We start from the raw sequence: 57,671 nt of genomic DNA, 5'->3' as shown, positions 1-57,671 counted from the left end.
CCCTCCAGACCTTCCAAGGGCCCGCGCATGATGCGGGCAGCGTCTCCGGGCAGCAGGGGTTGTTCAATCTCACGCAGCTCCTCCGGCCCCAGACGCTGTCGCAGATCCTCGATCACGGCCACCGGAATCGTGGGCCAGCGCCGGCCGAAATGAACCACACCGGCGACCCCCGGACAGTACTGAACGGCCCGAAGCTGCGACTGCCAATCGAAACACGCAAACAAGTAGTTGGGAAACAGCGCCTCCGTCACCCAGACGGCTCCACGACGCGTCACGCGGCGGAACCGGATCCGCGGCAGGAACACTTCCACCGCGGGCAGTTGTCGCAGGTGCCCCGCGGCCAGGTGCTCTCGTTTCGGCTGGGAACGGAGGCAGAACCAGGCTCGCAGGGCTTCCGGAGCCCGCGTTTCCCCCTCCTGCAGGGCCGGGCCTTCTGGAGCAATCGTGAGCACGCCCATCGCTAGGCCCTGGCGCGCGAAGGCCGATGGTAATAGTCCTTGTAGCGCGAGTAGTAATAGTACTCGCCCGTGCGCGGATTCACCGCGTTGAAGACCAGACCCAGCACGTGCACGTTCCGCTGGTAGAGCAGGTCCAGCGCGGCTCGTGCAACCCGTGCGGAGGTGTGCTGCGCCCGAATGACGAAGATCACTCCGTGGGTCAGGGGCGCCAGCGTGGTTACATCGTCCGCGGCCATCACCGGTGGGGTGTCCAACACCACGTAATCGTACTGGGCGGCCATTTCCTGCAGGACCGTTCTCGTCAACGGCTGCAGGAACAACTCGCTAGATTTCTGCGTGGGCGAGCCGCTGGTGATCACCCACAAATTCGGAATGGACGTTGGCTGAACCACATCGTTCCACTTCGCTTTTTGCTGTAGAACCTCCGAAAAACCGGCGGTGTTTTCGAGCTTGAACCGGCGATGAACGACCCCCTTGCGCAAATCGGCGTCCACCAGCAAAACGCGGGATCCGCCCAGGGCCAGCGTGATTGCCAGATTGGCCGTGGTCAGCGATTTGCCGTCATTCGGGATCGAACTCGTCACCAGCAACAGGGACGGGCGGGCGTCGCCGTTGGTGGGTTGCATGAACAGCAGGGAGGATCGCACGTTCCGATAGGCTTCGGCAAACGCGTGTCGGTCATCGTCCGGCCGCAACAGGGGCAGGTCGTGATTGCGGGAGGATCGTTCCCGCGGAATCTGGCCCAGGACCGGTTCCTCGAAATGATCCTGAAGCTCCACAAAGGTGTTCATGCGGTCGTCGAATCGGTCCACGAGCAGCAGCAGCCCCACGCCCAGCATGAGTCCCACCATGCCCGCCAGGGTCAGGCTGATGGACAGACTCAGTCGGTCCGGCTCCGCCTCCGAGGCCCGCTCCAGAATCGCGACCGATTCGGGCGTGATGTCCTTGTCCACCCCCACCGCCTGCATGGTCTGAAGCAGCCGATCATAAAGGTTTTGCACGCGGGTGATGTTGGCGCGGATTTTTTGGTACTGCGCCATTTTGCTGCTGGCCTCCAGGGCGCGCGCCTCCCACTGTTTGATCTCCTTCTGGAGGTTCTCGATTTGGAGGGCCAGGGATTTCTTGCGGTTCTCGATCTGCTCCACGCTCTGCTCGCGGACGATGTCCAACAGTTTTTCCTTGCGCTGGATCTCCTCGCGCAGGGCGATCATTTTGGGATGCTTGGGCCGGAGGAACTCGGACAACTGCTGCTCCTCGGCTTTCAGCATCTGGATTTCCTGTTTGACCTTCAAATAGTCCGAATCGGCCCGCAACACGTCCACCGGGCTGCGTTGCTGGCCCGGGGGAACCGGCCGGACCCCGGTAATGACGCCGGAGGCCTGCTGTCGCTCCAGATTCTGCTCGAGGTTGAGCATTTCCAGCAGATTCAGCTCGCTCTGGAGCATGGCCAGTTGCTGGTTCAGTTGCGCCAGGTAATTGCCCGCCACGTTGCCCTGCTCCTGCAAAAAGACGATACTGTTGGTGGCCTGGAACTGAAGCAGTTCCTCCTCGTACCCCTTCAGTTCCTTCTCGAGCCGCGCGACTTCCTCCGTGATCCCGGCCAGGGTGACATCCGAGCTGCGGGTGCGCATCTCTTTCTTGAGGTTGATGAATTCCTCCATCACCGCGTCCAGATAGGCCTGGACATACGCGGGATCGGAGCCCACCGCCCGGAGATTGAAGATGGTCGTCTTGGGCGTCACGCCCACGCTGACCTTGACGGGCACCGGCACCAGGTCGGGCCGCGTGGCGTGCACCCGATCGGCCGCCCGGTTGAGCACCGTGGCGCTCTGCATGAGGGCGACCTGCGTGCCCAGGAAGTTGCTGAATTCCTCGATGTAATTGGCCCCGGTCTGCACCTGGATCTTGACATTGACGATCATCCGGCCCTGGCTGGCATACGCCGGGGGCGAGTTCCACAGAATCAACAGGTGCACCGCCATGGCCAGCAGCGCGCAACCGGGCAGGATCCACCAGTAGCGCCGCAGCAGCGACCGCCAGCGCTGCAGGACGGTGAAGAAACGCGCGCTGCGAACCGAACGGTTTTCGGGAACAGGCTGGGGATACTCGTTCATGACAGCGTTCACCAGTTGATCAGCCGCGCCGGCACGATCAGAAAATCATCCGGCCGCAACGACACGTCCTGCTCGATCTTCCCTCGCTCCAGGATGTCTTCCATGTTCAGCTCGATCGTCTCGCGCGAACCGTCCGGGTTGGTCCGCACCAGCCGGACCTTCTTTTTGTTGGCGAAGTCCGTGAAGCCGCCGGCCCGCAGGATGGCCTTGCCGGCGGTGAAGTTCTCCCCGACGGGAATTTCGATGGCCCCCTGGTTGCGGACCTGGCCCCAGATGTAAACCCGACCCGCCATGCGGCTGACTTCGTTCAAGCCGAGCACCACGGTGGCCCGGTAATAGTAGTCCTTCTCCAGCAACTGCTTGAGCTCCTCGGCCAGCTCCTTGCAGGTCTTGCCCGCGGCCATGACCCGGCCCACATAGGGCACGTCCAGTTCGCCCGAGTCCGTCACCACCAGGGGCTTCGGGGGATCGCGATCCTCCAGAATCTGGAAGCTGAGCTTGTCGCCCGGACCCAACCGGTGCCGATCGTCGCTCACGATCGGCACGCCGCGTCCGGCGGTGCCGTTGGTCGGCGAAGCGGCGGTCGCCGCCGCGGCCGCTTCCGCTGCCACCGCGGGAGGGGTCGAACCGGTCTCGGCAGCCCGCACCAGACCGCCGACCAGCAGCCAAACGAGGAAACTCCAACCCACCTTTTTCATCTGGCATCTCATTAAAACGTGTACATCGCCGTCAGGACAAGGCGATTCTGCGTGTAACTGCGGCCGAACACATTGGAATCCCGCGCCAGGTAACTGTAGCCCAGCGTGGCCCCGAGCTTCTGCCCGAGCCGCTTGCCCACGGCCACCCCGAGGGTGTACCGATCGAATTCCTCCGGCACACCAAACCAGGAACCGCCCTCCTCCTGCGCGGTCTCGTAACTGGCACTGGTGGCCAGCGAATAGCCTCGAATCACATTCCAGTTGACCGTCAGCTGTCCGTAGAGGGAACGGATCGTTTCGGCGTACCACCCCGACCGCACCTGATGCCCGCCGGACAGCACGTATTGAATGCGGCGGGTGATCTGGTGCCGGAGGGAAAGATCCGCATACCACCCGTCCATGCGGTCCCCGCCGATGCCGAACGGCATGACATCCGTCGTGGGATCATAGGCCACGTATCCCGCACCGGTGCGCAATTGCATGAACCGACCGGCCGGCATTTCGTAGAAGAGGCCCACACTGTAGTGAAAGAGGTCGTTCAGCCGAATCGGCCGGGAAGGGTCCTCATTGTTGTAGTCGATCAGGCCGAGCCCCGTCTCCAGACCCAGCGACGTCAGCGGGCGCACCAGCCAGGCCACGCGGGCACCAAACAGCTCGGCCGTCCGGTCGGTGAAATCGTAACGTTCCTCGGTCACCTGGTAGATCTGGTGGTCGTAGTTGAACGAAACCACCAGCTTGTTCAAATCCCAAAGCCCGAGCACGCCCACCTGGTTGTCCAATCGCCCGTAGTTGAAGCGGCCGCGCACGTCGGGCTGATCCGCCAGCTCCTGCGTGTAATGAAACCGATTGTGAAAATTCAGCAGCAAGTTGCCCACGAACACGTCGAAGGACAGGTTCGAGTCCGGCAACACATGCAGGTAGTTCAAATCCGAGTGGGTCAGGTAGGCGTTGTAGCTGGCCCCCGTGCTGAAGGTGAGGACGTTCTTGTCCGTCACCGGATAAAGCGCCCGCACCGAGAAACCGGGGCGAACGATGAGGTCGGACCGGGGGTTCACCTCTTCATAGCGAACGTTGTCGTTGGCCTCGAGGGCCAGAGAAGCATTCAAATCGAACCGCCAGGCGCCCAACCGCAGGTCCCCCCACCCGGCCGCAATTTGACGCCTTTTCTGCTCCAGAATCTGTTGGCCGGTCAATGAAGCCCGCAAAGCCTCCTGCGCCGAAGTGGCCGTGACACCCGCCAGCAACCATGCGGCCGGTGCCCAGCGACCTCGTTTGCCCCTGTCCCACCGATCCCGGCCGCTTCCGCCTCTCGCACTCATGTGGCAACTCACCCTGGCAACCGCAGGAGATTCACGTTATCGCCCGGCCGTGCCGGGTCAAGCAATCTACCGCGCGCCCTTCGCTTCCCGGAGTTTGACCGCACCTCGAGACGCCAGCACACCCTAACCCACGCAAATCCGAGCCCCAGCCACGGCTTGACCCGGGCGTCTTCGCCATCGCTCCGCGCGAGCAGTCGGGGAAGCGAAACTGCGAGCATGACGTCTGCCACCGATCCCGGACCCTCGGGAACCCGATGGTTGGCAGCCCACCCGACCTCCACAGGAGGAGCGTTTGCAGCGGCCCTCCGGGTGACGCACGCAACGTTGGAACGAAAGCCAAAATCCGGTCGCATACAAGCCCGTCCCCCTGAGAATGAAAACCGCCGGCGGAAGAGGCTCCGGCCGACGTTCCCACGGTCCCAAGGGCCAGGTTCGAAGCCCCGAGAACTCGCAGGGGAGCATTTCGTTTTTAAGCCCCGGATTCAAGAATGCCCAGAAAACGCCCTTTCCCGTGGCGTCCGCGTGCCGTCGACGCCCGAAATTGCGCCCGGCTCTCGGGGCGTCCAAAACCAGAAATGCAGCGGACAGCGGCTCGGCGGTGGTGAAGCCCTCCTTGTCCCGATGCGGAAAGCGACAATCCTCCCAAGCAGCCCCTGTAACTTTCTTCACCTAAAACCCATCAAGGAAAGGTCCCGTCCCTTCGGCGCGCCGTGAGTTCGCCCCAAACGGGACAACTCCCAAAGGTGCCGCCCGCCAAGCAGACCGCCTCGGGGCCGGGTGAATGGCTGTGCCCCCGGCGCCCTGCATGAGGGCCCCAAGGTGGCGATGATTCAACAGCCGTGGCAGTGGGCCGGGTGCCTTGGTTCGTGCGATTCAGACGCCCTGAAGGGACGGCCTTCGGTGTGGCGCGTCCGGCCCTGGCGATGCGGGATCATCGAGTTGCGCCCGTTCAGGGCGCTGCGGGTCCAGGGGTCGAGTTCCCGCGGCGTTACCCCGGGTTGGTGAGGTGCATGCGCCTTGAGCCCGTGCAGAGGCGCGTGCGATCCGTGGACCGCGCAGGACGCATTTCAGTTCTGCGTCCCAGATTCAAGGATCCCGAGGGAATGTTCTTTCCCCTCGGCTTTCTCGTCCTCAGGCCGCTCGAAATTCCGTCGGGCGTTCGGGCGGGTCCGACAACCTGAATGCGGCCGGAAGTCCCCAAAACCGGGCCAACGCGTTTGACTTGGGGGGATGGGCTCCCTAGACTTTGGTGCAGATGCTGGCTACGGGCACCAAAGCAACCACCGCCCCCACCGCTGATTCCCAGGACGCCGAGGCCGGTCTGCTCTGGAAACAGATCGTTGGGCCCTTGGAACCCTTTCTGGAGGCCGTATCCAATCGGCTGGGCGAACAGGTCCGGGCCTTCGATCCGGAGTTGTCCGGTTTGGCCGAATACACCCTGCAGGGCCCTGGCAAGCAGCTGCGGCCGACGCTGGTGGGATTGGTGGGGCAAGCGCTGGGCCGTCCGGGCCCGGATCATATTACCGTGGCGGTGATCATCGAGATGATCCACCTGGCCACGCTGGTGCATGACGATGTCATGGACGAGGCGGCGTTGCGGCGGGGGCGGTTGACCGTGGCCGCCCGCTGGGGCAACGAAACGGCCGTTCTGTTTGGCGATTGCCTCTTTGCCCAGGCCCTGGTGCTGGCGGCGGGTTTCCCAACCCCGGAGATTTGCCGCGCCGTGGCGCGCGCCACCGAGACCGTGTGCACCGGAGAAATCCTGCAAACACGGCATCGACGCAACTTCCCGCTTTCGCAGGAGTACTATTTCCGGGTGTTGGAAATGAAGACGGGCGAGCTGTTCGGCCTGGCCTGCGACCTGGGGGCCTGGTGCAGCGGCGCCGCACCGGAGGTGCGAGGGACCCTCCGTCAGTTTGGTCTGGCCTTCGGCACCGCCTATCAACTCTACGATGACTGCCTGGACTTGATGGGGCAGGAAAGCGCCGTGGGCAAGTCGCTGGGTACCGACCTGGCCAAGGGCAAGTTGACCCTGCCCGTGCTGCTGGCCTGGGAGCGATCCGACCCCCGCGAACGGTCCCGACTGGAGCGGTGGATCCAGCATTGGGAACCCGGCCACCTCCCCCAGCTTCGGCAAATGTTGGAGCGTCACGGAGCCCTGGTCGAAGCCCTGCGCATGATCCATGTGCATCTGGAACGAGCCCGACAGCATCTGCAGGGGCTGCCGGCCCCGGCCCGGCCGGGTCCTCTTCACGCCGCCGCAGATTACCTGGCCCGTCAAGCCGATCGGTTAAATGGCGCGCACTGAACCACGGACGGAGTCCATGGCGCAGGAATCCTCTGCTGCCCGCCCGGTTCCCCCTCAACCGGCGGAGACCTCGGCACAGTCCGACTCCGCGAAAGAGGCCGAACTGGTGGCCCGGGCCCAGGCCGGTGACCTGGACGCCTACGGCGAATTGATGCGCCGCCACCAGGAGCGCGTTTACCAGGTCATCTACCACATGACCTCCCACCACGAAGACGCGCGCGATCTGACGCAGGAAACCTTTATCGCTGCCTACCAGGCGCTCGGCCGATTCCGCGGTCAGGCCGCCTTCAGCACCTGGATTTACCGAATCGCAGTCAACAAAACCCTGAACTTTCTGGAAAAGAAACGTCCCGAAAACAGCGGGCTCAGCCTCAACGAACTGGATTGGAACGCCGAGCACGATCCCGATCTGGTCGCGCTGATCTCGGAAAAAACTCCCCGCCGGGAGGTCTCGCTGGCGGAATTGCGGCAGAAATTGAACGAGGCCATGCAGAAGCTGTCAGAAAAACATAGACTGGTCGTGGTGTTGCACGATGTGCAGGGGATGCCCCACGAGGAAATTGCCAGGATCATGGATTGCAGCGTGGGAACGGTTCGGTCGCGCCTGTTTTACGCGCGACAACAATTGCAGGCGTACTTGTCGGATTACCTTTGAGGCATTGGCTGCCTATGCACTCCAAACCCGAGGAATTTGCGAGGTTGCGGCGACTGCTGGCACTGAAACGCTACGAGCGCCCCCCGGCCGGGTGCCTGGAGGCCATGCGCCAGGCCACGCTGCTGGAGCTGCGACGCCTCCACCATGCCGGCTTGAACACTCAGTCCGCCGCCGAGGGGCCGACCTGGTGGCGATTCCTCTGGGAAGCCCTAGCCCCGCGCCCGCTGCTCGCCGGAGCGCTGGGAGTCGTCGTTTGCGCTTTGGTTGTAGGCGCCGTGCTCCAGGCCGAACGGTTGGAGCTGCCCACCGGGATGGAAAGCACTCGGGCCCCTTGGAACCAGGTCTCGGTCAGCCCGGGCATGTTGGGTTTGCCAAATGCGCCGGGCGTGCCCTCGTTCCCTGAGGTTCATCCGCTTCTGGCCACGACCAATCCACCCGGTCAATCGGGGCTGCTTGACGGCGTGCAGGGCCCGCCCTTGCTCTTCCAGCCGCCTCCCCTCGACGTTCAACGAGCCAGCGGCGTTCCCTCGGCCCACAGTAACCTCATGGTCCCGTGAGCCCGACAGCCGCGGACCCGAGGGATCGACGGTGAACCCTCTCCAGGCACGGTGCGCGGCTCTCCCCCGGCACCGTTCGACACGCAACCACCCGCAGCCCTTCTCAGACTCCGTGCGACCAGCATCCCAACCACTTGGGCAACCAGGCCGCCGGGTACGGTTGGACGTGTCCCCGGCCGCTTCCGTGAGAACTGCCGGCATTCGGATTTCACGCGCCGACGCGTCGGTACCGACTCCGCGCGCCTGCACGCCCCGGAACCGATCGCCCGTCCTTGGGGCAAAGCCGCACCCGCCTTTCAGCCAGATGCCGCAATTGCGCTTTTGATGCCCCTGACCCTTGCGTTGCCTGAGGAGGACATTCCCGGACCAGGGACAAACGCAACGCGCGGTTTTCCCCAAACGGACGGCCCAAAGCCGGGCCGGGTTTCGCCTTTCGAGGGCCGGGCACCGTGTATTCAGCGGCATGCCGGGGACAGCTCCTGGCTGTTTCTCCCGGGTGCCCGGCCGGAGGCGAGCCCGAGGGTTGCGACGGTTTTGCTGCGGAGAGGCCCCACCGGGGAGCTTACGATCCACGGCGCGCCGTTGGGATGCAGGTAACTCCACGAGACTCGCTCGGATCTCGCGAATGCCTCCGCTCGGGGACTGCATCGTTGACAGGATGCGGACAAGCCTCCTAGGTTGCCTCGGTCCCGCTGCGGCCGGCGGCCTCCCGTGGCTCTGAATCGGTTCAGCATTTGGGGGGGTCGTGGGTCGGGGCGGCTGAAACCATATGGCCAACACGATTCTGGTGGGCGCCCAGTGGGGCGACGAAGGCAAGGGCAAAATCATCGATGTGCTGACGGAAGAAGCGGACGTGGTCATCCGCTACGCCGGAGGAAACAACGCAGGGCACACCGTACTGGTCGGACAGGAGCGGTACATTCTGCACCTGGTGCCGTCGGGCATTCTTCGGCCGGACAAGCTCTGCGTGATTGCCAACGGGGTGGTGATCGATCCGGTGAGCCTGATGGAGGAAATTCAGGGATTGCGGCGCTTGGGCGTCAAGGTGGACCGCAACCTGGTCATCAGTGAGACAGCCCATGTGGTCCTGCCGTACCATCGGGAGCTGGACGTGGCCCGCGAAAACCGGCAGGGCCGCCATAAACTGGGCACCACCAAACGGGGCATCGGTCCGGCGTATGCCGACAAGGCCGCCCGGGTGGGGTTGCGCATGTTGGACCTCGTACGGCCCGAGGTTTTCGCTGAAAAGCTGCGCCGGCGCATCCGGGAAAACAACGAGGTGTTGCGTGCCTGGGGGGCCAGGCCCTTGAGCTACCGGAAGGTGTTGCAGGAATATCAGGCAGCAGGAAGCTTTTTGCAGCCCTTCGTGGCCAACACGGTCGCCCTGCTCCACCAGGCCATCGCCGAGGGCAAAAGCCTCCTGTTCGAAGGGGCGCAGGGGACGTTTCTCGACATCGACCATGGCACGTATCCGTTTGTCACGTCGTCCAATACCACGGCCGGGGGAGCCTGTACGGGCACGGGCGTGCCACCGAATCGCATTGACCGCGTGGTGGGCGTCATGAAGGCTTACACGACACGCGTGGGAGAAGGTCCGTTACCCACGGAAGATGCCGCGCTCGGAGACCTTCTGCACAGCATGGGCCGTGAATTTGGAGCCACCACCGGCCGACCACGCCGTTGCGGCTGGTTCGACGCCGTGGCCGTCCGACACGCCGTTCGCATCAACGGCGTGGACGAACTGGCCGTGACCAACCTGGACGGGCTGGACACGCTTTCCACCATCAAGGTTTGCCTGGGCTATCGCGTGGGCCGCCGCCAGTATGACATCCCGCCTGCCGATGTGCAGGAACTCTCCGCCTGTGAACCCGTGTACGCCGAGTTCGAAGGCTGGTGTACGTCCACCCAGGGGGCCCGCAGTTGGAAGCAGCTGCCCACCAAAGCGCGGGCCTACCTCAAAGCCCTGGAGGATCTGGTCGGCGCCCCCATTCGCATTGTTTCGGTGGGCCCGGCCCGGGAACAAACCATCGAACGCTGATCCGTTCCATGAAGAACGGTGGATTGGAAACCCTGGCATCCACGGACACGCCGCCGACGCGGCCGGACTCCATGAACACGGCCCATGTCCAGCTCAGCCCCGAAGCGCGCGCCTCGCTGCCCCGCCATGTCGCCATCATCATGGACGGCAACGGTCGCTGGGCCCGGCAACGCGGCCTGCCGAGAATCGAAGGCCATCGACACGGGGCCGAATCGGCCCGGGTCGTCGTCCGTGCCGCCGGCGAGCTCGGCATCCAATACCTGACCCTCTACGCCTTCTCCGTGGAGAACTGGAACCGGCCCAAGGAAGAGGTCGATGCCCTGATGAAGTACCTCCTCCAGTACCTCAAAACCGAAACGGCAGAGCTCCAGCGCCACAACGTCCGTCTCCACGTCATCGGCCAGATCTACCGACTGCCCGAAGCCGTCCAGACCCAGCTCCAAAAGACCGTCCGCCTTTTGTCCAAGAACAACGGGCTCACCCTCATCATGGCCCTCAGCTACGGCGGCCGCACCGAAATCGTCGAAGCCGCGCGGAGCCTGGCCCGCAAGGTCAAGGCCGGGGAACTGGACCCGGACGACATCGACGAGCATCTCTTCGCCCAGCACCTGTGGACGCGCAACATTCCCGACCCCGATCTGCTCATCCGCACCAGCGGGGAAATGCGCGTCAGCAACTTCCTGCTCTGGCAGATCTCCTACGCCGAGCTGGTGGTGACTCCGGTGCTCTGGCCCGACTTCCGCAAGGCCCACTTCTACGCGGCCCTGGAAGAGTACGCCCGCCGGCACCGTCGGTTCGGCACCGTGTAAGCCGGATCCCACCCCGGCTTCGCCGCACCGGCTCTCCCGGCATCCCGACTTGTGCGGCTTTCCACGGGCCGACAGGCTTCGGGTTTCTCCCGCCACTTCCCCCCACCCAAAACCCCAAACAGGCGGCCTTTGCGGAGGGCACCGGGCTTGCGGGCCGGCCGGGGAGTACGGAGACGCTCGGCCGCACGGAGGCCCGCCGCCCATGTACATGCATGCACCTCCGCTCTCGAGGCCGCTCGGGACCCGGGGGCCCTGCCCTTTGCTCTGACCCGGGAGCGGGCTGCGGCCAGAGATCCGGCTTGCTCTGCAGCCGGGCTCCCCGCACCGGGCCTCGGACACACAAGGAAACCCAACGGCTTGGGGCCCGGCCCGGTTCACCCCGAAACGGCTCGAACGCGCCGGGTGAGTCGCTGCAGTTCCGCCACTGCAATCAGCCCCTGCTGCACCTTCAGCCATCCGTTCTCACGCAACGACCGCCACCCGTGCCGCCGTGCCGCCTCTCGCAGGCGCCCGGCCTTCACGCCCGGTTCGATCAGGTCGGCCAGCTCCTCGTTGAGCACAAAGAACTCGAACAACGCGACGCGGCCGCGATAGCCGCGCTGATGGCACTCCACGCAACCGCGTCCCCGCCAGGCCTGGAGTTCGCTCTCCGGCCGTCCCACCGCCTGGGCCATCTCGGCCCGAAGATCCGCGGGCAGCTCCGCATCCCGCTCCATGCAGTGGCGACAAATCCGCTGCGCCAGGCGCTGGGCAATGCTGGCCACCAGGGACGAGCCCAGCACACTCGGTTCGATGCCCATCTCCAACAGCCTCGTGACCGTGGTCACACTGTCATTGGTGTGAAGAGTGGAAAAGACCAGGTGCCCCGTTTGCGCCGCGCGCACGGCTATCTCCGCCGTTTCCGGATCTCGAATCTCGCCAATGAGGATGACGTCCGGATCGTGTCGCAACACGGCACGCAGGCCGCTCGCAAAGGTCAGACCGATCTCCTCCCGGGTCTGAATCTGGGCCACACCCTCCAGTTGATATTCCACGGGGTTTTCGATGGTGATGATTTTGCGGCCTTCATCGTTGGCCTGTGCGAGCGCCGCGTACAGCGTCGTGGTTTTGCCGCTGCCGGTCGGCCCCGTCAGCAACACCATGCCCTGCGGCAATTCGACCAACTGCCGCATCAAGGCCTCCTGCTCCGGCTCCATCCCCAGTTGGCCGAGATCGAGAAACAGACTCTGCCGACCCAGCACGCGCAGGCAGAGCGCCTCGCCATGGCAGGTGGGCAGCACGGAAACCCGCAGGTCGTATGCCTCGTTGCCGGTCTTCATCGCGATGCGCCCGTCCTGGGGCAGGCGTTTCTCGGCAATGTTCAACCCCGCCATGATTTTGAGGCGCGACACCAATGGGGCGTGCAATTTGCGAAGGCCCGCCGGCACGGGCACGGTTCGCAACACGCCGTCAATGCGGTACCGGAGACGAATCGCATCCGGATACGGCTCGATGTGGATGTCGGTGGCGTCCAGACGCAGTGCCTCCATCAGGATCTGGTCCACCAACCGCGCGATCGAGGCCTGCACCGCCGGATCGTCCTCGGCGGGTTTCACATCGAACACCGTCTCCACGGTGGTGTCCTCCGTCCCTCGTTCGTCGCGCAGTTGCTGAATGGTTTCTGCCCCGAGGCCGAAGTGCCGCCGCAAGGCCGCCTGAATGGCACTGGGCGTGCTCAGAACGAACTCCAGCGGCCGGTGCAGCATCAGCCGCAGGTTGCCCTGCTCCATGGGCATGGGCGGCTCCGACACGGCCACCGTCAACACGTCCCCCTCGCGCCGCAAGGGCAGGAGCCGATAATGGAACACCAGCTTCAGGGGAACTTCCTTGAGGATCTCCGGATCCAGCTCGAGGGCACTGACGTCCACAAACGGCATTTGGTGAAGTTCCGCCAGCGCGCGATACGTGTCCTCCTCGGAGGCGTAGTTCAACTCCACGATCACCCGGTGTTGCGGCAGTCCGGAGCGGGCCTGGCGACGCCGCACCTGTTCGAGCTGCTTTTCCGTCAGAATCCCGCGCTGCCGCAGCAGCTCGCCCACCTCGACGGGACCCGATGTCGCGGAAGGATTCATTCGACCGGCACCTCCACCTCGCGCGTCCCCCGAAACGGTACACTGAGAGCCTGCGTCCCCGCCTGCAACAAGTCCAGACGCAGTCGGTGAATGTTCGTAATCACCACGTCTCCCACCACTCTGGCCCCCGGCGGCAACACGGCCAGACGATCGTTGACCAGGACATAGGCCCGCTGAGTCCCCTCGGCCGTCTCGAAATAACCCTGATAGGTGAGTTGGAACTTTTGCGTTTTCCGCACGGGCGGCGGCGGGGGCGGGGGCGGTCGAAAGAAGGTCGTAACGAACGCCGACATCTCGTTGGTGCCCCGCACGGCTTCCCGCCACCTGACAGGCCCGAAGCGGTCCGGAAAGTCCGGCTCCGCGGGCAGGATCACCGGCAGATTGGTGAGCGAGGTGTCCGCTCGCGGCAGTGCGGGTGGGCCGTCGTCCATGTCTCGCAAGACCAACCAGCCCACCGCCACGGCCGCCGCAAAGACCACGGCCACCAACAGCAGGCTCCTTTGCACAAGACGGTTCATCGCTCCGAGCCGGACCCGGGCTGCGCACAGAAGGCACTGACCACCACGTCCAACCCGGTCAGGTCCGGATTGGCCGACACGTTCTTGAGCAGCACACGGTCCACAAAAAACGCCTGCGTCTTGGAGGAGATGGCGGGCAGGCCGGCACCCTCCCAATCCCCGGGCCGCAACGGCAGACTCCGCAGGAAACGTTCCAGGGCCGGCGCCGTGCCGATCATCTCCAGCCGGAGTCGGAACTGATGGTACACCGGTTCCCCGGACTCGCCGGCCCCGTAGCTGAGGGTGGGCAGTACAGTGAGATTGCTCAGGGCACGAACCTCGCACGCCAGCGCGGTGTCCAGCACCTGCTGCACCGTGGCCAGCAGGGCCCAGTGCAGCGCGGGCGGATGTAACTGCGGATCGTAATCCGGATACCCCTGCCATACCGCCTCGGCCACGATCACTTTGGCCGCCGCAGCACGGCTCCGGAGCTCGGCCATGGTAAGAAAGCGCTGGCGGTCAAACTCGAGCAGTTGGAATTCCTGCCGCAGGCGCTGCTCGGTGCCTTCGTCCCAGGCAACCCGTGCAGACGCCGCTTTACCAGCCTCCTCCAACCAGCGGGCCGCCTGTTGCATCCGACGCACGGCATCCTCCAACACCGCCGCCTGCACACTGCGGGCATGGACATTGGTTTGAACCGCTGCCACCAGCTGCTTCCACGCCTCGGCCACGGGCCGATCCAACTCCCGGGCGCGCACGCTCGCCGGCCGGTATCCCACCCAGTAAAGCAACACCAGGCCGGCTGCCAGAGCGACGGTTACCCACTGCACGCGCCGAATCTTGCGTTCAGAAATCATTCCCCACCACGACCTGGGATCGGGCCGGCCGAGCCCGGGCCGGCCGGCGCCGTGCGGCCGCGTGGCACGGTCCAGAGCGCCGGCCGACGCACCACGTTGGTGCCCCAACGAACCTCCGGTAGTCGCACGGATTGAAACAACCCGCGCCACCCTCCGTCCACCATGTCCACGCCCAACACGAAATGACGGTCCGGAATGATCACCTTCGGATCGACCCATGTCCGCCGCTGCGCCGCCGGCAGCGAATCCACTCTTGCCAGCCGGTTGTCTTTGCGCAAATCGGCGACCAGTTCGGACAGAACCTTCAGCGTCGCGTCCCCCGCCGCCGGAATGCACAACTCGACCACAAAGCTCGGGTTGGCCGGGGGATCCTGCAACCAGGCCTGTACCTGGACGGCCGGGCTGTTGGTGTCGGGTAGCGGGAGCGTACTGCCGCGGGCGTAACTCTCGGCATCCGCCAGCAGGACCGTCCAAAAGTCATGGCGGGCGCGCACCTGCTCCAGCGCCCGCAACGTTTCCAACAAATCCACGGTGCGCTCTTGCTGGTCCAGCAGCGGCCAGTACCGGATGAAGGCGCTGTCCCGCAGCCGCGCGGCCCGTTCCAGTTCCTGCAAACGGGCCAGCGCCGTCTCCGCCTGCTCCAGAAGTTGTTCCTTCTCCGCCACGCGCTGCGTCTTGCGCCACAGGCCCAGGCCCAACAGCAGTCCCACCATCACCAGGAACACTGCCGCCACCGCCAGCAGGGTCGCCACCTGTCGCAGATGCCGGCCATGGGCCCGCAACGCCGGGGGCAACAGTGAGGGCGCCTCCGCGCCCTGGCCGAAAGCGTGCACCGCGGTCCCCACCACGAGCGCCAGATCCGTCATCGGGAGTGGCCCGCCGACCGCGTGGGCCTCGGGCCAGGGCAGGCACGGTCGTCCACTGACCGCGCGCAGCGCCTCCACAAACCCGGGCCAATGTACCGCCCCACCCGAAACATACATTGGAGGGTCGGCCCCCTCCTCCAGTCCCGGGGCCAGGGCTCGTGCCTCTTGCACCGCACGTTGCAACCGCTGCCACCACTCCTGCAGGGCCGCCTGCAATTCCGGCACAACCCGGGGAGCGGCGAAGGCCCCTTCCCGCTCCAGGAACGTCTCGGCCTCCGACGCGCTGCAGCGCCGGACCGCGGCGAAGCGTTCGATCCAGCTCTTGGCCCCGACGATCTCGGCGGCGGCCAGCACCGGGCGTTCGTCCCGTACGCGCACCAGCAGGCTTTGCTCGTACCCCACATCCAGCAGCCACACCTCCGAAGCCGGCCGACCCATCCAGGCCCACGCCTCGGCCAGCGCCCGGGCGGCACTGCTGACATGGCGGACCTCCGTGACAGGCGCAACCGTATCCTCCAGGTGCTGCTGGACATCCGCCAGGCGCGCCACCGTCAGGAAGAAGGGCTGCTGCCAACGCCCCTGCGGGGGCAACGGCACCGCTTCATAGACCCAGGGACCCTGTCCCAGACCGCGGAGACGTGCCGTCTGTTCCTCGATCAGCCGGGGAATGTCCGCCCACCCCGCCGGGGGAGGCACGTCCAACACCTGCGAGAAACTGAGTCGGGGTGGCAATACGACTGCCAGCGGCCATTCTCCCCACCCGTGAATCAGATCCCCGAGGTGTCGCTGCACCTCCTCCGGTTTGACCAGGCCTTCCTCTTCCAGATCCACGATCCGGTGGGCGATCGGCTGGAAGCGTCCCCTCTGCAGTTCCCCCAGCAAGAGCTTGACTCTGCGCCGACCATGATCCACCGCCACCAGACGCTGGCGCCACCCTGGAACGACAAATTGCTGGAACCAGATTGCCACGCCTCCTGCTCAGTCCTCGTAGATCACGTACTCGCCCTTTTCGTTGACGATGGTGGCCGTCACGAAAATCAGCAGGTACCGCGGTTTGTCCACCTCCGTGCGCCGTCGAAAGGCGGCCCCGATGACCGGGATGTTCCCCAGGATGGGCACCGCTTCGACCATCGTCAGCCGTTCCCGCTCCAGCACCCCGCCCATGACGACGGTCTCGCCGGATCGGACCACGACACGGGTGGCCAGTTCCTGCGTCCGATACTCCGGCAGTTTCAGCGTGAATGAGTTGAGCACTTGACGGCTTTGCGCGTCGTAATCGGTCAACGTGGCGAAGGGCACCAACTGCACGTCGGTGTTCACCCGCGGATTGAGGGCCAGGATGATGTGTTTGCCGTCGCCGGCGATGCTGGCCAGCACGTTCAACTCGGCGCCCGCCGTCACCTTGGTGGGCCGGCCGCTGGGCACCCACGAGGAGGCCGTGTAGTACTGGCCCACGGTCTGTTTGACCTGATACTCCTCGTAATAGTACTGGACCTTGCCGTCGGAGATGGTCGCCGGGCGATTGTTCAAGACAGTCAGGCGGGGGGCACTGAGGGTCTGGCTCTCCCCGCTTTGCTCCAGGGCGCTGAGCGTGGCGCTCAGGGCGCGGCGCCCGAGAATGTTGGTGAACACTTCCTGCAGCCCGATCCCCACCGCCGGGACGTTGTTGACCGTGGGGAAACTCTGCAGATTCGCCAGGCCCGTGAAATCCTGGGGGACCCGCACGCCCTGCAGGGCCCGACCCGTCTCCCACAACGCCCCCAGTTGCAGGAAGGCCGGCTTGGAAATGGTCACGAATCTCGCCTCGATCAGCACCTGTTGAATCGGGCGGTCGAACTCCTCGATGATCTTCTCCATGACCTCCAACTCCTCGGGGGTACCGCGGGCCACGATCAGGTTGCGCTCGTAGTCAATGAACCATTTGCTGCCGGTAAACAGGTTGGTAATGGCCTGCTCGATGGAGGGCATCTCGGGCGCCTCGTCATTGACGAACTTCCGGAACTTCTGCGTTTCGGTGACGGTGACCACGTTGTTCGGGGCGCGCGTCTCGGTGCGAATCGCCTCCTCCGAGCCCAGGCGGGCGGGCCGCACAAAGCCCGTCCGCAACCGGTAAAACCGTGTTTCCTCCATCCGTTTCTTGGGATCCTTGGCGTCCGTGACCCAGATCAGCTCCGGGCCCACCTGAAACTGCACTTCGTAGTTTCGCGACACGTACTTGAGAAACTCCGACAGCCGCACCTTCTCCAGATTCACGCTCAAGGTCTGCTTGAGCACCGGCAGCGACTTGTCGGCCACGATGTTGATGCCGGTCGTCTGGCTCAGCTGGATGATCAGGTTCTCCAACGTGACGTTGTCCAGGTGAATGGTCACCTCCTTCTCCAACATCCGCGCCATGGGACCGCGCGCCGCCTCCAGATCGAACATCGGCCCCTTTTCACGCCGCACCACGCCGTAGGTCTCCGGAATCAGCCGGCCGCTCTCGATCTTCTCGATCGTGTCCCGCACATCCTTGCTCGCCGGCAGGCCGCGATCCTTCTGCTCGGTCAGCAAATCCGGAATGGTGGGATTGAACACGGAGTTGGCCGCGTTGATCTCCCGAATCTTGTCCTCCAGGGCCTTTTCCCGCACGGCCTGCTCCTGCTGAACGACCCACGAACGAAGCCGCTGGACGGCCGCATCGTCCGGCGCGCGCGCCAACAGGACCTCCGCCTCCTCCCGCGCCTGTTCCCACCGCCCCCGCCGCGCCAGCTCCAGAATCTGCTCGATCTCCGCGTCGTAACGCGGACTGTACCGAACCTTCTCCCGCGCGGGAGCGTCCCCGCTGGCCGCCGGCGCCCCGGTCATCCCTCGATCGGCCGGGACCTGACGACAACCCAGGGTCAAGGCGGTACCCCCCAAAACGACGAGGAACCAGATGAGAGTGCTCGCGCGTAACATTCCGGCAATCATGGACGCTGGACCGCGGACTGTCATTCAAGCTGCAGGCCTCAGGATGCGTCACGCCCGCGCCGGCTCGCAATCAAAACTCTTGCTCGCTTCCCGTTTTTCTCCGTCCCACTCGCACCCTCCACGACCTCCCGAAAGCCCCGGGCTCCCCGGTAGGCGGGCCCCTCCCCCACCCCACGTTTCGCGGATGAACGCGCGCACGCGCGGCGCCTCTGGTCACCCGCGCTCGAAGCCGGCGGGATGCAGCCGACCCGATTCCCTCGGCCCGCCTCAGTCTCCCCCTCGTGGCCTTGAGGGACTGCGCGGGCCACGTCTTTCCCTCGGAGGAACACAAAAGGCTTTTCGGCAACGGGCCGCGATGGTTGAATCCGGCGCCCGATGAAAGTGTTGGTCATTGGCGGCGGCGGGCGGGAGCACGCCCTCGTTTGGAAACTGGCGCAATCGCCCCACGTTACGGACCTGTACTGCGCCCCGGGCAACGCCGGAATCGCAAGCGAACGCATCCGGCACAACGGCGCACCCGTTCACTGCGTGCCCATCGGCGCCGAGGATCTCCCGACGCTTGTGGCCTGGGCCCGCGAACAACGGCCCGACCTCACGGTGGTGGGACCGGACAATCCCCTGGCCCTGGGCGTGGTGGATCGGTTTCAAGCTGAGGGGCTCCGCGCCTGGGGCCCTACCCGTGTCGCCGCGCAGTTCGAAGCCTCCAAGGTGTTTGCCCAACAGTTCATGGAGCGCTACGGGATCCCGGCCCCTCGAGGCGCCGTTTTCGAAGATCCCCGCGCCGCCTCTCGGTATGCGGCCTCCCTGGGCGGCCGGTGCGCCGTCAAGGCCGACGGCCTGGCCCTGGGCAAGGGGGTCCGGGTCTGCCGCAATCAGGCGGAGGCCGATGCGGCCATTGAAGACTGGATGGTCCGGCGTCTCCTGGGGCCCGCCGGCGCACGGGTCGTCATTCAGGAACTGCTGGAAGGCATCGAGGTGTCCCTCCATGCCCTCTGCGACGGACGCACTGCCCTGCCCTTCCCCACCTCCCAGGATCACAAGCGTCTCAAGGACGGTGACACCGGCCCCAACACCGGGGGCATGGGAACCTACTGCCCCACGCCCTTTCTGGACGAGACGCAGCTGGCGCAGGCCTACGCACAGATCTTGCAGCCATGGCTGAAGGGCTGCCAGGCCGAGGGCATCGATTTCCGCGGACTCCTTTATCCGGGCGTCATGCTCACGGCCAACGGCCCCAGGGTCCTTGAATTCAATGTGCGCTTCGGCGACCCGGAGACCCAGGTGTACCTCACCCGCCTGGAGAACGATTTGTTCGAACTGCTTTGGGCCAGTGCCGAGGGGAGCCTGCCGTCAGCACCCCTGCGCTGGTCCGCCCAAACCAGCGTTTGCATCGTCCTGGCCAGCGCCGGCTATCCCGGGGATTATCGCAAAGGCTGCCCCATCTCCGGCTTGGAAGAGGCGGAACAGATTCCCGGAGTCAAAGTGTTCCACGCCGGAACGGATCGCGTAAACGGCCAATGGGTCACCAAAGGTGGCCGCGTGCTCGGAGTCACCGCGCTGGCTCCCGATCTCCCCGCTGCCCTCCAGAAGGCATACGCCGCCGTCGAACGCATTCACTTTGACGGAATGCAATACCGGCGGGACATCGGCCACCGCGCGCTCCGCTGGCAACGTCCCTGAAGCGGCCGGGCAAATCCAACCGCAGGGCCCTGAACCACGGCGTCCACCCGGGGACCGCAGCTGCGGAGGACCCCGCCTCCGGACCGACCGCGCCGGCGTTTCTCCCGTGGAAGCGCCACCACCGGCCGCCGCCTCAGCCCCTCAGACGTGGTACTCCTGCAGGCTCTTCACGTCGTAACCCCGCTGCTGCAGAGCGGCAATCCCCAACAGGGCCGCCTTCGCTCCGCTCAGCGTCGTCATGATCGGCACCCCGGAATACACCGCCGTGGTGCGAATCTTCACCTGGTCGGCCCGCGGCGTCGGCCCGGCCGGCGTGTTGATGATCAGTTGCAACTCGCCGTTCTTGATCAGGTCCAGCGCATGGGGCCGACCCTCGTTGATCTTGAAGATCTTCCGCACCTTCAACCCCACCGCCTCCAAAACCTGGGCCGTGCGCCCCGTGGACACAATCTCGAAGCCCAGCTCGGCAAACCGTTTGGCAATCGCCGGGATGTGCGGCTTGTCACGATCACTGACGCTGATGAACACGCTGCCCCGCAACGGCAACGGCGCCCCTGCCGCCATCTGGCTCTTGGCATAGGCAATGCCCAGGTTCGCGTCCAACCCCATCACTTCGCCGGTGCTGCGCATTTCCGGCGACAACAAGATGTCCTGCCCCGGAAAGCGGTTGAACGGAAACACCGACTCCTTCACCGCCCAATACTTGGGCCAGATCTCCCGCGTGAACCCAAGCTCCTGCAACGTCCGCCCCACCATCACCTTCGCCGCCAGCTTGGCCAGCGGGACCCCAATGGCCTTGCTCACAAACGGCACCGTCCGCGAAGCCCGGGGATTCACCTCCAGGACGTACACCGTGTCGTCCTTCACCGCGTACTGCACGTTCATCAGACCCGCCACGCGGAGCTCCCGCGCCAGCGCATGGGTGTACTCGCGGATGGTCTGGATCGTGTGATAGGAAAGTGTGTGCGGCGGCAGGACCATGGCCGCATCCCCGGAATGCACGCCGGCATATTCAATGTGCTCGAGAATCCCCCCGATGACCACCGTGCCCCGACCCGGGTCGTCGAACAGCCCCACATCAGCGATGCAGTCCACATCCACCTCGGTGGCGTCCTCCAGGAACTTGTCCACCAACACGGGCCGCTCGGGCGACGCCTCCACCGCAAACCGCATGTAGTGCTGCAGCTCGGCGTCGGAGTACACAATTTGCATCGCCCGACCCCCCAGCACAAAACTCGGCCGGACAAGGATCGGATACCCGAGCCGGCGCGCCACCTCCAGCGCCTCCTGTTCGTTGGTGGCCACCCCGTTCGGCGGCTGGGGGATGTTCAGACGCCGGAGCAACGCGGCAAACAGCTCCCGGTCCTCGGCCATCTCGATGCTCTGCGGCGACGTGCCCAGGATGCGCACCCCGTTCCGCTGCAGGGGCAGCGAAAGATTCAAAGGGGTCTGCCCGCCAAACTGGGCAATGGCCCCGTAGCACCCTTCCCTCTCGTAAATGTGGAGCACATCCTCCAGGGTCAGCGGCTCGAAATAAAGCCGGTCGCTGGTGTCGTAATCCGTCGAGACCGTCTCGGGGTTCGAGTTCACCATGATGGTCTCCAGGCCCTCCTCCTTCAGGGCAAACGCCGCGTGCACGCAGCAGTAGTCGAACTCGATTCCCTGTCCGATGCGGTTCGGCCCCCCGCCCAGAATCATCACCTTGCGCCGGTCCGACGGCCGCACCTCGTCATCGCCGCGGTCGTAGGTGGAATAGTAATAGGGCGTGTAAGCCTCGAACTCGGCCGCGCACGTGTCCACCAGGCGGTAACTGGGCAACAGACCGAGTTCTTTCCGCAAAGCACGAACCTCATCCTCGGTGCGCCCCGTCAGATGCGCAATCTGACGGTCCGAGAATCCCAGTGCCTTCGCTTGAGCCAGCAATTCTGCGTTCACAGATTCCCCTCCACAGGGCCCCCCAGCCTGCCAAGGCCCTGCCGACCTGTCAAACCACGCCCGCCGAGGGTGTTGTTGAAGCCCGGGGCCCGTTCCCGGAAATCATCCCTCCCCCGGGGTTGGACGCGACCCGTGCCGCGTGAGTGGGCACTCAAGCCCGTGGGGACCGGAGCTTCCGAAACCGATGCCGCGCGCGATCAATCCGGCAGATCGCCTGACACTCACAACGCTCGCAGGCCACCTCGCCGCGATACTCATAAGGATCCACCCGCACGTCCCCCTGCCAGATCCGCTCGGCCATGGACCGAACCAACCCTTCAGTTTCCGCCAGGAGCTTCGCGAATTCCGCGGATTCAAGAGCTTGCTCACATCCCTTGTGCAAACGACCGTCCTGGTTCCGCCGCCAGGCAAACTGTTCCCCCTTCGTTTGGCCCGGAACCCCCTCCAACCACTCCAAACAGGCGGCGTCGAACAATCCCTGATGCTGATACGCCTGTCGCAGCGCCGAGGCCTCGTGCCCGGACTCCGCCTCGGCCCGGGTCTTCACCGACTTCGGTCGCGGGCGTAACGGCACATAAAAAGCACCCACCGGCTGCAACCGGTCCACGCCCACACGCCGACGCAGCTCCCGCAGCTCCCGCACCACGCTCAGGTACACCCGCAACTGCAAGTCCACGCCGGACCAGACCAGCGCGGACTCGAAATCCACTCGACCTGTCTTGTAATCCATGACCACCGCCCAGGCCCCCGAACCATCCTCCGTGCGTCGGACGTCCACGCGGTCCAGGCGCCCCGTCACTTCCAGAACCCGATCGTCCGGCCAACTCAGCCGCCACCCCGGCTCCTGATCGTCTCCGAAGCGCCATTCCACCTGCTCCGGCTCGAATTGATAACCCCGTTGCATCCAGTACAGCACCACCCCCAAAAACCGCTCCAGCTCGGCCACCAGACGCTCCGCCAACAACCGCCGCCGCTCGCTCGAACCAAACAAACCCGCCCGATAACTTTGCCGGACCTCCTCGGCCGCTTCGCGCAGCAACCTGCGCGCCTGATCCCATTCCAGGCGCTTCCACCCCTGTCCATGATCACACACGCGACGGTGAAACGCCGCCAGCACCTCGTGCTGAAACGATCCCACTTCCGCTGCGCCCGCCTCGTAAACCTCCCGTTCCCGCGCCAAAAGTCCGCCCCAGACGAAAAACTGAAACGGACAGGCCGCAAACCTTTCCAACTGAGTCACCGAAACCCGCAACTTCGACCCGTACAAACCCGTGGCCACCCCGGGCGCGAGCCACCCCTGCGCAACGTGTCGGGCATGACGCTGAAACGGCGTCACAATCTCCTGCACCTTCTCCGGCAACGCGCGGGCACGCTCCGGATTTGCCACACAGACCCGCACCAGCCACGGCCACAACTCGTGCACATGCACCAACTCCCGGGCGGTCTCCACGGGATTCGGCTCGCGCCCCGCGCCCGGGACCACTTGCACGCCGCCCGGCCCGGCAAACTCCTCCTCCGGCACTGCCGGGAACAACTGCCTCAGCCGCCTGTAAAACGGCGAGGGGTTGAGCACCCGACCTGCGGCGTCCCGACGACACCACGTGACGATCAACTGTTCCCGCGCCCGCGTGCACGCCAGATAGGCGAAATGCTCTTCCAACGCCCGCTGGTCCAGTGGATCCCGGTACAGCCTCAGCCGCTCCCCCGCCACCTCCGCCCACTCAGCCTCCGTCAACAGCGGCCCGCGCGCGGGACGGGCCGGGAACACCCCCTCGTTCCAACCCAGCAGGAACACCAGGCGTGCTTCGGACTGCCGCGACCGATGCACCGCACCCACCAGCACCTGGTCCAAAGCCGGGGGAATCACCCCAACCGTCAACCCTCCCAGACCCGCCTCGACAATCGGCAGCCACTCGGACCATTCCAGGGCTTCTTCGCCGAAGGCCAGCTCCAGATCTTCCAGCCAGGCCTGCATTTGCTCCCAAACCGTCTCGTGCACCGCCCCCCCGGAATCGCCCGGCCATCCACCCGCACTGTTTCCGATCCCGCCCTCCGCGGCCCACTGCTCCAGACGACGCTCAACCCCGAGTCGGTCCCACAGCTCGCGAATGGCCGCAACCAACGCTGCCCCTCGAACGCGGCCGCGCCCCTCCTCCAGGGCAGCATCGAACTGTTTCCACGGCTGCACAAACGCCTCCCACCACTGCTCCTCGCCCGGGCCCCTCGCGGCATACCAGGCCGCAGCAACCTCTCCCAACCACACGTCGCGGCCCTGCCAGCCATTGGCCAGCGCATGGTTTTCGAGCGCATCCAACTTCCCTTCCGGCGCCGGCAACAAACCGCTCTTTATCACCGCAAACCAGTCCCCTGACCTCCAGTTCCGCCCCACCAGTCGGAGGGCACTCCGGGTCAAAACCACCAGCGGATGATGCGCCACCGACTCGCGCCGGTCCCAGTAATGAGGAATCTCGTACTCGGCAAAGACCCGCCGCAGCGGCGCGTGCGCCACCTCCAGGTCCCGCACCAGCACCAGCACGTCTCGAAACCGCCCGCCGGCTCGCACGAACTTCCAGATCTCCCGCGCCACAAACGCGGCTTCCGCCAATGGGGTCTCACATGCCACCAAGCGCACCGCCGGACGCGCGCCCCCCGCTTGCCCGACAACCACAGCCCCGAGGGAGTTCCCGCCTCCCCTGGCCCATGCCCGCTCCAACTCGAACAACTCGGGACGTGCGTCGAATCGACCGGATACGTTCCGGGGCGGCAACCTTTCCGCTTCAAGGGCCACGCCTGCAATCCGCTGCAAGGCCTCTTCAAAATGCTTTTTGAATTCCCCCACCACCCACCACGGCGACAACCGTTCCGGTCCCGAGGCGCCCTCGGGGTCCAGGCAAAACGTCACCGTCAGGCAGCGACAATGCCGGGCCAGTTCCGCAAGCAACGCAATCTCCTGCGGCGCCAGCTCCGCAAATCCGTCCACCCAAACGCCCTCGATCCACGGCTCCCCCGACCGCTCCCTCAACATCGCGGTAACCCGCTCCCCCAACGTCTGCACATCCACCAGACCGTGCTGCTCCAACCACGCTTCGTAAGCCCGGGTCAGCAACGCGAGATCGTGAAGTTTCCCCGCCAGACGCTCCGACGACACCTCTCGTGCCAGCTCCTCCAGACGGGCCGACGCGATCCGGTGCCGCTTGCACTCCACCCACGCCTCGCTCAGCTCCCGAGCAAATCCCGCCCATCGCGCACTGGCATGGAAGACCTTCAGCTGACCCCGCAATCGCCCCAGGAGGGCTCGAAACGCCATCACCCGTCCCTCGGCGGAAAGACACCGCAGCAACGGTCGTTCAAATGCTTCCCACAGCCAGAAGCAGAGTCGTTCGAAGGACACCACCTGCAACCGCGTATACCCGCACAGGGTCGGCTCGCTCAACAGCTGGCGCTCCAACTGAAACGTCATCTGCCGCGGTGCCACCAGAATCAACGGCGGTCCCTCCGGCGCGCTCCGCAACGCCTCCCGAATCTCGGCCAGACAGCGGTGGGTCTTGCCGCTGCCCGCCGGCCCCAACCACATTCGCACCCGCATGGCCCCAAAAGTGGACTCGCTGCCAGGGCCGTTGCCAAGTCAAACCCTGACCCCTCTCGGGCTGCCGCAGCACCTGCGGCTCAGTTCTCGCCCCCGGGTCTCTTGGAGCCCAGCCGGGAAGGGATCTTTCGGGCAAGGTCGACCGCACCCGCACCAGCAGGCTCCGGAACGAAATCCCATCCGCAAGAAGCGCCCCTCGAGCAATCGACCCGCAAGGGTCCGGTTCCAAACGCCATCCTCTGTCAGCGGCCTCCCACGCCGCTTCCCCGCACTGGGGCGCATTCCCCCGGGCCCGAGGCGGAGAAAGATCCGGTTCGCGCAACGAGAGCGTGCCCGCGCGTCGCCCTGGCCGACCCCACGAATGCCCACAGCCCTCCGGGCTCCGCGACCGACGTCCCGCTCGTGGAAGCGGCCGACTCAGGTGCCGGCGGCTGGTGCCGCCGCGGGGGCGGGCATGAGGACCTGTTCCAGTGCCGCCAGCAACTGCTCGGCGGTAAACGGCTTGTCCAGGTTGACGCGGGCACCTGCAGCCCGCGCCTCGGCCACCCGACCTTCCTCGCCCAACCCCGTGATGCTGATGGCGGGCAACCCGGGGGCAACCCGCTGCAACGCTCGTAACAATGCCGGCCCATCCATCCGGGGCATCATCAGATCCGTGATGACCGCGTGGATCTGATCCCGCCGTCCCTCCAGGATCGCCAGCGCCTCCTGTCCGTCCGCAGCCAGGACCGGTTCGTACCCGTGCGTGCGCAGGAGTGCGGCGGTGATCTGCCGCACCGCCGGTTCGTCATCCGCAACGAGGATTTTTTGGCCCTGACCCCGACGCGCCGCAGGCTTGGGCCTCAAACTCGTGTCCCCGCCCTGTTCATGCGGCAGTGCCGGCAAATGCACCGAAAAGGTGCTGCCCCGGCCGACCTGCGATTCCACCAGCACAAACCCACCATGCGCCTCCACAATGCCCAGCACCGTGGCCAACCCCAGACCCGTCCCCTGTCCCACCGGCTTGGTCGTAAAGAACGGATCGAAAATCTTGTCCAACAACTCCGCCGGGATCCCCACTCCCGTGTCCTGAACCGACATCACCACGTACGGTCCCGCCTTCGCCCTGGGATGCACCCGTTCCGGATCGGCCTCAATGGTCTGGTTGTCCAGGCGCAGGGTCAACGTCCCCCCCTGCGGCATGGCGTCGCGTGCGTTGACGCAAAGATTCAACAACACCTGCTGCAACTGCGTCGGATCCCCGCGCACCAGCCAGGGCTGCCGCGTCATGCGCACCTGCACCTGAATCGACCGGGGAAACGTCTCCGTAATGATCCGCTCGACCTCCCGGACCAGGTGTTTCAACTGGAGCAGCACCCGCGTGCCCTCCACCCCGCGGGCAAACGTGAGCACCTGTCGAATGATCCCCGCCCCGCGCTGCGCACACGTCTCCAGCGTCTGCAAACACGTTCGCGCCGCCTCGCTGCGCACCTCGTCCTTGAGGTACTGGACCGCCATCAGGATCGGCGACAGCACATTGTTCAAATCATGCGCCAGTCCGCTGGCCAGCGTGCCAATGCTCTCCAGCCGCTGGCTCCGCAGCAGATGGGTCTCGAGCTGTTTCTTCTCGGTGATGTCCGTGCTGACGATCAGAATCGCGCGCGGAAACCCGTCGCTGCGCCGGATCAACGTCCAGCGACTTTGCACCGCCAGCTCCCGACCCGACCGGTGCCGGTGCCGCATCTCCCCGTTCCATTCGCCGCGGTCCTGTACCGCCTCGACCGCCTCGGCCACCTGCACCTCGTCCGTCATGAAGCCCAACTCGTGCGTGGTCCGACCCTGGACTTCCGCGGCCGACCAGCCGTACAGCTCCGCCGCGCCTTCGTTCCAGTAGAGAATCCGATCGCAAAAATCCCGCACCAAAACCGCGTCCCGTGTCACCTCCAACAGGGCGGCCTGCGAACGAATCCGCATCTCCGCCTGTTTGCGCTCCGTAATGTCTTCCAGACAAAGGAGCACGCGATCCAATCCGTTGACGCGAATCCGCTCCGTGGAAACGAGCAGCGTGGCCTCCACCGGCCGACCCTCGCGAAGGAGCGTCTTTTGGACCTGCCGTTTCTCCCACCGCCGCCCCTCGCGAAAGGCCTCCACCAGGGCCTGCCGCAGCTCGCAAGGGGGACAATCCGGAGAAGTCCCGCACTCGTACCCGCGCCGGGCACACGCCTCGCACCGCAGAAAGGCGCCCAGCTGCAGGCCGGGCAGCTCCTCCGCCGGCCGCTGCGCATACTCGGCCGCCGCACGGTTGGCCCGTACCATGCGCAGTTGCGGATCGAACACACACATGATCCCCGGGGCCTGATCGTACACGGCCTGCAGTTCGGCTTCGCGACGCCGCATGCCCTCCCGCGCCTGCCACCGGTCGAGCAACATCGCCAGATAGTCCCCCAGCTGCTCGGCCAGCTCGCGCTCTTCCTCCGCCACCGGTCGCCGTTGTCGATCCGCGAATCCCAACACCCCCAGCAGGTGGGAACCAACCCGCAACGGTACCCCCAGATAGGTTTGAATGCCCCACTGACGGACCAGCGGCGCCGCCTGCGCGGACCATTCGCCCACATCCAACGCCACCACGGTCTCGCCGGCCAGCAGCACCCGCCCGGCCAGATCCACATCCACCGGGATCTCCAGCGGCACGGGCAGCCCGGAGAAATCCAGCCCCCATGCGCCCCGATACACCATCAGCCCCTGATCGGCGTCGTAGGTCGCCAGCGTCACAATCGGGAATCCCGACAGCCGCGCCACCTCCCGGGTCACCCAGTCGAAGGGAGGTTCCACCCCCTCGCCCGCCAGGACCTCTTCGGCCAACCGATGATACAGGGCCAACTGCCGACTCCGCCGATCCAGCTCCTCCTGAATCCCCCGGACCCGATTCAAATCCACGAACCACCAACACTGGCAATCGGAATGCTCGGGCCGTCTGGACCAGCCGGCCAACAACAGCACCGACCGCCCTTCGTCCGTCCCGTTGCGAAGGCGCGTCTCCACCCGCGCAAACGTGGCGCCCGCCTGCCGCGCCTCGGCCAGCCGATCGCTCACCCGCGACCACTCTGTCGCCGACGGAAACAGTTCCGCTGCTGAACGACCCCGCCAGGTGTCCACCGCCGAGCCCAACAATTGCGCCAGCGCCGGGCTGACCTCCATCAACCGGTCCCCTTGCACCAGCGCATGACCCACCATCCATGCCTCGGCTCGCAACATCGGCCCTCCCGTGCCCTCCCACAAAGCCGGCCCGGCCCCGCCGTCGCCGGCAGGCTCCTGCGCCGTCTCGAACCGCGCTGGACTCATCCGTCCCACCTCCGTCCGGACTCTCCTCTCCTCGGGCGCCTTCGCGGCCCACCCCATTTGCGATCCCGGAACCTCGGGTCCGCCCGCGGGTCACTCTCGACTTCGCCATCCGCAGGCGGTCGGCCCGGGGCAGCTCGACCGATCAGGGACACGGCAATCTCCCCACGGGGCTCCCCCAAACGCTCACGGGCCAAACACCCCCGGTCGGGCCGCGTGCCCAACGACTCCGTAGATGGATCGGCAGAACCCGGTCCCGACTTTAGTCCACAAACCGGGCCACCCGGTCGGGACGGACCCGTCCCGTCGCCCCCTTCAGGGCAGGTAAAACATCAGTTCCAGTTCCCCCTCCACGGGCGCATGATCCGGATGCACCTCCATCAGATCCGCCATGAAGTCCCACCACCTCCGCATCACCGGATGAGTCCGCAGCCGGGCCGGATCATGTCCCGGTGCCAGCTTCTGCACCGCAAACAGCGTGCCCGTGGACCGATCCAGGAAGATCGCGTAATCGGAGATGCCCGACTCCCGGAGCAGAGCCGCCAACTCCGGCCAGAGCGCCTCGTGCCGACGGCGATACTCCGCCTCGCAGCCGGGCTTCAATCTCATGGTAAAACCGCGCAACTTCATGCCCTCCTTTACCGCGGAAGCCGCGGGGGCCCAAGCGCAAACCCGGCCTTGCGCGCCGGCGGCGTCGCCGAACGCCGCGTTTGGGCCGACACGCCAAAAGACGGGCAACGTTTGCCAAAGCACGGAAAGCCCCGGCCGGACAAAGCACGTTGTTTTTCAGTGATGAGATATCGGAATGTTGCTTCAATGCAACAGCAGTTTGTCGAATGACAGGAGCCCGCATGCAGATCCAGCGCACGATCAAATACGACGCCGACCGCGTTCGCGGATTCGCGGAGGAAATCATGAGCCTGGCCGGATGCGATCGGCTCAAGAGCTGTATCCAGTGCGGTACCTGCTCGGGCACCTGTCCCCTCAGCATCTACATGGACTATACGCCGCGACAGGTCATGGCCCTCGTGCGGGCCGACTTCAAACACGAGGTCCTGCGCAGCCACACCATCTGGTTGTGCGCCTCCTGCTACGCTTGCACGGTCGATTGCCCGCGGGAAATCCGCATCACCGACATCATGTACGCGCTGAAACAACGGGCCATCCAGGAGGGCATCTATCCGCGCCGGTTCCCCATCCCCGTTCTGGCACGCGAATTCTCCGCGATGGCACGGCGGATGGGGCGCATCACCGAAACCCTCCTGGTGCTCCGACTGTTCCTCAAATCGGACTGGCGCGCGCTCCTTCGCTCCTGGCGCATGGGGCTGGGCCTGCTGCGCACCGGCCGCTTCAGCCTCAAACCGGAACGGATCCAGCGACGAGAGGAACTGGCCGCCATGCTCAGTGCGGTCAACGGCCAATCCGTCTCGCCGCCCGCAAACAGGGAGGACGCATGAAATACCTGTATTTCCCCGGTTGTTCCCTGAAAGGTTTGGGCCGCGCCTACGAGGAATCTCTGCTGCCCGTGCTGCGGCACCTGGGCGTGGAACTGCAGGAGCTCGAGGACTGGAACTGCTGTGGCGCCACCGCCTACATGTCCGTGGATGAGATGCAGGCCGCCGTGCTGGCGTCCCGCAACCTCGCGCTGGCCGAGCGGGCCGGCTCGCAGGATTTGCTGGCCCCCTGCAGCGCCTGCTACCTGGTCCTCAACAAGGTCCAGCACAACCTCGCCGACTTCCCCGATGTGCGCGCCACCGTTCAATCAGCCCTGCAACGCGCGCACCTCGGCTACACGGGCCGAACGCGGGTGCGGCACCCACTGGACATCCTGCTCCATGACATCGGTCTGGACGTGATTCGCGAAAAGGTCGTGCGACCTCTGCGCGGTCTGAAGGTGGCCCCCTATTACGGTTGTCAGATCGTCCGTCCCTACGCCACGTTTGACGATGCATTCCAGCCGACAACCATGGACCGACTCCTGACCACCCTGGGCGCCGAGGTGGTGCCGTATCCGCTGAAAACCAAGTGCTGCGGCGGCAGTCTGACCGGCACCGTCCCGGAGGCGGGGCTCCGCCTTTCCTACATCCTCATGAAAGAGGCCCTGCGCCGCGGCGCCGACGTGATCGCCACCGTCTGTCCGCTCTGCCATTTCAACCTGGACGCCTACCACGACGAGATCGAGCGCCGCTGGGGGCCGGTCCGAATTCCGACCGTATACTTCACGCAGCTGATGGGCCTGGCCTTCGGCTTCGCCCCCGGCGAACTGGGCCTGCATCGGAATCTGGTGCCCTTCGACAAGCTCCCGCAGGCCGCGCCCACCGCCGCAACCGGGACGACGCCATGAAACCCAAGCCCCACGTCGAATCGCCCCGCATCGGATTCTACGTCTGCCACTGCGGCAGCAACATCGCCAGCCGTGTGGATTGCGCCGAGGTGGCCCGGTTTGCCTCCCGGTTGCCAGGGGTGGTCATCGCCCGGGACTACAAATACATGTGCTCCGACCCGGGCCAGGAGCTGATCCAACAGGACATTCGCGACCACCGGCTCGATCGCGTGGTGGTTGCCTCCTGCTCGCCCCTCTTGCACGAGCACACCTTCCGCAAGGCGGTCGCCCGGGCGGGGCTGAATCCCTACTGCTTCCAAATGGTCAACATCCGGGAGCACGCCTCCTGGGTGCACGACGATCCCCAGGCCGCCACGGCCAAGGCGCGCGCCCTTGCCCGGGCTGCCATCGAACGGGTCCGCCACCATCGGGCCCTGCAGCCCGTGCGGGTGCCCATCGGTGCCGAGGCCCTGGTCATCGGGGGCGGCATCGCCGGCATCCATGCGGCCCTGACCCTTGCGGAAGCCGGGAAACGTGTGATCCTGGTGGAGCGCCAGCCCAGCATCGGGGGCCACATGGCCTTTCTGGACAAAACCTTCCCCACGCTCGACTGCGCCGCCTGCATCCTTACGCCGAAAATGTCCGCCGTTCGGTCCCATCCCAACATCACCCTCTGGACCTACAGCGAGGTCGTCAAAGTGGAGGGATTCGTCGGCAACTTCACCGTCACCGTCCGCCGAAAACCGCGGTACGTGAACGAGGAACTCTGCGTGGGCTGCAGGGAGTGCGTGGACGCCTGCGTCTTCAAGGAACCGAAGTTCCCCGACGAGTTCAACCTGGGCCTCAGCCGGCGCAAACCCATTTACCTGCCCTTCCCCCAGGCCACGCCACAGGTCGTCCTCATCGACCCGGACCGCTGTCTCAATCTCAAAACGGGCAAGTGCAAGAAAACCTGCGTCGAAGCCTGCGACCGCAACGCCATCGACTTCGATCAACAGCCCGAGCTGAAGGAGGTCCAGGTCGGCACCATCCTCGTGGCCACTGGCTTCAAACTGTTCGATCCCTCGCGCATCCCCCAGTACGGTTACGGCCGCTACCCGAACGTCTTCACCACTTTGGAAGTCGAACGTCTGGTCAACAGCAGCGGCCCCACCGCCGGAGAAATCCGGCTGCGCGACGGTCGCATCCCCCGCTCCGTCGGCATCATCCTGTGCGTCGGTTCCCGGGATCACCGCACCAACCCCTGGTGTTCCCGCACCTGCTGTATGCACTCCATGAAACTGGCCCTGCTGATCCGGGAACACACGGGCGCCGACGTGACCATTTTCTACATGGACATTCGGGCCGCGGGCAAAGGGTACGAGGAGTTTTACGACAAATGCCTGCGCGAAGGCATCCAGTTCGTGCGCGGCCGCGTGGCCGAGGTCACCGACTGGGCCATGACCCCCGAGGAAGAAGGCAAGCTCGTCATCCGGGTTGAAGACACCCTGGCCGGGTTCGTGCGCCGCATTCCCCTGGACATGGTGGTCCTGGCCGTGGGCAAGGAACCGCAACCGGATGCCCAGGAACTGCGGCGGCTCCTCAACCTGAGCTGTAGCAGCGAAGGTTGGTTCCTTGAACGCCATCCCAAGCTGGCGCCCGTGAGCACGTTCACCGACGGCATCTTTCTGGCCGGATGCTGCCAGGGACCCAAGGACATTCCGGACACCGTCGCCCAGGCCGGTGCGGCCGCCGCGGAAGCCCTGGCCCTCATGGATCGCGGCTACGTCGAGCAGGAACCCAACACCGCCTACATCGAGGAGGCCGATTGCAGCGGCTGCAAATCCTGCCTGCCCCTTTGTCCCTACTCGGCCATTCGGTTCGATGAAACGCGCGGCAAGGCCCGCATCGAAGCCGCCCTCTGCAAAGGTTGCGGCACCTGTGTGGCGGCCTGCCCGTCCGGGTCCATCCGACAAAACCTGTTCGAGGACGAACAAATCTTCGCCGAGATCGAAGGAGTGTTGAGCCATGCCTGAGACCCCTTGGGAACCCCGCATCGTCGCCTTCTTCTGCAACTGGTGCACATACACCGCCGCCGACCTGGCCGGCGTCTCCCGTCTCAAGTACGCGCCCAATGTGCGGGTCATCCGACTGATGTGCTCCGGCCGCGTGGACCCCCAGTTCATTCTGGAAGCCCTGGCCAGGGGGGCCGACGGCGTCCTCATCGGCGGCTGTCATCCGGGCGATTGCCACTACGCCGAGGGCAACTACAAAACCCTCCGCCGCATGCGCATGCTCCGCCGCATGCTCGCCGCCTTGGGCATCGAACCCGAGCGCGTCCGACTCGAATGGATCGCCGCTTCCGAAGGCGACAAGCTCCGGCAGGTCGTCAATGACATGGTCGCGCGCATCCGTGCGCTGGGGCCCCTGAACCTGCCGACCCGCTTCGCCGAATGGGATCGGGAACTCGAACACCCCTTGCCCACGCCGGAAAGCCCGGCGTCGTTGGACGTCTCCACCCCCTCTCCCGTGCGTGAGAACGCCCATGTCTAAACCCAAACTCGCCATTTACTGGTGCGCCTCCTGCGGCGGCTGCGAAGAAGCCGTCGTGGACCTGGCCGAAGATGTTCTCGCCCTGCTCGAAGCCGTGGACCTGGCCTTCTGGCCCTGCGCCACGGATTTCAAACGGGCCGATGTAGAGGCACTGCCCGACCAATCCCTGTTCGCCACGCTCGTCAACGGTGCCATCCGCACCAGCGAACAGGAAGAGATGGTCCGCCTGCTCCGCCGGAAAAGCCGGCTCCTGGTCGCCTACGGCGCCTGCGCCCACCTCGGCGGCATCCCCGGCCTGGCCAACCAGTTCAGTCGCGAGGAAATCCTCCGGTATTATTACGAGGAAGGCCCCTCCACGGTGAACCCCGACAAGGTTCGACCGCAACCCCGCTGCACGCACGAGGGCCGACCGCTGACCCTGCCCCGGCTCCATCACGTCGTGCGCGCCCTCGACCAGGTCGTGCCGGTGGACTATTACATCCCGGGTTGCCCGCCCACCCCCAGGATCACTCAAAACGCCCTGAAGACCCTCTTGTCAGACACGCCCCCGCCCCGCGGAACCGTATTGGCGCCGGACATCGCCCTGTGCGATGAATGCCCCCGCAAGGCCAGCAAACCCCTGCAGCTCAGCTTCACCGGATTTCAACGCCCGCAACATGTCGCAGCCGATCCCAACCTGTGCCTCCTGGCACAGGGACTGGTCTGCCTCGGCCCGGCCACCCGCGCCGGCTGCGGCGCGCTTTGTCCCCAGGGCAACATGCCCTGCAGCGGCTGCTTCGGGCCCACCTCGCGTGTCCGTGACCAGGGCGCCAAAATGCTCTCCAGCCTCTGCGCCAACCTCGCCCCCAAGACGGAAGAGGAAATCGAACCCGTGCTGGACACCATCCCGGATCCCATCGGAACCTTCTACCGTTACAGCCTGCCGCACAGCCTGCTGCGGCGAAAGGTCAACCTGCCGGTGACGACCAACGGAGATTGACCGCCATGGAACCCCACGCCCAAGACCTCTGGAACCAGGCCGCGCAACGCGCCAATTCCGCCTACGCCCAGGCCCGCCGCAGGGTCACCATCGACCCCATCACCCGACTCGAGGGCCACGGCAAAATCGACATCTTCCTCGACGAACAGGGCGACGTCGAACAGGCCTACCTCCAGATCCCCGAACTGCGCGGGTTCGAAGTCTTCTGTCAGGGCCGACCGGCTGAGGAAATGCCCCAGATCACCAGCCGCATCTGCGGGGTCTGCCCCACCGCCCACCACATGGCCGCCACCAAGGCGCTGGACGATCTGTACCGCGTCGAGCCGCCCCCCGCGGCCCGCAAGATCCGCGAACTGGTCTATCACGCCTTCATGCTCGAGGACCACGCCCTGCACGTTTACCTGCTGGGTGGCCCCGACTTCATTGTCGGACCCGACGCCCCGCCCGCCCTCCGGAATGTCCTCGGCGTGGCCCAAAAGGTCGGACCCGAGATCGCCCGGAGCGTCATCAGCATGCGACGGCGCCTCCGCGACCTGATCAGCCACCTCGGCGGCAAGGTCATCCATCCCGTCCTCGGCCTGCCGGGCGGTGTGGCCAAGCGACTCGACCCGGCCAAACTGCCCGAATTCCAACAGCTCGCTCAGGACGCCCTCGATTTCGCCCTCTTTACCCACCAGGTGTTCCACGACATCGTGCTGAAAAACCCCGCCTACATCGAACTGATCACCTCGGCCGACTACACCCACCGCACCCATTACATGGGCCTGGTCGATGAACAAAACCACGTGAACTTTTACGACGGACAACTGCGCGTCGTCACGCCGGACGGTCAGCCCTACGCCCGCTTCGACGTCCGTCAATACCGCGACTACATCGCCGAACACGTCGAGCCCTGGAGCTACGTCAAGTTCTGCTACCTCAAACCCTTGGGCTGGCACGGATTCACAGAAGGCCCCACCAGCAGCATCTACGCAGTCGCCCCGCTGGCCCGACTCAACGCCGCCGAAGACATGGCCACCCCGCGTGCGCGGGAGGCCTGCCGGGAATTCTTCAACACCCTCGGGGGCAAACCGGTCCATCACACCCTGGCCAACCATTGGGCCCGCGTCATCGAGATGATCCAGGCGGCCGAACGCATGGTGGCCCTCGTGAACGACCCGGAAATCACCAGCGACCAAATCCGGCGCCTGCCCACCGAAAGACCCACGGTCGGCATCGGCGTGGTCGAAGCCCCCCGGGGCACCCTCATCCACCACTACGAGACCGACGAACGCGGCCTCATCACCCGCGCCAACCTCATCGTCGCCACCCAAAACAACGCCGCCCGCATCGCCATGAGCGTGGACCGCGCCGCCAAAGCCCTCATTCGCAAAGGCGACGTCTCCGAAGGGTTGCTGAACCGCATCGAAATGGCCTTCCGCGCCTACGACCCCTGCTTCGGCTGCGCCACCCACGCACAGCCCGGTCAGCTGCCCCTGGTCCTGAACCTCTACGACGCTCGAAAGCGCCTGATCCGACAGATTCGCCGTCCCTGATCCCCTCTGCCCGGCACCGAAAAACCGGGCATCCACAAGCTTTGTCCCCGCGCATCGAGTCGATCCCGCTCTTTCCCTTCCAACGCCTTGCATTTCAACAGCCGGCAAGCCTCCCACATCCCGAACCGTCCACGCCTGCAGCGCGACCCACGACCTCCGTGCCCTGGTCTTGGCCTTGGAAAGCCACCAAAATCACTCTTCCAACACGGCGGAATGGAACCGCGCCCGTTTCTCCTCCCTTCCCCAGCCCCGCGTCCTCCCAGTCTTTCCCTGTGGCCTGCTTGAGGGCCCATGGCCCTCGGTTACGCCCCCTTAACATCCCTGTGCAAGCCCTTAGGGCGCGAGCCTTCACTCGGGCCGCCTACCCCAACGGCTGCTCGGTTGGGCAGACAACCCATCGATGTCGGCTGAGATCAACTCATGCTCTTTACCTTGGGCTCCCCAAACGGGGTTTGGAAAAGACCTACATTCCGCACCGGACGTGCAATTTCTTGATCCGGAAGGGGCTCTCACCCCAGAAAGCGGTCCCCTTTGTGTTGCGTCGCATTCGACTTGTGGCAAACGGTTCGGGACGAACCGAAAAGGATGCGAAATTCCAGAGCCTCACACTTCGCGAGCAAGGCACGGCCAGTCGGCCGGTGGACTGCGCCCCGGACAGGTGCCAACCAGTTGGCACAGCCGACCCCTCGGGTCACTGGCTCGGCAAGCAGCGTTCGTTCTCACCGGGGAAGGGCATTGCCATGGCACACTGTCTCCTGAGCAGAGCTTCTCAAACCATCACCTTTCCGCCCTACCGCGGAGGGCCACATTCGGCCGTCAAAGGTCTTTACACTTTGGAAAGCCGAATCAGCAGGCCAGCCCGGCAAACGTGCCTCAAGTGACGGAACGACACAGGCGAGATGCGTCAAGAGACGTTTTGTCCCGATTTTTCCGGATTTGAACAAGGTCAACTACACGATTTTTGGCGTTTCGCTCGCAGGAGCATTTATCGCGCCACACATGCCAGACCGAAGAGTGTAAAGCACGCCGACAAACTGAGGCCATTTTTCTGGTGAACTTTACAGTTTTGGCGCTTCGGAGCACCGGCCCCGCGTGCCGGCAGCTTGGTCAAAAGCCACAAGTGTCTCATTCTCAGCCGCATTTGCGGAGGCCGGAAATTCCGGGGGCAACAGGCATGGAATATGCTTTTCTGAACCTAGACAAGCCCAAGAAACAAGAGGTCAATCATATGAAAACCCATCCTGTGCGTATCGCGGTACGTGCGAGTCGAGTGACGGGCCTCGCCATAGTCATGGGCGCACTGCTATGCGCGGGACTGAACCTCCGAGCAGTTCCCATCAGGCTGGATACCGCTCCGTATATACACCCGAGCACGAGCGTCCCGGGTAACCCGCCAAATCAGGGCGAAAACGTAGTGTACGCTTGGCTTAAAGACCTGGTTGCCGCGTACAACATCCTGAACGACCCCGATCTTCCGGACCCTGATAGCCCTCCGATCGATGAGCACGAGGAACAGAGCAAAGATGTGACCACTTTAACAATACAGGTCACCGGGACGATGTACCTGACGGTTCATTGGGGCGGACCGCAAGAGGATCCTAACAACGATCATAGCCAAGCGTGGTACTTGGGTGGAAGCCTCACGTCCTTTACCCTCACAGCCCCCGACTATGTGACAACCAACACCCAGGGTAAGAAGAGTGAAGTGGTAATCAAGCACTTTGGCCTGAGCGGTTATCGCGAGTGGGGGGCGAATCGAATCCCAGATGTTGGAGCCACAGTCGCGCTGCTGGGGCTCGGACTACTGGTGTTGGCCGGTCATGCGCGTCAACGCCGATACCGAACGCCATAGCGGAGGGGAAGAGAACCTTGGGCCTTTTGATCCGTCGGCACCGCGCACGTCTCGAAGCGCAGCGAAAGTTCCTTGGATTCGCGGAGGGGCGGTCACCAGAAGGCGGCCGCCCCATTCGCTTTTTGCGGCCCGATCGCATACCCTCATCCGCCGAACGGCAGAAGTTCGATACAAGGGCGGGGCCGCGGCGTCCCAAGCGTTGGACAAAAAGGACCACGCCTCTGGAAAGTGCACGGCCAAGCGGTTGAGGCACTAAAGGCCGGTTCTGAACAGCAACGCTTCTCCACGGCCTGCCAACAGCTCCCCGTCCCACGCAGGCCGTGCCCCAAAAAGGGTGCGGAAGTAAGGCCCCCTGTTCCCCGTAGCACCCGCACAAGTCCTTCATTGGGAAGCACTGTCCTTGGACGAAGAACGATTCTCAACCTCCATCCAGCCGGGCCAACAAAGCACCCATCCCCGCCGCTCGCCTCCAACGACGCCCATTCCCGGCCAGGTTCACGCCCCCTCCAAGCGGTGGTCAGTACACGATTCCAAGCGGTTGCCACGCCCCCCGAAAGGTCGTTCCCAATCGCCTTTAGGAGCCAGTGAGCATTCGACAGCGTGGGGCTTTGGCCCCAACGCTCAGGTCCAGACCGAGGAGTTCACGGCGATTCCGCCTTTTGCGTGCGGGTTCGAGACCGACCAATGAAGCCCGCGAGCCCCAAAACTGTATAGTTCTCCGACAAAACAAGGGCTCGTTTCTGGAAAAGCTTACGCGTTTTCGGATTCTGGCAACCGCCTCGGCGCTCCTTTTTTCTTTCACATATTGCCAAGCGCTTGCGCAACAATGGAGTAGCGGTTTCCAGCTTTAGTGCGCCAGAATCAGGCATGAAAGATGCTACGTGTAGTTGGGGCCAAAGGTTTTGGAACAAGCCGAAAAGCAAGCGAAAGCATGAAATACATGAGAACAACCACCCATCAGAGTCGCCCGCCGGGAGTCGCAATCCTCCTGGGCGCCTTGCTGTGCGCGGCCGCTGCGACGCAGGCGCTGCCCATTCGGTTGGATGACCCGCCACCCTCAGGCGTGCAGAGCGAGCCGAATAACCAAGGTGATGGAACCGTTAGGAATTGGCTCCAAGATTTGGTCAACGGGTACAACAATGCCAACGACCCCGACCTGCCTGCTGTGGCGAACGGCCCTGCGGTAGACGTCACAACGCCGGGATCCCCCACCAGCCTTACAATCAACGTGTTGGGTTACCTTTACCTCACCGCGCATTGGGGACAGGGTCAAACGGCAGACCATACCCAAGCATGGTACCTGGGGGGGACGACTACCTCCTTTACACTGACGGCGCCTGGCCAAAATGGCCGAAATGGCCTCTCCGGCTATCGGCTCTGGAATCCGGTTCGGGTTCCGGACGGCGGGGGTACGCTGGCCCTGCTCGGAATCGGTTTGTTGGCCCTGGCCGGATACGCCCGGCAGCGGCGACTCTGAACCGCAAGCTTCACCGGGCGGAGAGGGATTGGAAACATTCCCATCGGTTGGCAACAGGTCCACTTCGAAGCTCAGCCAAGGTCTTGGAGTCAACGGAGGGGCGGTCACCAAAAGGCGACTGCCCCTGTGTTTTTCCCTCCCCTCCCCACATCCCTGAGTCCTCGGTTAAAGAGGCAGCCGCAACAAAGGAGATCCCGCCGCACCATGGCCGCTCTCGAAAGAGGCCACGTCTCCGAAAAACCACCCTGCCAGGCGGTTGAAGCACAGGGGCGCATTTCTCGACCACCGCGTCTTCGAAGCCCCCGACAACGCCCCGAGCCTGCGCAGCAGACCATGCCCGAGAGGGGTCGAGAAAGAGCCCCTTTTCCAGCGAATCACCGGCGCAATTCGTTGATTTCAGAGGCCGGTGCCTCGACGAAAAGCGTTGTGCAGCGCCCAGCCAAGTTGCTCAGAAAAGCGTCGGCTGAGCCCCCGTGGCCGGCTTGAGGCCGAGCTTGCGGTAGCTGCGCTCCGTGGCCACCCGACCCTGCGGCGTCCGCTTCAAATAGCCCTCCAAAATCAGGTAGGGTTCGTACACCTCCTCGATCGTGTCGGGTTCCTCCCCCACCGCCACCGCCAGCGAATTGATCCCCACCGGCCCGCCGCCGAACTTGACCAGCACGGTCTCCAAAATCCGCTTGTCCATCTCGTCCAGCCCGTCCTCGTCGATCTCCAGAATTGCCAGAGCCCGGGCCGCCACCTCGCGGGTAATCCTGCCGTCGCCCTTGACCTGGGCATAGTCGCGGACCCGACGCAACAGGTTGTTGGCAATGCGCGGGGTGCCCCGGCTGCGCCGTGCAATCTCCAGGGCAGCCTCCGAATCGATGGCCACCTGCAGAATCCGCGCCGACCGCACCACGATCCGCTGCAGGTCCTCGGCGGTGTAGTAATCGAGCCGCTCGCGAATCGGAAACCGCGTCAACAAGGGAGAAGTCAACAGCCCGCTGCGCGTCGTGGCCCCGATCAGGGTAAACCGCGGCAGATTGATCCTCACACTGCGCGCGTTCGGGCCCTGATCGATGATGATGTCCAGCTTGAAATCCTCCATGGCCGGGTAGAGGTACTCCTCGATGGTCTTCTGCAGCCGGTGAATCTCGTCGATGAACAACACATCCCCCGGCTCCAAGTTCGTCAACAGCCCCGCCAAATCGCCCGCCTTTTCGATCGCCGGCCCGCTCGTACACCGGATGTTGGCGTTCATGGCCCGCGCCAGAATGTGGGCCAGCGTCGTTTTGCCCAGGCCGGGCGGGCCGCTCAACAGAATGTGATCCATGGCCTCGCCGCGCTGCCGGGCCGCAGCGACCGTGATCTCCAGCCGCTCCTTGACCCGCGATTGCCCGACAAACTCGGCAAACAGCGACGGCCGCAGCGTCTGTTCCAGCGCCGCGTCAGGCTTGTTCAGCACGTCGGAAATCAACCGCTCGGGCATGCCCGGCAACATGAATCAACCCATCCAACCAAACAAGGGCGAAAACCGCCTCCCTCCGCCGGCCATGAGGGTGTCGGAATCCCAAGACAAACGAAGTCCGAGCTGCCACGCCGACGGCCCGCCAGCCGACCTGGGCAGCTCCGGCTTACTGGATGACCACAGGCAAGTGCGGCTGATTCGGTGAGCCGGGCAGGCCTTCCAAGGCCAAGGTTGGAAGCACACAAATCCAGCCAGCCCCACGACCGGGCCCTGTGAACCTCGGTCTTCTCCGGAACCCTTGCACGAGCCAGTCTGACCCGACCCGAACGGTTTCCCGCGCCACACCACACAGTGCCGGCCAGGAGACTCTCTCGAACCGCACCGGCAAGGCATGCCTCTGCCCGGGCGCTTTCCTCCCGCACCAAGACCGGAAGCATTCGCATTGCCGCTCCTGCCGGGTCAGCCCCTTGCATCCCAGCCTCCGCAAAACAGGCGCGCCGGTCCTCTCGAGTCTTCTCCCGCTTGCCTTCGACAAGCCGATCCACTAAAAGCCGGCCATGGATCTTCACGGGCTGAGCTTCCACGGGGGAGGTCTCCCGCGCCTGGAACTGCCACAGCCCTCCGGGACTCCCCGGATCTGGCTCTTGCGACCCGGGATCAATCGAATCGGTTCAGACCCCGCAAACGACATTTGCCTCGATGCTCCGGGCGTTTCTGCCCGCCATTGCGAGATCGTCGTCGGGGACCAAGCCTGTACGCTCATTGACCTCAATTCCACCCAGGGCACTTGGCTGAACGACCGGCAGATTCAAGCCGCCGCCCTACGGGATGGCGACCGCATCACGGTGGGCACCGTCACCTTCCGCTTCCTGTGGGGAGCCCGTGCCCGGGTCAAGCTGCGACTCCGCACCGCCGACCCCCGGCCCGCCGCGGCGCAAGCCGCTGCTCCGGACATCCCCGAGTCCCCGCCTGCATCTGCGCCGAACAAGGACAGTGCCGCCGCTCCTCCGTTGCCGCCGCCCGTGTCCGCCCCGGCCACCGCCACGCAAGCCGTGTGCGCGCAACACCCGTCGGTGCCGGCCCAATACTCGTGTCCCCGCTGCCGGAGTTGCTACTGTGACGTGTGTGTGGGCATTTCGGACGCCGGGGCCACGGCCACCGCCTGGTGTCCCGTCTGCCGGGTGGCGTGCCTTCCCGTGCCCGGCCCCGTCCCGGTGTCCGCGCCCCACGGACCCGAGTGGCTGCGCGCCTGGTGGCAGACCTTCTCGTATCCGGCCAGTGTCGAAGGCCTGGCCGTCTTGGCCGCCGGTGCGATCCTGCTCTGGCTTCTCCAAATCGCATCGGCCTTCTCCGGAATCGTTCCCATCATCGGGGGGTTGATTTACGTCTTCCTGACACTCGTCTGGGTGGGGATGACCTTTTCGTTTCTGCAATCGGTCATTCGCCAGACCGCTTTGGGAAGTGACCGCATGCCGGATTTGCCCGACATCGGCAATCTTGCCGAGGACCTGGGGACACCGCTTTGGCAATTCCTTTGCCTGCTGGTCTTCGCCATGCCGGCCCTGGTGCTGTCTGTGCTTGGAGAAACCGCAGCCTCCTGGCCGCGGTGGATTTGGATCGTGGCCTGGGCATGGACGGCTTTTTACCTTCCGATGGGTTTGCTGACCCTGAGTTTTTTCAAGACGATCCGCGCCCTCGATCCCCGAGTCGTGGTGCGCTCGATCGTGCGGGCCGGACCGCTGTACCTCGCTTGTGTGCTGTGGCTGGCGAGTTTGGCCGGGGTGGCTTGGGCAGTGATGGCACTGGTGGGGCTGGTCCCCGTGGGAGTGCTCGCGCTTCTTCTGCAGGACTTCGTACTGCTCTATGCGTTGCTGTGTGCCGGACGCGTCCTGGGGCTTTTGTATCGGTTCAGGCAAGAGGACCTGCGCTGGGTAGTCGGCTGAAGGTCCGGTCGCCGAACGCATCGGCAGCAAGACGCCCAGCCCGAGGCCCTGAAAACTCCGGCGCATTCCAAAGCCCGGCCCCTCCAGTCCCGTGGATCGCGTCGCGAATTCCCACGCGCGAAATGCCGAAATGACCGTAGAAGGTCGGGCACAGCCGGGATGAGGCAGTTTTCACCGACAGTTTTCCGCACGGCGACCAGGCGGAAGCGGCTCCGGCTGGCCGGCTCGGAACGAACTGCCGCCGCAGGAAGGAACGTTCAGACGCTTGCCGGGCCCTGGCGCGACGATCAGGTTTCATTGTCCTGTTTGCCCGCGGCGGGGGCGTCCCTCAGAGCCGCAGGGCGCGTGGCGCCGGCCATCTGCCACCGGCGATTGAACGCCACGCAATCGGCATAGCGCACCCCGGTGCCTCCAAAAATGTCCAGCGCCGACCCGATCGTCAGGTCCACACGCCCCTGCCCCACCCGCGTCACCGTCTCCAAATCTTCCAGGGAACGTGCCCCGCCGGCATAGGTCACGGGCCGCGGCGACCACAGGGCCAGCTTTTCGACCAGTTCCAGGTCCACCCCCGCACACTGCCCTTCCACGTCCACCGCATGCACCAGGAATTCCGCACAGAACTCGCCGAGCCTCCCGAAAACCTCCGGCGACAACGCCACGTCGGTGAACGTTTGCCAACGGTTCACCACCACCACGTAATCCGGACCGCGCCGGCGGCAGCTCAAGTCGATCACCAACCGGGAGCGGCCCACCTTGCGCGCCAACGCCCGCAGCCGCTCCCAATCCAGGCGCCCTTCCCGAAACAACCAGCTGGTCACAATGACGTGCGAAGCCCCGGCATCCAGCCACGCGGTCGCGTTGTCCAGGTGAATGCCGCCGCCAATCTGCAGGCCCCCCGGGTAGGCCGCCAAGGCCGAGCGCGCCTCCGCTTCGTTGCCCGGTCCCAACATGATCACATGTCCCCCGGTCAATCCGTCCTGGCGGTACAACGCCGCATACCACGCCGCCGGCCGGTCCGAGACAAATCGCGTCTGCAATCGTTCCGGCGCCGACTCGTCAAGGGTGCCGCCCACGATCTGCTTCACCCGGCCTTCGTGCAGGTCGATGCAGGGACGAAACATGCCCTCAGCTTACCGTTTCCGGGCGGTGAGACAACGCAGCTCCGCGGTCTATCTCGGCCCGCGTTCCAGCCGGGGCACGGCCGCCGACTCTGCCGCAACGGCCGCGCGCCAACGGCTCCGATGCCGTCCATAAGCCAGGTAAATCAGCAAACCGACCGCCAGCCACAGTCCAAACCGTACCCACGTCCGCGCCGGTAACTGGAGCATCAACCACAGGCACGTCCCGAGGGCCCCCAGCGGCACCCACGGCACCCACGGCGTTCGAAACGGTCGCGGCCGTTCCGGTTCCAGGCAGCGCAACACCAGCACCCCCAGCGCCACCACCACAAACGCGAACAGTGTGCCGATGTTGCAGAGTTCCACCATCTCGTCGATGTGCGTGACCGCCGCCACGCCGGCCACGGCCGCGCCCGTCAGCACCGTCGTCACATGCGGTGTCCGATACCGCGGATGCACCCGCGCCGCCCACGGCGGCAACAGCCCGTCCCGCGCCATGCAGAAAAAGATGCGCGGTTGTCCCAGCTGAAAGACCAGGAGCACGGAGGCCGTGGCCACCACCGCCCCCAGGGCCATCACTCCGCGCGCCCAGGCGACGCCCCGTTCCTCGAAGGCCATGGCGAGGGGATCTGCCACATGACTCAGCCGATCCCATCGCACCATGCCGGTCAACACCAATCCCACCGCCACATAAAGCAGCGTGCACACCAACAGACTGCCGAGAATGCCCTTCGGCAGGTTGCGTTGCGGTTCGCGTGTTTCCTCGGCTGCCGTGGACACGGCGTCGAAGCCGATATAGGCGAAGAACACGATCGCCGCTGCGTGGCCCACGCCGGTCCAACCGTTGGGCATGAACGGCGTCCAGTTGTCGGGGTCCACATGCCACGCCCCCACTGCCAGGAACAAGCCAAGCACCGCCAGCTTGACCAGCACCATGCCCGTGTTGAATGCCGAGCTTTCGCGAATGCCCCGCACAAGCACCCAGGTGATCAACGCCACAATGAGCACCGCCGGCAGGTTGAACACCACGGGAATCCCCCACCAACGCGGCGCCTCCGCCAGAGCGGCCGCCTTGTGCTGCGTGGGCAGCGGCAGGGCCGACACATCCTTGCCCTGCGCAATCCAGTCGGCAAGTTCCCGGGCCGCGGCAGCCGCCGAGCGATAGTCCGTACCCAGCCACGCCGGCCACTCCCAGCCCAGGCCCGCCAGCAGACTCTGAAAATAATCCGACCAACTGATGGCCACCGCCACGTTCCCAATCGCGTATTCCAGGATCAGGTCCCAGCCAATGATCCAGGCCGCCAGCTCGCCCAGTGTGGCATAGGCATACGTGTAAGCCGAACCCGAGACCGGTGCCAGCGCCGCCAGTTCCGCGTAACACAGCCCGGCCAGCCCGCAGGCCACCGCCACCAGCAAAAAGGAAACGACCAGAGCCGGACCCGCCCCCACATGATGTTCCCCTCCGGCCGCGGCCGTGCCCGCCGTCGAAAAAATCCCCGCACCCACAATCGCGCCCACGCCCAGAAACACCAACTGCGGTGCCCCCAGCGCGCGGCGCAGCCGCAATGCCTCGGGAATCGCCTCCTCCGCCAGGGCTTCCACCGGCTTGCGCTGCCATAATTGAGACCAGCCCATGTCGGATCTTGTTGGCGTCGTCTCGTGCTCGGACCGTGCGTCCCGCCCCGGCTGGCGATGCTCAAATATCGATCACGGGCCCGCGCCCGCCCCGTGGCCCGGAGGGCGGAGGCCGATCGACCGCACCCGGCGAAGAAGTCTTGTGCACACCCGCCACCCGCCCCAGCAACGCGCTCACCACGCTTATGACCAGCGCGCCCCAAAACGCCGCCCAGAAATCCTCCACGTAAAAATGCGGCCGCATCAGCCAGCTCACCAACCACAGCAAGAGCCCGTTGATCACCAACACAAACAATCCCAGGGTCACCAGCACCAGCGGCAGGGTCAACACCAGCAGAACCGGCCGCACGAACGCGTTCAGAATCCCCAGTAACAAGGACGCCACCAGCACATCCAACGGCTTTTCATAGTGCACCCCCGGCACCACGTAAACCGCCACCAGCACGGCGCACGTCCCGATCAACCAGTTCTGCAGAAATCGTTTCATCACGGGCCGAGGGGCCTCAGGCTCCTTTCCCTGGCACCCCGGGCAAAACCACCAACACCTCGGCTGCGCTGTCCACCGCCAATCTCACGGACTCGAGCGCCGCCGGCAACAAACAAAACCTCCCGGGACGCAGGTCCACCGCCTCGTTGCCGCCTTCCAGCACCAACCGGCCTGCAACACACCCCAGCACGCGACAACCCCCTCCGCCCCATTCCAGCTGCGTGCTTCTGTTCCAGCGCCACACCTCCACACAAAACAACTCGTGCTCGACGAGCGGGCGGCGCCGGCCTCCGTCCCGCGCCTCCCAGCGCTCGGGCAACGGTCCCGGCTCGAAATCCTGAAAGTCCACACTCGCCAACGCCTCCGGCACGTGCAACGGACGGGGCCGGCCGTCCAACCCGCGGCGTCCCCAGTCATAAACGCGATAGGTCGTGTCAGAGTTCTGCTGAATCTCAAAAAGCACCAGCCCCGCACCCAAAGCATGGATCCGGCCGCTGGGCAGAAACACGGCATCGCCGGCGCGCACCGCAAACCGGTGAATGCAATCCGCCACGGTGCCTTCTCGCAGCCGCCGTTCGAACTCTTCCCGCGTCACACCCCGCCGCAGCCCGGTGTAGATTTCGGCTCCGCGCTCGGCCTCGGTGATGTACCACAGCTCGGTTTTGGGCTCGCCCCCCAGCCGCCGCGCCACTTCTGCCGGCGGATGCACCTGCACCGACAGCAATTCCCGCGCGTCCAGGATCTTGACAAGCCACGGAAACCGGTCCCCTGCCGCCGGCGCGAGGTTCCCCAGCAACGCCTCCCGGTGCGCCTCCATCAACCACCGCAAGTCGCGCCCCGCCCAGGAGCCGTTCGCAATCACACTCACGTCCTCCGGTCGGTCGGTGATCTCCCAGGATTCTCCAACCGGCCGGCCCGACAGCAACCGCTTGCCATAAAGCGTCTCCAGACGGCGTCCGCCCCAGACCCGCTCCTTGAATCGCGGCTCGAAAACCAGTGGATAAAACATCCGCTGAGACGCTGTCCTTGCCCTGAAAGCAGGGCCAACGAAGTCAAGACGCGGGAGCGCCCGAACCGGCGACCTGCGTTTCCGCGGCCCCGACCGCCGGCGCGGTCTCCACCGGAGCCGTCAACCGCGAGGGTTGCTGGGTGAACCGTCCGTAAGCCCGGAACTTGGCGTAGCGTTGTCGCCGGCGTTCCTCGCCCGACAGCTTCTGCAGTTCTGCCAGGTGCTTCAACACGGACTGCTTCAGCGCCGCCGCCGCAGCCGCAGGGTCGTTGTGCGCCCCGCCCAGTGGCTCCGGAATCACCTCGTCCACCAAACCCAGCGCCAACAAATCCGACGCAACCATCTTCAACGCCGCCGCGGCAGCCGGAGCCGCCGACCGGTCCTTCCACAAAATCGCGGCGCAACCCTCCGGACTGATCACCGAGTAATAGGCGTTTTCCATGATCAGGACCCGATCCGCCACTCCGATTCCCAGCGCCCCTCCCGAACCACCCTCCCCGATGATCACCGCGACAATCGGTACCTCCAATAACATCATCTCCCGCAAATTGACCGCAATCGCCTCGGCAATGTGACGCTCCTCCGCTCCAATGCCCGGATACGCCCCGGCCGTGTCGATCAGCGTCACAATCGGCAACTTGAACTTGTCGGCCAGTCGCATCAGCCGCAACGCCTTTCGGTAGCCCTCCGGATGGGCGGACCCAAAATTCCGCAGGATGTTCTCCTTCGTGTCCCGACCCTTCTGCGTTCCGATCACCATCAACGGCTGGCCGTCCAGCCGCGCAAACCCGCCCACCACCGCGCGATCGTCCGCAAACAGCCTGTCCCCGTGCAGTTCCTCGAAGTCCGTGAACGCCAGCCGCACGTAATCCAGCATGTACGGGCGCTTCGGATGCCGCGCCAGTTGCACCCGTTGCCAGGGCGTCAAATTGGCGAACACCTGCCGGCGTGTCTCCGCCAGCTTCTCCTCCATGCGGCGGATCTCTTCCTCGAAGCCCACGTTCATCCCGTGCGCTTCGGCGTGCCGACGCAGCTCCTCCAGTTTGGCCTGCAACTCCAGAACAGGTTTCTCGAAGTCCAGATAATGTTTCATGGACTCCCCAACACTAGGACCGCTTGCACCCTGTGGCAACGCAGAAACACCCCTGAGCCTGCTGTCCGGCGCATTTGCGTCATCGAGGACCGGCCTCCAAGATCCGGGGGAAGTGCCCGCGGCAAGTCGCTTGTCCGCTCCATCGGGACGGAATTCACCAACCCAGGGTAATGCCCTGGGCACCGAAACGCCCCAGCGGATCGCGCCCTGAAAGGGCAGAACCCGGCCCGGGCATTGCCTGCGATTCGCAATGGGGTCGTGGAGTCGTGCCTTTCAGGCCACGGCGGGTCCTGCGGGCTGAATCCGCGGGGCGTTGCCCCGGGTTGGCAGATTGCATGCCCCGTCGGCACGTGGACGGGTTCGCAGGATCTCCGCCGCCGGTCACCGGAGCGAACCGAAAAAGTCAAGCAACCAGCCCAACAGGATCAAGGTCAGCAACCCCACTCCCACGAACCACCAGAGCCATCGTACGCCCGCCGGGCGAAGTCGATCCCATCCCGGTGCCTGCGTGCCAAACTCCCGCCGAACGTATTCGTCGTAGTCGAACGGCTCCTCCCCCGGCGCCTCACCCGTCCACGCCTGCGTCCAGCCGGTTTGCTCATCCGCGCCGCATTCCGGACAAACCCGGGCTTCGGGGGATAACCGGCACCCGCAACAAGGACAAACCGGCGGGGCCATTCACACGCTCCTTCGAGTCCTGCAGCCGGGACAGCAGGTGGGGAATGCCCGACCTCAGCCGGCCCCCGCGTACTCCTCGTCCGTCCGCAGCACCAGCTCCATCAGGATGTAATCGTGCTTGATCCCCTGCATGTCCTTCACGTGGTCGGGGATGCGCACCAAATGCGTGAAGCCCAGGAGCGCGAAGAGCTTCATGGCCGCCTCCTGCTCCCCGATGAATTCCGCTTCCACCTTTTCCAACCCCAGATTCCGTGCCACCTCGACGATCTCCGACACCAGGGCCCGCGCCAAACCGCGCCCACGGAACCGCGGATGCACCAGCACGCTCACCCGGCCCACATGCCGCTTCCATCCGCCCAACTGCTGATGCAACGTGGCATCCCCGACGATCCGACTGCCCGCCAGGGCAAGCAACGGAAAGTTCCTGCCGTAATCGATGTTCTGACACCAGTTGCGGATCACGGCTCGATCCGTCACCCGGTGCTTGATGAACATGCGCTCATGCTCCGGTACAGCCAGAAAGAACTCGTGAAAGGCCGGCTCGTCAGTGCTCTGCAACGGCCGCAGCACCACCTCCGTGCCGTCTCTCAACGTGATCGTTTTCGGGAATTTCTGAAGTTCCAGTTCCAGTGACATGGTCGTTGGCCCGTTCTTTTGCCCCAGTATGAATCCCTGTGATGACCCGCGCAAGTTCCCTGCAAGCACCGCGCCCGCGTGCACCGGGGCGTCCCTCAAGCGTTCTCTCCCGACCGGCACTCCGCCTGCACCCATTGGAGGTAGCCCTCCATGCCAGCATTCACCGGGCACACGAGGAACTCCGGCGTTTCGTAGGGATGCTCCTTCCGAATGAGCTCTTCCAGCTGGCCCAGACGTTTGCGCACCGTCTTGCAAATCATCAAAACCTCATCGCTTCGTTGCAGTTGCCCCTCCCACCAGTAAAGGGACTCGATCGCCGGCGCTAGGCTCACGCACGCCGCCAGCCGGGCCTCCACCGCCAACGCCGCCAGACGTCGGGCCGTCTGCATGTCCGGCACCGTGATCAGCACCACCACGACATTCCGGGTCGCTTGCATCCTCGCCTCCCATCGCTGCTCCGCAGCGCCGCGATCCCTTCCCCCGAGCACTCCACCGGTCGGCCCCCGCAACCGCCGCGCTCGCCGAGCATCGCCATGCTGCCATTGCCATTCCGGCCGCGCAACTTCTCCGTCCGGCCCCGTTGCGCCATCCCTCCGCATTCCCCGTGCGAGGCGCTTCAGACCAATCCTTCCGCGCACCCGCATCATCCGTCCCGCATCGCGGGCATCGCCTCATGAAACGACCGCGTCACCCACAGGAAAGGATCAAACACATCTCGGCGCGCAGTGAATCATCTCGAAGTTCAGTCCCGGGGGTACGCCCTTGCGTCTTGTGGCCCCCCGCCGGGCAGCGGCCCTTCGTAAACCCACCTCTGGGATGCAGCGATCGCCCATAGGGCCCCGGACGCCGCGATCCCCTTCCCCAACCGCGTCGTCGTCCCGAGGAGCTTTTCCCGCGAAAAGCGCCTGCACCCGCGATTCGCGCCCCACGACAGCGCCCGCCAGACGGCCGCGCAAACCGGCAGGAGCCCTGGGACCATCGGACTGTGCTTCCCCTCCAGACGAGAACCACGAAGAACGGTCGCCGCACCGCAGCTGTTTGCCGGCCGGGGCCTGCACGTTCCTCCATCAGGCACGACCCCCGGCATCCGCTCCTGCCGGATCGCCACGGCGAATCCATCCGGGCCCGTGCCGCTGAAGCCAGGGAGGCAATCCACTTTCGGTCAGCCTGGGACATCCGGGAGGCGAACCTACGGGGACAAAAAAATTGGAGCGGGTGAAGGGAATCGAACCCTCGTCTCAGGCTTGGGAAGCCCGCGTTCTACCATTGAACCACACCCGCAAGCTCCGGGACCTCTTATACCACACGCCAGTCCGGCGGGCAAGACCCTTTCATGCAGGGTTCGGAACGGTGCACTTCCGTTTCCGAGCCCGGCATTCGCGAATCCCACGATGGTGCCTCTCTCGCTCGGCTTTCATGCGCCGGGGACGCCCGAAACCCCGCGAGCTGTCAGCCCTGACCAAAACCTGAAACGCGCCGGACGGCGCATCTACAGCGCCGGCGGCACTGCCACCGTCAAGGCGCCGGGCGGCCATCCTCCGAAGCAGCTTCTGCGTTTTCCATTCCCACAAAACTCCGGGGGCCGGAAAGTGTCCCGCCCATGGCGCGCCGCCGGTTTGGCCCAACGGGGCGCAGATGAACCAGCCCCCGCGAGCGGCCCGATCAAAACCGGACGACCCGATCGCGGACGAAAGCATCGGTCCATGGCGCCCCCAACATCGCGTGAGGCGGGGACGTCAATTCATCCGCCCTCGCCAGCACCTCGGACGGGCAGACAATCAGCATTCGCCCCGCTTGGATGAAGCGGGATTTCGGCCGCACCACCACGGATCCGGAGGGCGTACCGAATCGAAAGGTCCGGCGTCAGGAGGTTCGGGTGTGATTCCGGGCGCACTGGCAGAGTGAGAGCCGTGAAGGTTTACAATGTGGACTCTGCGGTCCAGGGTCCACTTGCGGAACCGGACCCGGTGGTGGCGCCGCGGCAGCCCCATCCAGCACTACCTGCCGGGCTGGGGGTCAAAACAGTGCCGGCGACCAAGGCGCAGCATCGAAGGAATTCCGTGCTGGGGAGTCAGCCGCGGTGGATTGCGCCAGACGCGGCCCGCAAGCAGAGCGCGCAAGGTGTCGGAGTTGCACGGGCGCACGACAAATCGGCCGGGCGATCGACGCGGGTCGGAGAATTCCGAAGCGCGCGCAAGGACTCTTCAGCTGGATCCGGCTGCCGGGCCGCTTTCGCTGTGTTGGATGGTTGTCGCACTCCACGACGCGCGACCCACCTGGAATCGATCTGCTCTAGTTTGAAAACGCCCAGCCTATAGCGACCCGGGTATCAAACACGCGATTGTGCGGCCCTCAAGGCTCACATTAACGCAAAGACTTCTCTGCTCACTCTCGTTGCGAAACCAAATAGTGCCCCAGTTTGCGGTATCCGCATTTCTGACCACATACACGTCGGGACGCCCATCTGGAGCTTTGGTTCGGCCATCTTCAACAGGTATCCCATGATGCGGATCACAACCCTGCTTTTCTAATGCTTGCCGGGCCATTCGCAGCGCTACGTGCCGCTCCAAGTGCATCGCCGGCTTCTCGAGGCTCCCCGCGTGGCGGCCGACGGTGGTAGCCCGCTTCAACGCCAGGTCACAAACTCTCGGGAACACTACAACCCCGCATGTACCAGTCCCAACCAGCAGACGCCATACCCACTGCTTCCCCGTTCGACACCACGGTGCGTCTTTCATCCGAAAGCAGTGCACAAGAGACCGCAGCGTCTTGGCGCACTCCGAGCCCAATGCCTGCCGTTATAACAGTACCCATGGTAATCCTTTTCGAGCGGAGCCTCCTGAAGACACTGCCACATTTCGTTATCGGTCGCATCTGCCACCTTTTTACCCTTTGCAGCGCCATGTTGAAGCTCCAAGCCACCTTTCCAGCATGTATTGCGCCATCTCGGTGGGTATCTTCTTCTAAACGTGCCTTTGCCCCAGCCTTCGCATTTGGGTCATTGCACCCGATGCCCCGCCGCTTGCCGTGTGCGTCGTATCCATAATCCAAGTAAACATGCCCAGAGAAACGATTCGCAATCTCAAGAATGCAGCGGTCCCAGCACGTGCCCCCCCTCTTTGTTAATGTCGCGCGTACAACGTTGAATCCCGGAAACGGAAGGGGGCCGCGTGGGTTTGTGCGGAGGCCACCGGCGTTCTGCCAAAGCAGGTTCTTGACCGAAAGGCCGCAGAGCCCATATCCCCGATCCAGTGGAACGCCCGCACGATGTAACTGCAAACGAATATTCCCAATGCTCTGGAGATGGAACGGTTGGTCGGAGTTCTGGAAATCGAGCAGCTACGTCTAAGCCGTCGCGGTCAATGGAAAACAGCGGATTGTTGTAAACGAGCCCATGGAGACTCCTGGCTCCACGTTCCGCGATGGGTTTTCTCGTCGGCCACCTGCCAAGGCTGGGACTCTAGGCGCGATATTCCTAAAGCACCAGTTCGGTTGTGTCGTCCGTCCGTTTGGTGCTGAAACGGAAGACATTTTCTGTAGCTGTTTGACCCGTTACACGAATCGGCTCCCCAAAAGGACCGTATTCGTAGCGGGCGGCTTCCCACACATCGGCCGCAGCGATCGGTGAAACACTGTTGCCGTTGCCGTCGCAGGTCACAAAATGCGTCCCCGAAGCCAGACCACCGGCCAGCCGGACCCAGAGCAGGCCACCACCGACGCCACCGGCACCGTCCATTGTGCCACTCAAGTCAAGGCCCCACACGTAGCTGCGCACCAGCGCATGGTTCGTGGCGCCGAGCTCGACCACGTGTCGGCCGAAAGGCGCTGGATCGCTGACAAACTTCACGTCTTCCGTCACCACCCAGACCCCGTTGCTCAATACGTAGCTCGTCTGCCTCGTGCGCCGGCCCAATGCATCGTACGCCCAGTCCACCCGACGCCAACCGGCCCGATCCGCCGCCCCGTAGCTCTTCACCCGCACCAACCGGTTCTCTGCGTCCCAGGTGTAGTTCCAACGCCCGTCGCTGGTCAGGTTGCCGTCCGCATCGTAGCTGAAGCTCTCGGGCGTCTTGGGCACAAACACCTGGCCCGTGATGTTGCTGACCACGTATTGGCCAGAACCAACCGGCAGCACCGCCACGTTCGTGATCCCCAGCCAGACGGGATTGGCCGAATTCTCCACCGCCAACTCCGCCCGGAAATAACGCCTCTTGCGATGGGTCGGGTTCGTGTTCACCGACACGCTGGCCGCATTCGTCGCCTCGCCCAAAATGATTACGGAGCCAGGGAATGTCTTGCTGCCAGGTTGGCTGACAGATCTCGTCATGCGCTGACGAACAGTTCAAACTCAATCTGATGTCGGTTAACAAATTTCTCCCGCACTCTGCCGCGAAGACGCGGCGTCTCGGGCGATGCGGCACCCGGCTGCACCTGTGCTGCCGTTTGGGATCGGCATCTGCTCTCCCGCACGCCTTCCGCATCGTTCGCCCATCACGACCAACGATGCGCAGCGCGGCAGCACACTCAAACCAAAAAAACAATTCGTCCCGACCCCGTCACGGGGCGAACGACATCGGATCAGGACTGCTTTTTCCGGAAAGACCCGGGCCTGGGACGCCAAGAACCCCGGGGGGCGCCTGTGTTCCCAACACCGCCCACCGACGCAGCGCTGTCGACCGTGCCAGCGAGTTGCGTCGCCCGGGATTCTTTCCCAACCTTGCAACGGCACTGCCACAACAGCTTACTCCCAGCGTTCGCTCAGCACTCTGACCAGCTCATTTACGTACTGGCGCACCTGGGTGGGCGTGCCCGTTTGCAACAGTGCCCGAAACTCGGAAATCCACTCCCGTGCTTCCGTCTCGCTCATATCAGTGAGCTCCAAAGCCCGCGCGAAGAGGTTCGCATCTGCAGCTACCCCGCCGTACCTGTAACAGAGGTAGCGAGTAGACAATCGACAAATCCCCAACTGCTTCTCAGCCGCCTTCTTCCACTCGGCTGGCAACTCCTCCACGCCGTACTTCTTGAGCAGTCGCGAGTAGTCTGTCTCCTCGATGGTCGTTTTGTACGCCCAACGGGAGTTCTTCCACTCGCGCTTGATGCGCCCGTTGGAGACGTCAAAATACATCAACTCGCAGGTCGCCACCGGAGGGAACGCGACCACGATTACGATGAGTGCCAGGCACACCACACCCGCAGCAATCGCGACAATCCTGCATACACGCCTGCTCATGAGCCCGTTCGACTGCATAGCCTGTCAGCCATTCTCTTGTCAGATCGGAAATGTATCCAGTTCTCCTTGTCTATGTGCATCAAGCTTTCAAGCGCGTGCGCGTTGTTATATGGATTCGAGAAGTCCTCGTCCTCTGTCCCCTGCCCATGCGTGATTTCATGAAACATCGTCGAGTCTTTCTCATCGGAGCTTTGGTGGAACCATCCGTTGTCCAAAGTGAGTGTATCGTCGTACCACGGAACGGACGAGTTCCAGTAGTCTGCCATAATGTTTCCCGGGAAATCCGCGCGGTAGATTTCCAGATTCCTGCCCGGGTCTTCGATCTCACTGACCATGCCCTCCAGGATCCGCTTGACGTGTTCGAGATTCTTGATGAGCTTCCCGTACGCAGGACAAGGACACAGCTTTGACAGCTTGCGGATGTTGTCGTCCATCTGCTTGATCAACGCCAAAGCCCTCTGCTTGACCCGCGCGATTGAGTTCAAGATGGCCTGCTTCTCTGCGTGAGTGAAAATGTCTTCCCACTCGTATTCGTACAGCGCGAGTCGATCAAATGCGCTCAGGGGATGATTGCCGATGCCCCGGTAGAGATTACTGCGCGCACTGCGCACACCACCAGATGGCCGCCCCACAAGTGCAAAGCCCACTTCCGCAATGGGATCGCGGCTGAGCCACCGCCCCGTACTGGGCGAGTAAACGCGGTATTCGTACAGGACCAGGTCGGTTGTGTCGTGCGTCCGCTTGGTCGAGAAACGGAAGGGGTTTCCCTTACCCATCGGGCCGGTGAGGCGAATCAGCTCGCCAAACGGACCGTATTCGTAGCGGGCGCTCTCGGCTCCATCTAGCGCAGCGATCAGCGCACTAATGTTGCCGTTGCCGTCGTAGGCGCAGAAATGCGCGCCAACAGAAGGGCCGGTGTACTGCTTCACCCACAACAATCCGCCCACGCCACCGGCGCCGTCCATCGTCTCGCTCAGGTCCAAACCCCAGACGTAGCTGCGCACCAGCGCATGGTTCGTGGCGCTCGACTCTGCAACGTGCCGGCCGAACCAGACCGGATCGCGCACCAAGTTCAGGTCATCCGTCACCACCCAAACCCCGTTGCTCAATACGCAGCTCGTTTGCCTCGTGCGCCGGCCCAATGCATCGTACGCCCAGTCCACCCGACGCCAACCGGCCCGATCGCTCGCGCCGTAGCTCATCCCCCGCACCCGCCGGTTCTCCGCGTCCCAACGGTACACCCACCGCCCGTGCCGTACAAGGTTCCCATCCTTCTCGTAGCCTAAAAGCTCGGGACTCTCCAAGACCAACTTTTCGCCCGTGATGTTGCTCACCCCGAAGTGGCCCGAACCAACCCGCACCATCGCCACCCTCGTGATTTCCAGCCAGACGCGATTAGCCGCATTGTCCATCGCCAGTTCTGCCCGCAAATCGCGGTGCTTCAGGTAGGCTTGGTTCGTGTTCACTGACACGCGGGCCGCGTTCATCGCCGCGCCGAGCCCGCTCCCACACCCTCTCCGCGTGCGGGTGGTTAGTTGTCTGGCAAAGATCACCATGGCTGGCAATCAACTCACATCGAACGGAGGCGGATTCAACCAATTTCTCTCGCACTCCGTTGGGGCAGGACGCAGCGCGAGGCGGTGGCACGGACGGCGGAGGCCAATCTACTCCGGCGCCGCCTGAGTACTGCCAGATCCGTTCTACCGCTTGCCAGGACAGGTGGAAATGTTCCTATAGTTTTCACCTAGATTGCTCGATCAGGTCCGCCAAAGCTTTGTCCGCCTTCCTTTTCTTTTCCTTCAGCTCTTGGAGTTTTTCGGACGCAACTGGATGCACAACATGGTTCGTTGTTCGGATGAACCACTCAAACTCGTCAGTCTCAGGATCAAACACCACAAAGGTTTCATAAAAGCCGTCCTGGTCTTCATCGGATTCCACCGCAACAGTCCTCCCGTTGACCCTGAACGCTCTCGTTCTCTTGCCATCCTGAGTCATCTCCAACATGATGCACTTGCCGCCACGATACGTTCTTTCAACCGACAGATTCCTCTCCGGAAAACTTTGCTTCTTCGTTGTGATCTCCAAAACCCCTGCCGCATGCACCGACAGCAACACAGCGGCTACACAACTCAGCATCGGTCCCAGCGTTTTCATGGCACCTATTTCTTCTTGGACGGCTGCGGTTTCTTCTGGTTCTTGCCGCCTGCAGGATTCTTTCGCATGAACTTGCCCAACTCACAGTCTCCACAGCTCAACATGCATCGCGCAACCAACCAGGTTGAAATGTTGCCGTAAAACGCGTCGCAAATGGTGTGGCAATCGAAATCCGAAGGAGCATCTCCACATTTGCACGCATCGTTGTACCTCTTCACAGCATGTTTGAGTTCTTCCGACTGCGGAACGCTGGGCGGGATGCTGATGCCCTGGCCAGGAGGAATGCCCCTCGCCAGTCCTAGCGGGTCCAAGTTGATCGCCGGGTCGTTTCTGACGTACGCGTATAAGTTTGGGCCGTCGTCAGCAAAGACGTCGTCCTCTCCCGATTCTGTTGCGCCGCGTAGCGTTCTAAACCCGAGTTCACCCAACGGGTCTGTGCTCAGCCACCTCACCAAGCCCGGTCTACAGGCACGATACTCATAAAGTACAAGCCCCATGCCCGGGTCCATCCGTTTGATACTGAACCGGACGGGGTTGAAGGCGGCGGCGGGGCCGGTGGCGCGCAAGGGCTCGCCCAAGGGGCCGTACTCGTAGCGCGCGGTCTCCGTACCGGTGGTGGCACAAACCAACTGCCAGACGTTGCCGTTGCCGTCGTAGGTGACGAAATGCGTCCCGGACGCCGGACCGCTCGTCACGCGCACCCAGAGCACACCACCCGCACTATCCAGCGTCTCGCTCAGGTCCAGGCCCCACACGTAGCTGCGCACCAGCGCGTGGTTCGTAGCGTT

Annotated in this window: 41 protein-coding genes, 1 tRNA gene and 1 pseudogene (1 of these 43 running past the window's edge); 15 read left to right on the top strand and 28 right to left on the bottom strand. The window is 64.4% G+C overall.

Annotated elements, in window-relative coordinates; genetic code table 11:
- The 4 genes in view from nusG to ACPDIT_RS14560 are tightly spaced (at most 11 nt apart) and all read right to left on the bottom strand, a layout consistent with a single transcriptional unit that may run on beyond the window.
- Positions 1-458, bottom strand: partial view of a transcription termination/antitermination protein NusG gene (gene nusG / locus ACPDIT_RS14575; RefSeq protein WP_423444703.1) — the 5' portion only. The gene continues 130 nt to the left of window position 1, outside the view; only the first 458 of its 588 coding nucleotides appear in the window; the start codon lies at positions 456-458; the stop codon falls past the left edge of the window.
- A 2-nt stretch (positions 459-460) separates the two neighbouring features.
- Positions 461-2,572 carry a GumC family protein gene (locus tag ACPDIT_RS14570; RefSeq protein ID WP_423444702.1) on the bottom strand — a complete coding sequence of 704 codons (2,112 nt, stop codon included), beginning with the start codon at positions 2,570-2,572 and terminating at the stop codon, positions 461-463.
- An 8-nt stretch (positions 2,573-2,580) separates the two neighbouring features.
- Positions 2,581-3,270 (bottom strand): polysaccharide biosynthesis/export family protein, encoded by a 690-nt coding sequence (locus ACPDIT_RS14565; protein ID WP_423444700.1) that lies wholly within the window; start codon positions 3,268-3,270, stop codon positions 2,581-2,583.
- An 11-nt stretch (positions 3,271-3,281) separates the two neighbouring features.
- A complete protein-coding gene (locus ACPDIT_RS14560; RefSeq protein WP_423444698.1) occupies positions 3,282-4,589 on the bottom strand; it encodes a hypothetical protein in 1,308 nt (435 codons plus the stop codon).
- 1,255 nt (positions 4,590-5,844) lie between these two features.
- On the opposite strand from ACPDIT_RS14560, the gene ACPDIT_RS14555 reads away from it, so the two are divergent.
- The 5 genes from ACPDIT_RS14555 to ACPDIT_RS14535 all read left to right on the top strand — a co-directional run bounded on the left by ACPDIT_RS14555 (position 5,845) and on the right by ACPDIT_RS14535 (position 10,956).
- Entirely contained in the window at positions 5,845-6,897 is a 1,053-nt protein-coding gene (locus ACPDIT_RS14555) for a polyprenyl synthetase family protein (protein ID WP_423444696.1), read from the top strand.
- Between the two features lie 16 nt (positions 6,898-6,913).
- Positions 6,914-7,552, top strand: coding sequence for a sigma-70 family RNA polymerase sigma factor (locus tag ACPDIT_RS14550; RefSeq protein ID WP_423444694.1), 639 nt, complete (start codon positions 6,914-6,916; stop codon positions 7,550-7,552).
- 14 nt (positions 7,553-7,566) lie between these two features.
- Positions 7,567-8,109 (top strand): hypothetical protein, encoded by a 543-nt coding sequence (locus ACPDIT_RS14545; RefSeq protein WP_423444692.1) that lies wholly within the window; start codon positions 7,567-7,569, stop codon positions 8,107-8,109.
- Between the two features lie 769 nt (positions 8,110-8,878).
- Entirely contained in the window at positions 8,879-10,147 is a 1,269-nt protein-coding gene (locus ACPDIT_RS14540) for an adenylosuccinate synthase (protein WP_423444691.1), read from the top strand.
- 71 nt (positions 10,148-10,218) lie between these two features.
- Complete coding sequence (locus ACPDIT_RS14535) at positions 10,219-10,956, top strand: isoprenyl transferase (RefSeq protein WP_423444765.1); 738 nt, start codon at positions 10,219-10,221, stop codon at positions 10,954-10,956.
- Positions 10,957-11,330: 374 nt separating this feature from the next.
- On the opposite strand, the gene ACPDIT_RS14530 is transcribed toward ACPDIT_RS14535, so the two are convergent.
- From ACPDIT_RS14530 to ACPDIT_RS14510, 5 genes are read right to left on the bottom strand one after another with little or no spacing between them, the layout of a single operon-like run.
- Positions 11,331-13,067 carry a GspE/PulE family protein gene (locus ACPDIT_RS14530; RefSeq protein ID WP_423444689.1) on the bottom strand — a complete coding sequence of 579 codons (1,737 nt, stop codon included), beginning with the start codon at positions 13,065-13,067 and terminating at the stop codon, positions 11,331-11,333.
- A complete protein-coding gene (locus ACPDIT_RS14525) occupies positions 13,064-13,573 on the bottom strand; it encodes a hypothetical protein (RefSeq protein WP_423444687.1) in 510 nt (169 codons plus the stop codon). Before ACPDIT_RS14525 ends, ACPDIT_RS14530 begins: the two co-directional genes overlap by 4 nt.
- 8 nt (positions 13,574-13,581) lie before the next feature.
- Positions 13,582-14,421: a hypothetical protein gene (locus ACPDIT_RS14520; protein WP_423444685.1), complete on the bottom strand. Its 840-nt coding sequence runs from the start codon at positions 14,419-14,421 to the stop codon at positions 13,582-13,584.
- Positions 14,418-16,256 (bottom strand): hypothetical protein, encoded by a 1,839-nt coding sequence (locus ACPDIT_RS14515; protein ID WP_423444683.1) that lies wholly within the window; start codon positions 16,254-16,256, stop codon positions 14,418-14,420. The genes ACPDIT_RS14520 and ACPDIT_RS14515 overlap by 4 nt, the downstream gene beginning before the upstream one ends.
- 9 nt (positions 16,257-16,265) lie before the next feature.
- On the bottom strand, positions 16,266-18,224 hold the full coding sequence (locus ACPDIT_RS14510) for a type II secretion system protein GspD (protein ID WP_423444681.1): 1,959 nt from the start codon (positions 18,222-18,224) through the stop codon (positions 16,266-16,268).
- 387 nt (positions 18,225-18,611) lie between these two features.
- Here ACPDIT_RS14510 and purD point away from each other — a divergent pair, with 387 nt between their 5' ends.
- Positions 18,612-19,916 carry a phosphoribosylamine--glycine ligase gene (gene purD / locus ACPDIT_RS14505; RefSeq protein ID WP_423444679.1) on the top strand — a complete coding sequence of 435 codons (1,305 nt, stop codon included), beginning with the start codon at positions 18,612-18,614 and terminating at the stop codon, positions 19,914-19,916.
- A gap of 141 nt (positions 19,917-20,057) precedes the next feature.
- Here the strand turns inward: purD and carB are convergent.
- From carB to ACPDIT_RS14485, 4 genes and pseudogenes are all read right to left on the bottom strand, one after another.
- A pseudogene (carB, locus tag ACPDIT_RS14500) lies at positions 20,058-21,851 on the bottom strand (carbamoyl-phosphate synthase large subunit); the annotation flags it as partial.
- Between the two features lie 151 nt (positions 21,852-22,002).
- Positions 22,003-25,437: a PD-(D/E)XK nuclease family protein gene (locus ACPDIT_RS14495; RefSeq protein ID WP_423444677.1), complete on the bottom strand. Its 3,435-nt coding sequence runs from the start codon at positions 25,435-25,437 to the stop codon at positions 22,003-22,005.
- A 417-nt stretch (positions 25,438-25,854) separates the two neighbouring features.
- Positions 25,855-28,758, bottom strand: coding sequence for a PAS domain S-box protein (locus ACPDIT_RS14490; protein ID WP_423444675.1), 2,904 nt, complete (start codon positions 28,756-28,758; stop codon positions 25,855-25,857).
- A 312-nt stretch (positions 28,759-29,070) separates the two neighbouring features.
- Positions 29,071-29,385 carry an L-rhamnose mutarotase gene (locus tag ACPDIT_RS14485; RefSeq protein ID WP_423444673.1) on the bottom strand — a complete coding sequence of 105 codons (315 nt, stop codon included), beginning with the start codon at positions 29,383-29,385 and terminating at the stop codon, positions 29,071-29,073.
- 221 nt (positions 29,386-29,606) lie between these two features.
- On the opposite strand from ACPDIT_RS14485, the gene ACPDIT_RS14480 reads away from it, so the two are divergent.
- The 8 genes from ACPDIT_RS14480 to ACPDIT_RS14445 all read left to right on the top strand — a co-directional run bounded on the left by ACPDIT_RS14480 (position 29,607) and on the right by ACPDIT_RS14445 (position 39,453).
- On the top strand, positions 29,607-30,212 hold the full coding sequence (locus tag ACPDIT_RS14480; protein WP_423444671.1) for a 4Fe-4S dicluster domain-containing protein: 606 nt from the start codon (positions 29,607-29,609) through the stop codon (positions 30,210-30,212).
- Positions 30,209-31,099, top strand: coding sequence for a CoB--CoM heterodisulfide reductase iron-sulfur subunit B family protein (locus ACPDIT_RS14475; protein WP_423444669.1), 891 nt, complete (start codon positions 30,209-30,211; stop codon positions 31,097-31,099). The genes ACPDIT_RS14480 and ACPDIT_RS14475 overlap by 4 nt, the downstream gene beginning before the upstream one ends.
- Positions 31,096-33,093 (top strand): FAD-dependent oxidoreductase, encoded by a 1,998-nt coding sequence (locus ACPDIT_RS14470; RefSeq protein ID WP_423444667.1) that lies wholly within the window; start codon positions 31,096-31,098, stop codon positions 33,091-33,093. Before ACPDIT_RS14475 ends, ACPDIT_RS14470 begins: the two co-directional genes overlap by 4 nt.
- Positions 33,086-33,610, top strand: coding sequence for a hydrogenase iron-sulfur subunit (locus tag ACPDIT_RS14465; RefSeq protein WP_423444665.1), 525 nt, complete (start codon positions 33,086-33,088; stop codon positions 33,608-33,610). Before ACPDIT_RS14470 ends, ACPDIT_RS14465 begins: the two co-directional genes overlap by 8 nt.
- On the top strand, positions 33,603-34,589 hold the full coding sequence (locus tag ACPDIT_RS14460) for an oxidoreductase (protein WP_423444663.1): 987 nt from the start codon (positions 33,603-33,605) through the stop codon (positions 34,587-34,589). Before ACPDIT_RS14465 ends, ACPDIT_RS14460 begins: the two co-directional genes overlap by 8 nt.
- Positions 34,590-34,594: 5 nt before the next feature.
- Entirely contained in the window at positions 34,595-36,124 is a 1,530-nt protein-coding gene (locus ACPDIT_RS14455) for a Ni/Fe hydrogenase subunit alpha (protein WP_423444661.1), read from the top strand.
- Positions 36,125-37,298: 1,174 nt separating this feature from the next.
- Complete coding sequence (locus tag ACPDIT_RS14450) at positions 37,299-37,976, top strand: VPDSG-CTERM sorting domain-containing protein (RefSeq protein ID WP_423444659.1); 678 nt, start codon at positions 37,299-37,301, stop codon at positions 37,974-37,976.
- A gap of 940 nt (positions 37,977-38,916) precedes the next feature.
- On the top strand, positions 38,917-39,453 hold the full coding sequence (locus tag ACPDIT_RS14445) for a VPDSG-CTERM sorting domain-containing protein (RefSeq protein WP_423444657.1): 537 nt from the start codon (positions 38,917-38,919) through the stop codon (positions 39,451-39,453).
- A 448-nt stretch (positions 39,454-39,901) separates the two neighbouring features.
- On the opposite strand, the gene ruvB is transcribed toward ACPDIT_RS14445, so the two are convergent.
- Positions 39,902-40,921: a Holliday junction branch migration DNA helicase RuvB gene (gene ruvB / locus ACPDIT_RS14440; RefSeq protein ID WP_423444655.1), complete on the bottom strand. Its 1,020-nt coding sequence runs from the start codon at positions 40,919-40,921 to the stop codon at positions 39,902-39,904.
- 536 nt (positions 40,922-41,457) lie between these two features.
- Here ruvB and ACPDIT_RS14435 point away from each other — a divergent pair.
- Positions 41,458-42,843, top strand: coding sequence for an FHA domain-containing protein (locus ACPDIT_RS14435; protein WP_423444653.1), 1,386 nt, complete (start codon positions 41,458-41,460; stop codon positions 42,841-42,843).
- Positions 42,844-43,130: 287 nt separating this feature from the next.
- On the opposite strand, the gene hisA is transcribed toward ACPDIT_RS14435, so the two are convergent.
- The 14 genes from hisA to ACPDIT_RS14365 form a co-directional block, all read right to left on the bottom strand.
- On the bottom strand, positions 43,131-43,964 hold the full coding sequence (hisA, locus tag ACPDIT_RS14430) for a phosphoribosylformimino-5-aminoimidazole carboxamide ribotide isomerase (protein ID WP_423444651.1): 834 nt from the start codon (positions 43,962-43,964) through the stop codon (positions 43,131-43,133).
- Between the two features lie 48 nt (positions 43,965-44,012).
- Positions 44,013-45,596: an amino acid permease gene (locus tag ACPDIT_RS14425; RefSeq protein ID WP_423444649.1), complete on the bottom strand. Its 1,584-nt coding sequence runs from the start codon at positions 45,594-45,596 to the stop codon at positions 44,013-44,015.
- Between the two features lie 61 nt (positions 45,597-45,657).
- On the bottom strand, positions 45,658-46,083 hold the full coding sequence (locus ACPDIT_RS14420) for a phage holin family protein (RefSeq protein ID WP_423444763.1): 426 nt from the start codon (positions 46,081-46,083) through the stop codon (positions 45,658-45,660).
- Between the two features lie 16 nt (positions 46,084-46,099).
- Positions 46,100-47,092, bottom strand: coding sequence for a type I phosphomannose isomerase catalytic subunit (locus tag ACPDIT_RS14415; RefSeq protein WP_423444647.1), 993 nt, complete (start codon positions 47,090-47,092; stop codon positions 46,100-46,102).
- A 43-nt stretch (positions 47,093-47,135) separates the two neighbouring features.
- Entirely contained in the window at positions 47,136-48,185 is a 1,050-nt protein-coding gene (locus ACPDIT_RS14410; protein ID WP_423444645.1) for an acetyl-CoA carboxylase carboxyltransferase subunit alpha, read from the bottom strand.
- A gap of 381 nt (positions 48,186-48,566) precedes the next feature.
- Positions 48,567-48,863 (bottom strand): hypothetical protein, encoded by a 297-nt coding sequence (locus ACPDIT_RS14405; protein WP_423444643.1) that lies wholly within the window; start codon positions 48,861-48,863, stop codon positions 48,567-48,569.
- A 54-nt stretch (positions 48,864-48,917) separates the two neighbouring features.
- Positions 48,918-49,499, bottom strand: coding sequence for a GNAT family N-acetyltransferase (locus ACPDIT_RS14400; RefSeq protein ID WP_423444641.1), 582 nt, complete (start codon positions 49,497-49,499; stop codon positions 48,918-48,920).
- Positions 49,500-49,594: 95 nt separating this feature from the next.
- Positions 49,595-49,936 carry a divalent-cation tolerance protein CutA gene (gene cutA, locus ACPDIT_RS14395; protein ID WP_423444639.1) on the bottom strand — a complete coding sequence of 114 codons (342 nt, stop codon included), beginning with the start codon at positions 49,934-49,936 and terminating at the stop codon, positions 49,595-49,597.
- A gap of 770 nt (positions 49,937-50,706) precedes the next feature.
- A tRNA-Gly gene (locus ACPDIT_RS14390) sits at positions 50,707-50,780 on the bottom strand.
- Positions 50,781-52,974: 2,194 nt separating this feature from the next.
- Positions 52,975-53,826: a hypothetical protein gene (locus ACPDIT_RS14385; RefSeq protein WP_423444637.1), complete on the bottom strand. Its 852-nt coding sequence runs from the start codon at positions 53,824-53,826 to the stop codon at positions 52,975-52,977.
- Between the two features lie 414 nt (positions 53,827-54,240).
- The gene (locus tag ACPDIT_RS14380) at positions 54,241-54,729 is read right to left on the bottom strand and encodes a hypothetical protein (RefSeq protein WP_423444635.1); all 489 of its coding nucleotides are present in this window, start codon (positions 54,727-54,729) and stop codon (positions 54,241-54,243) included.
- Positions 54,726-56,216 carry an RHS repeat domain-containing protein gene (locus ACPDIT_RS14375; RefSeq protein WP_423444633.1) on the bottom strand — a complete coding sequence of 497 codons (1,491 nt, stop codon included), beginning with the start codon at positions 56,214-56,216 and terminating at the stop codon, positions 54,726-54,728. Before ACPDIT_RS14375 ends, ACPDIT_RS14380 begins: the two co-directional genes overlap by 4 nt.
- Before the next feature lie 253 nt (positions 56,217-56,469).
- Entirely contained in the window at positions 56,470-56,883 is a 414-nt protein-coding gene (locus tag ACPDIT_RS14370; protein ID WP_423444631.1) for a hypothetical protein, read from the bottom strand.
- A gap of 5 nt (positions 56,884-56,888) precedes the next feature.
- The coding region (locus ACPDIT_RS14365) for an RHS repeat domain-containing protein (protein WP_423444629.1) at positions 56,889-57,671 on the bottom strand (783 nt) is incomplete at its 5' end.

This window comes from Limisphaera sp. VF-2 (assembly GCF_049537125.1).
Classification (GTDB): domain Bacteria; phylum Verrucomicrobiota; class Verrucomicrobiia; order Limisphaerales; family Limisphaeraceae; genus Limisphaera.
The sequence above is the reverse complement of the archived record's forward strand: the minus strand, read 5'-3'. Positions and strand labels throughout refer to the sequence as shown.

What these genes read in the sequence shown, in the direction of transcription:
- ACPDIT_RS14475 (WP_423444669.1), top strand. Translation starts at nt 30,209, where the DNA reads ATGAAATACCTGTATTTCCCCGGTTGTTCCCTGAAAGGTTTGGGCCGC.
- purD (WP_423444679.1), top strand. Translation starts at nt 18,612, where the DNA reads ATGAAAGTGTTGGTCATTGGCGGCGGCGGGCGGGAGCACGCCCTCGTT.
- ACPDIT_RS14535 (WP_423444765.1), top strand. Translation starts at nt 10,219, where the DNA reads ATGAACACGGCCCATGTCCAGCTCAGCCCCGAAGCGCGCGCCTCGCTG.
- ACPDIT_RS14545 (WP_423444692.1), top strand. Translation starts at nt 7,567, where the DNA reads ATGCACTCCAAACCCGAGGAATTTGCGAGGTTGCGGCGACTGCTGGCA.
- ACPDIT_RS14385 (WP_423444637.1), bottom strand. Translation starts at nt 53,826, where the DNA reads ATGACGAGATCTGTCAGCCAACCTGGCAGCAAGACATTCCCTGGCTCC.
- ACPDIT_RS14490 (WP_423444675.1), bottom strand. Translation starts at nt 28,758, where the DNA reads ATGAGTCCAGCGCGGTTCGAGACGGCGCAGGAGCCTGCCGGCGACGGC.
- ACPDIT_RS14445 (WP_423444657.1), top strand. Translation starts at nt 38,917, where the DNA reads ATGAGAACAACCACCCATCAGAGTCGCCCGCCGGGAGTCGCAATCCTC.
- ACPDIT_RS14530 (WP_423444689.1), bottom strand. Translation starts at nt 13,067, where the DNA reads ATGAATCCTTCCGCGACATCGGGTCCCGTCGAGGTGGGCGAGCTGCTG.
- ACPDIT_RS14410 (WP_423444645.1), bottom strand. Translation starts at nt 48,185, where the DNA reads ATGAAACATTATCTGGACTTCGAGAAACCTGTTCTGGAGTTGCAGGCC.
- ACPDIT_RS14405 (WP_423444643.1), bottom strand. Translation starts at nt 48,863, where the DNA reads ATGGCCCCGCCGGTTTGTCCTTGTTGCGGGTGCCGGTTATCCCCCGAA.
- ACPDIT_RS14555 (WP_423444696.1), top strand. Translation starts at nt 5,845, where the DNA reads ATGCTGGCTACGGGCACCAAAGCAACCACCGCCCCCACCGCTGATTCC.
- ACPDIT_RS14495 (WP_423444677.1), bottom strand. Translation starts at nt 25,437, where the DNA reads ATGCGGGTGCGAATGTGGTTGGGGCCGGCGGGCAGCGGCAAGACCCAC.
- hisA (WP_423444651.1), bottom strand. Translation starts at nt 43,964, where the DNA reads ATGTTTCGTCCCTGCATCGACCTGCACGAAGGCCGGGTGAAGCAGATC.
- ACPDIT_RS14435 (WP_423444653.1), top strand. Translation starts at nt 41,458, where the DNA reads ATGGATCTTCACGGGCTGAGCTTCCACGGGGGAGGTCTCCCGCGCCTG.
- ACPDIT_RS14470 (WP_423444667.1), top strand. Translation starts at nt 31,096, where the DNA reads ATGAAACCCAAGCCCCACGTCGAATCGCCCCGCATCGGATTCTACGTC.
- ACPDIT_RS14455 (WP_423444661.1), top strand. Translation starts at nt 34,595, where the DNA reads ATGGAACCCCACGCCCAAGACCTCTGGAACCAGGCCGCGCAACGCGCC.
- ACPDIT_RS14375 (WP_423444633.1), bottom strand. Translation starts at nt 56,216, where the DNA reads ATGAACGCGGCCCGCGTGTCAGTGAACACGAACCAAGCCTACCTGAAG.
- ACPDIT_RS14465 (WP_423444665.1), top strand. Translation starts at nt 33,086, where the DNA reads ATGCCTGAGACCCCTTGGGAACCCCGCATCGTCGCCTTCTTCTGCAAC.
- ACPDIT_RS14565 (WP_423444700.1), bottom strand. Translation starts at nt 3,270, where the DNA reads ATGAAAAAGGTGGGTTGGAGTTTCCTCGTTTGGCTGCTGGTCGGCGGT.
- ACPDIT_RS14560 (WP_423444698.1), bottom strand. Translation starts at nt 4,589, where the DNA reads ATGAGTGCGAGAGGCGGAAGCGGCCGGGATCGGTGGGACAGGGGCAAA.
- ACPDIT_RS14415 (WP_423444647.1), bottom strand. Translation starts at nt 47,092, where the DNA reads ATGTTTTATCCACTGGTTTTCGAGCCGCGATTCAAGGAGCGGGTCTGG.
- ACPDIT_RS14480 (WP_423444671.1), top strand. Translation starts at nt 29,607, where the DNA reads ATGCAGATCCAGCGCACGATCAAATACGACGCCGACCGCGTTCGCGGA.
- ACPDIT_RS14370 (WP_423444631.1), bottom strand. Translation starts at nt 56,883, where the DNA reads ATGAAAACGCTGGGACCGATGCTGAGTTGTGTAGCCGCTGTGTTGCTG.
- ACPDIT_RS14425 (WP_423444649.1), bottom strand. Translation starts at nt 45,596, where the DNA reads ATGGGCTGGTCTCAATTATGGCAGCGCAAGCCGGTGGAAGCCCTGGCG.
- ACPDIT_RS14380 (WP_423444635.1), bottom strand. Translation starts at nt 54,729, where the DNA reads ATGAGCAGGCGTGTATGCAGGATTGTCGCGATTGCTGCGGGTGTGGTG.
- ACPDIT_RS14420 (WP_423444763.1), bottom strand. Translation starts at nt 46,083, where the DNA reads ATGAAACGATTTCTGCAGAACTGGTTGATCGGGACGTGCGCCGTGCTG.
- ACPDIT_RS14460 (WP_423444663.1), top strand. Translation starts at nt 33,603, where the DNA reads ATGTCTAAACCCAAACTCGCCATTTACTGGTGCGCCTCCTGCGGCGGC.
- ACPDIT_RS14520 (WP_423444685.1), bottom strand. Translation starts at nt 14,421, where the DNA reads ATGATTTCTGAACGCAAGATTCGGCGCGTGCAGTGGGTAACCGTCGCT.
- ACPDIT_RS14400 (WP_423444641.1), bottom strand. Translation starts at nt 49,499, where the DNA reads ATGTCACTGGAACTGGAACTTCAGAAATTCCCGAAAACGATCACGTTG.
- ACPDIT_RS14450 (WP_423444659.1), top strand. Translation starts at nt 37,299, where the DNA reads ATGGAATATGCTTTTCTGAACCTAGACAAGCCCAAGAAACAAGAGGTC.
- ACPDIT_RS14485 (WP_423444673.1), bottom strand. Translation starts at nt 29,385, where the DNA reads ATGAAGTTGCGCGGTTTTACCATGAGATTGAAGCCCGGCTGCGAGGCG.
- ACPDIT_RS14550 (WP_423444694.1), top strand. Translation starts at nt 6,914, where the DNA reads ATGGCGCAGGAATCCTCTGCTGCCCGCCCGGTTCCCCCTCAACCGGCG.
- cutA (WP_423444639.1), bottom strand. Translation starts at nt 49,936, where the DNA reads ATGCAAGCGACCCGGAATGTCGTGGTGGTGCTGATCACGGTGCCGGAC.
- ruvB (WP_423444655.1), bottom strand. Translation starts at nt 40,921, where the DNA reads ATGCCCGAGCGGTTGATTTCCGACGTGCTGAACAAGCCTGACGCGGCG.
- ACPDIT_RS14510 (WP_423444681.1), bottom strand. Translation starts at nt 18,224, where the DNA reads ATGTTACGCGCGAGCACTCTCATCTGGTTCCTCGTCGTTTTGGGGGGT.
- ACPDIT_RS14540 (WP_423444691.1), top strand. Translation starts at nt 8,879, where the DNA reads ATGGCCAACACGATTCTGGTGGGCGCCCAGTGGGGCGACGAAGGCAAG.
- ACPDIT_RS14570 (WP_423444702.1), bottom strand. Translation starts at nt 2,572, where the DNA reads ATGAACGAGTATCCCCAGCCTGTTCCCGAAAACCGTTCGGTTCGCAGC.